Annotated in this window: 53 protein-coding genes, 2 pseudogenes and 1 riboswitch (2 of these 56 running past the window's edge); of the genes and pseudogenes, 10 read left to right on the top strand and 45 right to left on the bottom strand. The window is 33.3% G+C overall.

What is annotated here, in order from left to right; all coding sequences use genetic code 11:
• From ERL59_RS03180 to ERL59_RS03160, 5 genes are all read right to left on the bottom strand, one after another.
• Positions 1–110, bottom strand: the beginning of a protein-coding gene (locus tag ERL59_RS03180; protein WP_160644418.1) for an NCS1 family transporter. 1,384 nt of this gene lie to the left of the window's left edge; 110 of the gene's 1,494 nt are visible here — the first part of the coding sequence; the start codon lies at positions 108–110; the stop codon falls past the left edge of the window.
• A 79-nt stretch (positions 111–189) separates the two neighbouring features.
• Entirely contained in the window at positions 190–1,572 is a 1,383-nt protein-coding gene (gene hydA / locus ERL59_RS03175) for a dihydropyrimidinase (protein ID WP_160644416.1), read from the bottom strand.
• Between the two features lie 88 nt (positions 1,573–1,660).
• Positions 1,661–2,926 carry an NAD-dependent dihydropyrimidine dehydrogenase subunit PreA gene (gene preA, locus ERL59_RS03170; RefSeq protein WP_160644414.1) on the bottom strand — a complete coding sequence of 422 codons (1,266 nt, stop codon included), beginning with the start codon at positions 2,924–2,926 and terminating at the stop codon, positions 1,661–1,663.
• Between the two features lie 17 nt (positions 2,927–2,943).
• On the bottom strand, positions 2,944–4,308 hold the full coding sequence (locus tag ERL59_RS03165) for an NAD(P)-dependent oxidoreductase (protein ID WP_160644586.1): 1,365 nt from the start codon (positions 4,306–4,308) through the stop codon (positions 2,944–2,946).
• 48 nt (positions 4,309–4,356) lie between these two features.
• The gene (locus ERL59_RS03160; RefSeq protein WP_160644412.1) at positions 4,357–5,247 is read right to left on the bottom strand and encodes a nitrilase-related carbon-nitrogen hydrolase; all 891 of its coding nucleotides are present in this window, start codon (positions 5,245–5,247) and stop codon (positions 4,357–4,359) included.
• Positions 5,248–5,617: 370 nt separating this feature from the next.
• On the opposite strand from ERL59_RS03160, the gene ERL59_RS03155 reads away from it, so the two are divergent.
• Positions 5,618–6,433, top strand: a complete 816-nt coding sequence (locus tag ERL59_RS03155; RefSeq protein WP_160644410.1) for a class I SAM-dependent methyltransferase — start codon at positions 5,618–5,620, stop codon at positions 6,431–6,433.
• Between the two features lie 256 nt (positions 6,434–6,689).
• Here the strand turns inward: ERL59_RS03155 and ERL59_RS03150 are convergent, their stop codons facing one another.
• Complete coding sequence (locus ERL59_RS03150; RefSeq protein WP_201763456.1) at positions 6,690–7,073, bottom strand: hypothetical protein; 384 nt, start codon at positions 7,071–7,073, stop codon at positions 6,690–6,692.
• Between the two features lie 203 nt (positions 7,074–7,276).
• Here ERL59_RS03150 and ERL59_RS03145 point away from each other — a divergent pair, with 203 nt between their 5' ends.
• Positions 7,277–8,002, top strand: a complete 726-nt coding sequence (locus ERL59_RS03145; RefSeq protein ID WP_160644408.1) for a metallophosphoesterase family protein — start codon at positions 7,277–7,279, stop codon at positions 8,000–8,002.
• Between the two features lie 31 nt (positions 8,003–8,033).
• Here the strand turns inward: ERL59_RS03145 and ERL59_RS03140 are convergent, their stop codons facing one another.
• From ERL59_RS03140 to gabT, 7 genes are all read right to left on the bottom strand, one after another.
• Positions 8,034–8,462 carry an Hsp20/alpha crystallin family protein gene (locus ERL59_RS03140; RefSeq protein WP_160644406.1) on the bottom strand — a complete coding sequence of 143 codons (429 nt, stop codon included), beginning with the start codon at positions 8,460–8,462 and terminating at the stop codon, positions 8,034–8,036.
• A 146-nt stretch (positions 8,463–8,608) separates the two neighbouring features.
• The gene (locus ERL59_RS03135; protein WP_160644404.1) at positions 8,609–8,905 is read right to left on the bottom strand and encodes a hypothetical protein; all 297 of its coding nucleotides are present in this window, start codon (positions 8,903–8,905) and stop codon (positions 8,609–8,611) included.
• A gap of 434 nt (positions 8,906–9,339) precedes the next feature.
• Positions 9,340–10,134, bottom strand: coding sequence for an alpha/beta fold hydrolase (locus tag ERL59_RS03130; RefSeq protein WP_160644402.1), 795 nt, complete (start codon positions 10,132–10,134; stop codon positions 9,340–9,342).
• Between the two features lie 22 nt (positions 10,135–10,156).
• Positions 10,157–10,336 carry a hypothetical protein gene (locus ERL59_RS03125; protein WP_160644400.1) on the bottom strand — a complete coding sequence of 60 codons (180 nt, stop codon included), beginning with the start codon at positions 10,334–10,336 and terminating at the stop codon, positions 10,157–10,159.
• A gap of 332 nt (positions 10,337–10,668) precedes the next feature.
• Positions 10,669–11,175 (bottom strand): DUF402 domain-containing protein, encoded by a 507-nt coding sequence (locus tag ERL59_RS20965; RefSeq protein WP_160644398.1) that lies wholly within the window; start codon positions 11,173–11,175, stop codon positions 10,669–10,671.
• Positions 11,176–11,389: 214 nt separating this feature from the next.
• Positions 11,390–12,874 (bottom strand): aldehyde dehydrogenase family protein, encoded by a 1,485-nt coding sequence (locus tag ERL59_RS03115; RefSeq protein WP_160644396.1) that lies wholly within the window; start codon positions 12,872–12,874, stop codon positions 11,390–11,392.
• A gap of 33 nt (positions 12,875–12,907) precedes the next feature.
• The gene (gene gabT, locus ERL59_RS03110; RefSeq protein ID WP_235929770.1) at positions 12,908–14,263 is read right to left on the bottom strand and encodes a 4-aminobutyrate--2-oxoglutarate transaminase; all 1,356 of its coding nucleotides are present in this window, start codon (positions 14,261–14,263) and stop codon (positions 12,908–12,910) included.
• Positions 14,264–15,039: 776 nt separating this feature from the next.
• Between gabT and ERL59_RS03105 the strand changes: the two genes are divergently transcribed.
• Complete coding sequence (locus tag ERL59_RS03105; RefSeq protein WP_160644393.1) at positions 15,040–15,609, top strand: TetR/AcrR family transcriptional regulator; 570 nt, start codon at positions 15,040–15,042, stop codon at positions 15,607–15,609.
• 176 nt (positions 15,610–15,785) lie between these two features.
• On the opposite strand, the gene ERL59_RS03100 is transcribed toward ERL59_RS03105, so the two are convergent.
• Positions 15,786–16,556: an SDR family NAD(P)-dependent oxidoreductase gene (locus ERL59_RS03100; protein WP_160644391.1), complete on the bottom strand. Its 771-nt coding sequence runs from the start codon at positions 16,554–16,556 to the stop codon at positions 15,786–15,788.
• 369 nt (positions 16,557–16,925) lie between these two features.
• On the opposite strand from ERL59_RS03100, the gene ERL59_RS03095 reads away from it, so the two are divergent.
• A complete protein-coding gene (locus ERL59_RS03095; RefSeq protein WP_160644389.1) occupies positions 16,926–17,198 on the top strand; it encodes a hypothetical protein in 273 nt (90 codons plus the stop codon).
• A gap of 79 nt (positions 17,199–17,277) precedes the next feature.
• On the opposite strand, the gene ERL59_RS03090 is transcribed toward ERL59_RS03095, so the two are convergent.
• From ERL59_RS03090 to ERL59_RS03080, 3 genes are all read right to left on the bottom strand, one after another.
• Positions 17,278–18,036 (bottom strand): aminoglycoside adenylyltransferase domain-containing protein, encoded by a 759-nt coding sequence (locus ERL59_RS03090; protein WP_160644388.1) that lies wholly within the window; start codon positions 18,034–18,036, stop codon positions 17,278–17,280.
• A 92-nt stretch (positions 18,037–18,128) separates the two neighbouring features.
• Positions 18,129–18,446: a GNAT family N-acetyltransferase gene (locus ERL59_RS03085; protein ID WP_235929769.1), complete on the bottom strand. Its 318-nt coding sequence runs from the start codon at positions 18,444–18,446 to the stop codon at positions 18,129–18,131.
• Positions 18,447–18,623: 177 nt separating this feature from the next.
• Complete coding sequence (locus ERL59_RS03080; RefSeq protein WP_160644386.1) at positions 18,624–19,484, bottom strand: aminoglycoside 6-adenylyltransferase; 861 nt, start codon at positions 19,482–19,484, stop codon at positions 18,624–18,626.
• A 407-nt stretch (positions 19,485–19,891) separates the two neighbouring features.
• On the opposite strand from ERL59_RS03080, the gene ERL59_RS03075 reads away from it, so the two are divergent.
• Together ERL59_RS03075 and ERL59_RS03070 are read left to right on the top strand one after the other, a co-directional pair.
• Entirely contained in the window at positions 19,892–20,686 is a 795-nt protein-coding gene (locus ERL59_RS03075) for a hypothetical protein (RefSeq protein ID WP_160644384.1), read from the top strand.
• Positions 20,687–21,249: 563 nt separating this feature from the next.
• A complete protein-coding gene (locus ERL59_RS03070; protein ID WP_160644382.1) occupies positions 21,250–23,448 on the top strand; it encodes a multicopper oxidase family protein in 2,199 nt (732 codons plus the stop codon).
• Between the two features lie 170 nt (positions 23,449–23,618).
• On the opposite strand, the gene ERL59_RS03065 is transcribed toward ERL59_RS03070, so the two are convergent.
• The 18 genes from ERL59_RS03065 to cobJ form a co-directional block, all read right to left on the bottom strand.
• A complete protein-coding gene (locus ERL59_RS03065; RefSeq protein ID WP_160644380.1) occupies positions 23,619–25,199 on the bottom strand; it encodes a right-handed parallel beta-helix repeat-containing protein in 1,581 nt (526 codons plus the stop codon).
• A gap of 605 nt (positions 25,200–25,804) precedes the next feature.
• The gene (locus ERL59_RS03060) at positions 25,805–26,404 is read right to left on the bottom strand and encodes a stalk domain-containing protein (RefSeq protein WP_160644378.1); all 600 of its coding nucleotides are present in this window, start codon (positions 26,402–26,404) and stop codon (positions 25,805–25,807) included.
• A 228-nt stretch (positions 26,405–26,632) separates the two neighbouring features.
• A complete protein-coding gene (locus ERL59_RS03055; protein ID WP_160644375.1) occupies positions 26,633–27,379 on the bottom strand; it encodes a YqjF family protein in 747 nt (248 codons plus the stop codon).
• Between the two features lie 135 nt (positions 27,380–27,514).
• Positions 27,515–27,970 (bottom strand): DUF2691 family protein, encoded by a 456-nt coding sequence (locus ERL59_RS03050; RefSeq protein ID WP_160644373.1) that lies wholly within the window; start codon positions 27,968–27,970, stop codon positions 27,515–27,517.
• 434 nt (positions 27,971–28,404) lie between these two features.
• The gene (gene nrdF, locus ERL59_RS03045; RefSeq protein WP_160644371.1) at positions 28,405–29,364 is read right to left on the bottom strand and encodes a class 1b ribonucleoside-diphosphate reductase subunit beta; all 960 of its coding nucleotides are present in this window, start codon (positions 29,362–29,364) and stop codon (positions 28,405–28,407) included.
• Between the two features lie 15 nt (positions 29,365–29,379).
• Entirely contained in the window at positions 29,380–31,458 is a 2,079-nt protein-coding gene (gene nrdE, locus ERL59_RS03040; protein WP_160644369.1) for a class 1b ribonucleoside-diphosphate reductase subunit alpha, read from the bottom strand.
• The gene (gene nrdI, locus ERL59_RS03035; RefSeq protein WP_160644367.1) at positions 31,445–31,804 is read right to left on the bottom strand and encodes a class Ib ribonucleoside-diphosphate reductase assembly flavoprotein NrdI; all 360 of its coding nucleotides are present in this window, start codon (positions 31,802–31,804) and stop codon (positions 31,445–31,447) included. Before nrdI ends, nrdE begins: the two co-directional genes overlap by 14 nt.
• Before the next feature lie 177 nt (positions 31,805–31,981).
• The gene (locus ERL59_RS03030) at positions 31,982–33,352 is read right to left on the bottom strand and encodes a cobyrinate a,c-diamide synthase (protein ID WP_160644364.1); all 1,371 of its coding nucleotides are present in this window, start codon (positions 33,350–33,352) and stop codon (positions 31,982–31,984) included.
• A 123-nt stretch (positions 33,353–33,475) separates the two neighbouring features.
• Positions 33,476–33,859 (bottom strand): VOC family protein, encoded by a 384-nt coding sequence (locus ERL59_RS03025; RefSeq protein ID WP_160644362.1) that lies wholly within the window; start codon positions 33,857–33,859, stop codon positions 33,476–33,478.
• A gap of 14 nt (positions 33,860–33,873) precedes the next feature.
• The gene (locus ERL59_RS03020; protein WP_160644359.1) at positions 33,874–35,007 is read right to left on the bottom strand and encodes a cobalt-precorrin 5A hydrolase; all 1,134 of its coding nucleotides are present in this window, start codon (positions 35,005–35,007) and stop codon (positions 33,874–33,876) included.
• A 96-nt stretch (positions 35,008–35,103) separates the two neighbouring features.
• Positions 35,104–35,874: a precorrin-4 C(11)-methyltransferase gene (cobM, locus tag ERL59_RS03015; RefSeq protein WP_328699891.1), complete on the bottom strand. Its 771-nt coding sequence runs from the start codon at positions 35,872–35,874 to the stop codon at positions 35,104–35,106.
• Positions 35,874–36,584: a precorrin-2 C(20)-methyltransferase gene (gene cobI / locus ERL59_RS03010; RefSeq protein WP_160644357.1), complete on the bottom strand. Its 711-nt coding sequence runs from the start codon at positions 36,582–36,584 to the stop codon at positions 35,874–35,876. The genes cobM and cobI overlap by 1 nt, the downstream gene beginning before the upstream one ends.
• The gene (gene cbiE, locus ERL59_RS03005) at positions 36,577–37,794 is read right to left on the bottom strand and encodes a precorrin-6y C5,15-methyltransferase (decarboxylating) subunit CbiE (RefSeq protein ID WP_160644355.1); all 1,218 of its coding nucleotides are present in this window, start codon (positions 37,792–37,794) and stop codon (positions 36,577–36,579) included. The genes cobI and cbiE overlap by 8 nt, the downstream gene beginning before the upstream one ends.
• Before the next feature lie 47 nt (positions 37,795–37,841).
• Complete coding sequence (locus tag ERL59_RS03000) at positions 37,842–38,951, bottom strand: cobalt-precorrin-5B (C(1))-methyltransferase (RefSeq protein ID WP_160644353.1); 1,110 nt, start codon at positions 38,949–38,951, stop codon at positions 37,842–37,844.
• 3 nt (positions 38,952–38,954) lie between these two features.
• Entirely contained in the window at positions 38,955–39,605 is a 651-nt protein-coding gene (locus ERL59_RS02995) for a precorrin-8X methylmutase (protein WP_160644351.1), read from the bottom strand.
• Positions 39,595–40,371, bottom strand: coding sequence for a precorrin-6A reductase (gene cobK, locus ERL59_RS02990; protein ID WP_160644349.1), 777 nt, complete (start codon positions 40,369–40,371; stop codon positions 39,595–39,597). Before cobK ends, ERL59_RS02995 begins: the two co-directional genes overlap by 11 nt.
• Positions 40,372–40,392: 21 nt before the next feature.
• On the bottom strand, positions 40,393–41,253 hold the full coding sequence (locus ERL59_RS02985; RefSeq protein WP_160644347.1) for a sirohydrochlorin chelatase: 861 nt from the start codon (positions 41,251–41,253) through the stop codon (positions 40,393–40,395).
• 106 nt (positions 41,254–41,359) lie between these two features.
• Positions 41,360–43,003: a precorrin-3B C(17)-methyltransferase gene (cobJ, locus tag ERL59_RS02980; protein ID WP_160644345.1), complete on the bottom strand. Its 1,644-nt coding sequence runs from the start codon at positions 43,001–43,003 to the stop codon at positions 41,360–41,362.
• Positions 43,004–43,430: 427 nt separating this feature from the next.
• A riboswitch (cobalamin riboswitch) is annotated at positions 43,431–43,633 on the bottom strand.
• Between the two features lie 494 nt (positions 43,634–44,127).
• Here cobJ and ERL59_RS02975 point away from each other — a divergent pair.
• From ERL59_RS02975 to ERL59_RS02965, 3 genes and pseudogenes are all read left to right on the top strand, one after another.
• Positions 44,128–45,288, top strand: a pseudogene (locus ERL59_RS02975) (S8 family peptidase); the annotation flags it as partial.
• Between the two features lie 918 nt (positions 45,289–46,206).
• Positions 46,207–47,346, top strand: a pseudogene (locus tag ERL59_RS02970) (S8 family peptidase); the annotation flags it as partial.
• Positions 47,347–48,291: 945 nt separating this feature from the next.
• Entirely contained in the window at positions 48,292–49,638 is a 1,347-nt protein-coding gene (locus tag ERL59_RS02965) for an FAD-binding oxidoreductase (RefSeq protein ID WP_160644339.1), read from the top strand.
• 326 nt (positions 49,639–49,964) lie between these two features.
• Here the strand turns inward: ERL59_RS02965 and ERL59_RS02960 are convergent, their stop codons facing one another.
• From ERL59_RS02960 to ERL59_RS02920, 9 genes are all read right to left on the bottom strand, one after another.
• Complete coding sequence (locus ERL59_RS02960; RefSeq protein WP_160644337.1) at positions 49,965–50,438, bottom strand: carbohydrate binding domain-containing protein; 474 nt, start codon at positions 50,436–50,438, stop codon at positions 49,965–49,967.
• Positions 50,439–50,710: 272 nt separating this feature from the next.
• Positions 50,711–51,190, bottom strand: coding sequence for an acyl-CoA thioesterase (locus ERL59_RS02955; protein ID WP_160644335.1), 480 nt, complete (start codon positions 51,188–51,190; stop codon positions 50,711–50,713).
• Between the two features lie 19 nt (positions 51,191–51,209).
• A complete protein-coding gene (locus ERL59_RS02950) occupies positions 51,210–51,758 on the bottom strand; it encodes a hypothetical protein (RefSeq protein ID WP_160644333.1) in 549 nt (182 codons plus the stop codon).
• Positions 51,759–51,969: 211 nt separating this feature from the next.
• Entirely contained in the window at positions 51,970–52,818 is an 849-nt protein-coding gene (locus ERL59_RS02945; RefSeq protein WP_160644331.1) for a S8 family peptidase, read from the bottom strand.
• A 176-nt stretch (positions 52,819–52,994) separates the two neighbouring features.
• A complete protein-coding gene (locus ERL59_RS21530) occupies positions 52,995–53,297 on the bottom strand; it encodes a thioredoxin family protein (RefSeq protein ID WP_160644329.1) in 303 nt (100 codons plus the stop codon).
• Positions 53,298–53,300: 3 nt separating this feature from the next.
• Entirely contained in the window at positions 53,301–53,858 is a 558-nt protein-coding gene (locus ERL59_RS02935; protein WP_160644327.1) for a thioredoxin family protein, read from the bottom strand.
• A gap of 539 nt (positions 53,859–54,397) precedes the next feature.
• Positions 54,398–54,826: a metallothiol transferase FosB gene (gene fosB / locus ERL59_RS02930; protein ID WP_160644325.1), complete on the bottom strand. Its 429-nt coding sequence runs from the start codon at positions 54,824–54,826 to the stop codon at positions 54,398–54,400.
• Between the two features lie 254 nt (positions 54,827–55,080).
• Positions 55,081–55,218 carry a hypothetical protein gene (locus ERL59_RS02925; protein WP_160644323.1) on the bottom strand — a complete coding sequence of 46 codons (138 nt, stop codon included), beginning with the start codon at positions 55,216–55,218 and terminating at the stop codon, positions 55,081–55,083.
• Between the two features lie 5 nt (positions 55,219–55,223).
• Positions 55,224–56,036 (bottom strand): inositol monophosphatase family protein, encoded by an 813-nt coding sequence (locus ERL59_RS02920; protein ID WP_160644321.1) that lies wholly within the window; start codon positions 56,034–56,036, stop codon positions 55,224–55,226.
• Between the two features lie 283 nt (positions 56,037–56,319).
• Here ERL59_RS02920 and ERL59_RS02915 point away from each other — a divergent pair, with 283 nt between their 5' ends.
• Positions 56,320–56,922, top strand: a complete 603-nt coding sequence (locus tag ERL59_RS02915; RefSeq protein ID WP_160644319.1) for a CPBP family intramembrane glutamic endopeptidase — start codon at positions 56,320–56,322, stop codon at positions 56,920–56,922.
• Positions 56,923–57,511: 589 nt separating this feature from the next.
• Here ERL59_RS02915 and cuyA read toward each other — a convergent pair.
• Positions 57,512–57,671 carry the 3' end of a D-cysteate sulfo-lyase gene (cuyA, locus tag ERL59_RS02910; protein ID WP_160644317.1) on the bottom strand. Its footprint extends 851 nt past the window's final position, so the window shows 160 of its 1,011 coding nt (coding positions 852–1,011); its start codon lies beyond the right edge, outside the window — the gene reads right to left on this strand; its stop codon occupies positions 57,512–57,514.

The raw sequence follows: 57,671 nt of genomic DNA, 5'->3' as shown, positions 1-57,671 counted from the left end.
ACTGCCATGCCTACCCAAATGAAAGCAAATCCGGCACTTCCGATTGTTTTTTTATGATGAGGAATGGGAAGTAAATCTTTAGACTTTAAGTGACTTTCTTTATTTTCCATTCACCAACACTCCCTTTCTAATCGTGGGCAAACACCCACTATTAAGTGTGAATGCGTGTTCAATTCGTTTTCTGTTGTTTTATAATTCACCATACTTTGCGCGTTTCAAGTATTTTCCTGTGCCAAGCTTACCGACAAATTGTTTGTTTTTAATGACAAACTCTCCCTTGGACATAACAGTTACAGGTTCTCCGGTAATCTCCATTCCCTCAAAAGCATTGTAATCCACAGCCATGTGATGCGTTTCTGCTGAAATAATCCGTTTTACGTGAGGATCAAAAATAACTATATCTGCATCTGAACCTACAGCTATGGTTCCTTTTTGTGGGAATAAACCAAATAACTTTGCATTTTTAGTAGACATAATATCAACGAACTGATTCAATGTGATTCTGCCTTTTTTCACACCTTCTGAAAATAAAATACTTACTCTGTCCTCGATCATGGGTCCACCGTTTGGAATCTTTGTAAAATTCCCTTTTCCCAGATCCTTTTGACCTTTAAAATCAAAAGAACATTGATCCGACCCTAACGTTTGCAGTTGGCCATTTTTCAATGCACCCCATAATGCTTCTTGATGATGTTTTTCTCTTAAAGGAGGCGACCAAACATATTTTGCTCCTTCAAAATCAGGTTTTTCTAGATCCGAGATATCTAATACCAAATATTGAGGACACGTTTCTCCCCAAATATCTATCCCTTTATTTCTAGCTTCTGCAATTTTTTCTACTGCATCTGCGCAAGAAACGTGAACGACATATAACTGAGAGTTTGCCAAACCAGTTAATTGAGCAGCTCTACCTGTCGCTTCACCCTCAACTTCTGGAGGTCGAGTTAATGCATGATAAACTGGATCTGTATGACCTTCTGCAAGTGCCTTTTTCGTTAAATAATCAATGACATCACCGTTTTCTGCATGAACCATGACAAGAGCACCTAATTCCTTTGCTGTAACTAAAGTACGGAACAAAGTTTCATCATCCGCTTGCAAAACATTCTTATAAGCCATAAATACTTTAAAAGAAGTAATTCCTTCTTCTATTACTGTAGGTAACTCATTTAAAACATCTTCATTGATTTCACCAATCATTAAATGGAAACCATAGTCAATGACTGCTTTATCTTTTGATTTATCATGCCATGTTTGAATTGCATTTGCGATTGGCTCGCCTTTATTCGTTAAACAAAAATCTATCACTGTTGTGGTTCCACCAAAAGCTGCGGCAATCGTCCCTGTCTCAAAATCATCTCGACTAACAGTTCCTCCAAATGGCATTTCTAAATGTGTATGAGGATCTACCCCTCCAGGAAATACATACTTGCCTGAAGCATCTATTTCCTCTGCCCCGTCCACTTCAATTTGCCTACCTATCATTAATATTTTCCCGTTTTCTATCAAAATATCTCCTTTATAAGTATCTGTGGCTGTAACGATCGTTCCATTTTTTATTACTTTTTTCATTAACGTTCCTCCTCACTTATTTTCATTTATAATATAAAGAAAATTCATGTGATGAATTGTGCTATTATCAAGTTGTATAATGATATTTTCACTTTCTGAATGTCTCCATCACGGCTTGACGTTCATTCCAAGTCATTGATTTATGTTCATTTTCAAGCTCAACCATACTGATTGCACCTTCCTCCGGACAAACAATCGAACAAAGGTTACAGCCAACACAATCCTCTTCACGTACTTCCAAATATTTGTTTCCACCAGAACCCTCTAACATTTCAATACATTGGTGAGATGTATCTTCACAAGCGATATAGCATTTATTGCAATTGATACATACATCCTTGTTAATTCTAGCTACAACTTTATAGTTTAGATCAAGATTACCCCAATCCGAATATTTAGGAACTGATTTTCCTATGATATCAGTCACAGAAGCAATTCCCTTACGATCTAAATAGTTTGAGAGTCCATCAATCATGTCTTCAACAATGCTAAAACCATGATGCATCACTGCAGTGCACACTTGTACTCCAGTAGCTCCCATTAACATAAATTCAGCCGCATCTTTCCAATTGGATATTCCTCCTATACCAGAAATCGGAATACCTACCCTTTCATCTCTAGCACATTCAGCAACCATATTTAAGGCAATCGGTTTTACTGCAGGTCCACAGTAGCCTCCATGAGCACCTTTTCCACCTACATGTGGGATCGTATTCCATGTATCTAAATCGACCCCAATTAGACTGTTAATAGTATTGATTAAGCTTATTGCATCAGCCCCTCCATGAGCAGCAGCCTCTGCGATTGCATTAATATCTGTAATGTTTGGTGTGAGTTTTACAATCACTGGAGTCTGTGCCACTTCTTTCACCCAATAGGTTTGTTTTTCGAGAAGCTCAGGTACTTGGCCAGATGCCGAACCCATTCCACGTTCAGCCATACCATGAGGACATCCAAAATTCAGCTCCAATCCATCTACACCAACATCCTCAACCCTTTTCACAATTTCATGCCACTTTTCTTGTTTTGGTTCCACCATAATGGACACAACAACAGCATGATTTGGAAAAAGGTTCTTTGTTTCATAAATCTCTTTTAAATTTTCTTCTAACGGTCTATCTGTGATTAGTTCAATGTTATTGAATCCTGCTACTCTTTGACCATTATAATGAAAGGCCGCAAACCGAGAAGATACGTTTAATATAGGATCACCCAACGTTTTCCACACCGCACCACCCCAACCTGCTTCAAATGCTCTCTGTACTTGATAACCAGAGTTCGTAGGAGGAGCAGATGCCAACCAAAAAGGATTTGGTGACCTAATCCCTGCTAAATTCATTTTTAAATCAGCCATGTTTCATAACCTCCTCTTCATTTGTTTGATTCTGCTTCCACTATTTCTCTAGTAAATTGTTGATGAATAGCATATGCTACTTCTTTACCTTGCTGAGCTGCCGTCACTACCATCGCTTCGCCTTGACCTTTTGCAAAAATAACATCACCACACGCAAACACTTTAGGATTAGAAGTAAGAAATGAATCTGTATTTATTTTTACAACACCATCATGATGATCAAGCCCAAAGTCATCTATTAATTCTATATATCTTGATTGACCAATGGCCTTTATGACTGCATCCACCTCTAAAATGAATGTTGAATCCTGAATTGGTTGTGGTTTCCTTCTACCATCATGTTCTGGTTCACCTAGTTCCATTCTTAAACACTCAATTCCACAAACGTTGCCATTCTCATTTCCAATGATTCTTTGAGGTGTTGTTAACCATCTGAATTCAACCCCATCTTGCTTAGCAAATTCATATTCAAAATCATAGGCCGTCATTTCATCCATGGACCTTCTATATAAAATCTTAACGTTTTCTGCACCTAATCGAACAGAACATGTCGCTCCGTCAATGGCTGTATTTCCAGCACCAATTACAACTACTTTTTTTCCTTTCATCGTTTTAGGTAATGAACCTGATTTAGTACCTTTCACAAATTCTATCGCATCATAGACTCCGTTTAGATCTTCCCCTTCAATTCCGAGTTCAGGAACATGTGACATCCCAATAGATAATAAAACGCTATCAAAGGTTTCTAGTACTTCATTCACCTGAATATCTACGCCAACTCTGGTATCAGTTCTAATCTCAACACCCAATTTTTTCACTTGCTCAACTTCCCAGTCTGAAATACGCTGAGGTAGACGAAATGAAACAATGCCATACTTATTCAGTCCACCTGCGTTCTCTTCTGCTTCAAACATCGTTACTCTATAACCCATTCGTGCCAATTCCCGAGCTGCTGATAGTCCAGCAGGACCAGCCCCTACTATTGCTATATTTTTGTCCTTCTTTATACCTGCTTCAAACAAATATTGTTCATTCTTGATTGCCCAATCCGTTGCAAATCGCTGCAATAAACCAATCATAATTGGTTTTGTTGAATGGTTTAATACACAAGCGCCCTCACAAAGCTCCGATGTTGGACAAACTCTTGCACAACTAGCTCCAATTGGATTTGCATCCATAATTGTTTTTGCAGATCCTAGTAGATTCTCACTTGCAATTTTTTTAATAAACTTAGGAATATCTATACTTGTAGGACAGGCTGTAATACAAGGGGCATCATAACAGTAAAGACATCGATTTGCTTCTTCCAAAGCTTCTATACTCGTTAAGCCTAGCTGCACTTCTTGAAAATTTTGATCTAAATCATCAAGAGATATATTCATAGATTTTGAATAACCCAATAACGAAACCTCCTTTGTATTTTATTTAATTTAAGGTAATAAAGATGTCATTTCTCCATAAGTTTCTGGTCTCCGGTCTCTATAAAACTGCCACGTATTTCTAACTTCACGAATCATCTTTTTATCCATTTCACCTATAATGATCTCATCAGAATCTCGCGTTCCTATTGCTACAAATTCTCCCCTAGGATTCGCTAAATAAGATTGTCCATAAAATTCTCCCATATTCCAAGGAGCTTCAAATCCAACACGATTTATCGCTCCCACATAATATCCGTTTGCAACTGCATGTGCTGGCTGCTCAAGTTTCCAAAGATATTCTGACAATCCTGCTACTGTTGCTGAGGGATTAAAAATAATTTCAGCACCATTTAAACCTAACAATCTAGCACCTTCTGGAAAATGTCGATCATAACAAATGTAGACCCCTATTTTTGCATAAGCTGTATCAAATACTGGATATCCTAAATTTCCTGGTTTAAAATAATATTTCTCCCAGAAACCACATCCTTCATTTCCAACACCAACATGAGGAATATGCTGCTTTCGATATTTACCTAAATAAGATCCATCTGCATCAATGACTGCTGCAGTGTTGTAATAAGTTGCAATACCTTCTCTTTCATAAATAGGTAACACAATGACAACTTCTAATTGTTTAGCTAAATCTTGAAATAATCTAGTAGTTGGACCATTTGGAATTTCTTCTGCAGAATCATACCATTTCGAGTTTTGCTCAGCACAGAAATAGGGTCCATAAAATATTTCTTGTAAGCAAATGATTTGTGCTCCTTTATCTTTCGCTTCTCTAACTAGGTTGAGATGTTTGGCGATTGACTTTTCCTTATGTAATTCAATCTTTTTATCTCCATGAATTTCATGTTTAGATTGAATTAAACCGATCAGAACCTTATCGCTCATTTAAAAAACCTCCTTATTCTTGCTTGGACTAGCTTATTACTTTTAGTTTATGTTTTATATTAAAAATAGAACTTTTAATTATAAAGAAAACGCTTATAAATTGAGTTTTTCTCTATTTTTCTTGTATCACTACAGTAGATAAATGAAAAAATTGTATGTAGTTCAAACTTATGGATATTATATTTTCATAACATAGATTGTTCATAATACAAACTGTCAAATGTTCTAGACTAATCTTTAATCAGAGTGTAAAATAACACGGTTACATCTTTTTGCTGGATTCGAGTATAAAATAATTGTGGAGTAGCAATACAAGTTAATAACAAATAATACTTATTTGGATAAACATCTATGAATGAGGTTGAAAACAATGCAGAGTTTTAAGAACAAACAAAAAAATGAACAAAAAATTTCAATGAAATTGAATGAAGAAATATGGAATAAGGAAACTTACGATGCTTGGGTACAGCGATTTGGAGAACCTAGAGAAGCGATTAAGAAGATTAGAAAGGCTCCCTCAAAGAACCTCTCCGTTCTTTACGAAAAATTTGGAGATGTAAAAGGAAAAAAGATCATGAATCTGATGGGCTCCAATGGAAGTAAGGCAATAGCGTTAGCCTTATTAGGGGCGCAAGTAACGGTAGTTGATTTTTCTGAAGGGAATCAACGTTATGCTAAGGAATTAGCACACGAAGCAGAAGTAAAACTAGAATATATTTTGAGTGATGTCCTTTCCTTATCTCAAGAGCATCTAACTGCTGATTATGACATCGTATTTGCAGAGATGGGGATCTTACATTATTTTATTGATTTAAAGCCTTTTTTTGATATTGCCTACAAGCTACTAGGGAATCAAGGACGATTTATCATAAGAGATTTCCATCCAGTTACAACGAAACTAATCACTTCTAGAGGTTCTACATCCAAAATCCGCAAACATAAAGTAACGGGAGATTACTTTAATACTTCAATAGAGGAAAAAGAAGTATCCTTCATCAAATTTCTAGATCAAGAAAAAGAACCTAGAAAAGTATTACATCGTAATTGGAATCTTGGAGAAATTGTTACTGCAATTGCCAAAGCAGGATTAGTTATTCAAAGTTTAGACGAAGAACCAAACTTATCTAGCGAGGTTTTTGACAAAGGAATTCCCAAAACTTTTACTATAGTTGCAGAAAAAACTTAAAGATAATAGGTATATTATAAATTATTTCATTAAAGCATGGAGATTTTTATCTAAAAAATCTCCTTTTTTTAAAGGATAGGAAAATATAAAATTTGTCATACTTTCTTCCTCAACAAAAACTACTGCTAATGAAGTATTCGACTACATCTTCGAGATAGGAGTTTTTGTTATATTCCTTTAAATTTGCTTTTCTTAAAACCTATTTATGATTTACTAACTCTTTTCTCGATGTAATAAATAATCGATGAGAATATTATTAATCCACCGATTCCAATACGAATAGACAATAAATTATTGTCCCTCCTTCATATTCCCCTCCTCTAATTGCTTTTTTGAATATCTCATCCTTCACTTGAACTGCAATCGCTTCATCGGTGCTGATTCCTTGAATAGAATAATACTTAGTACCTTTTGGATAAGCGTTTGAGAAATTACCTGATAAAGATTCCATATCTGAATACCTAGTAACATGTCCGATTTGTCTATTTAGCTGTGATACATTCTCGTCAATGACTTCATAAATATAACCATCCCAAACTACAAATGAATAAGCCCAGGAAGTTGCTAGTGAATGATTAAATAAAAAAGAGTTCATCAAAGAAAACAATAAAAAGAAACGAAATATTTGCTTAATTTTCATAATATCCCTCACACATGATATGATTTTTCAATTTATATGTCTATATATTATAATTCACGAAAAAACATATCAATAAGAAAATTTGATAAATTTAACTTATCATATGTTGTAATTGTTGAGAGTAATGAATACTCATCTTTTTGTGCATTGTACTCAATTTACAAAAAGGACTGCATATATTATTCTATACATTAGGTGATGAAATGAAACGAATACTAGCTATTAGTGATATACATGGATGTTATGATGAATTCAATAAACTACTAACTCTTGTAAAGTTTGATCCTCAAAATGATAGGTTATTTCTATTAGGTGATTATTGTGATCGAGGGGAACAAACAAAAGAAGTAATAGAGAAGGTCATGCATCTTAATAAAGAAAGCAATGTGACTTGCCTTAAAGGAAATCATGATCAAATGTTATTGGATTGGTTATTGTTAGATGATCCAAAAAAATTCGCACATTATTTCCGAAATGGTGGCGAATATACTGTATACAGTTATTGTGGTTTGGAATGGTTCGAATTAGGTCACACACATGAAGAAGCAAAACAGTATATACTAGAAAATTATCCTGAACATATAAAATTCCTATCCTCTTTACCTCTTCATCATGAAACAGAATCTCATATTTTTGTTCATGCAGGAGTAAGTCCTGAAAGTGAAAATCATAATTGGAAAGATCAACAGATGGAAACTTTTATATGGATAAGAGATGAGTTTATTAAGAATCCAGTAAAACTAGATAAAACAATCGTTTTTGGACACACCCCATTAACTTACATCCATGAATGTGATGATATATGGTTTGGGGATGGCAAGATCGGGATTGATGGTAGTTGTTGCTATGGTTCACAACTAAACTGTTTGGAAATAAATAATGATGGATATAAGACGTATTCAGTATTGAGAGAAGATAAAAAAATATGATACCAAAAAGGCACCACATTTTTTTATTATTTTATTCAAAATCTATGTTTATTTTTTTAGAACGTGATTCGTTAATTTTATGCATTTTTATTTCTAAAACACCATTTTTATAAACTGCTTTAACATCATCATCTGAAACAGATGCTGGTAATGGAATAGACCTACGAAATTGCCCTGAATAACGTTCTCTTTTGTAAAGATGTTCTTCTTTTACTTCGTTAGATTTATTTATGCTTCCAGAAATGGTAAGAACGTTATTGTGAATATCAATACTTACGTCATCTTTTTGTTGTAACGCTGGTAAATCACACATCACAATAACTACATTATCAGTTTCATGAATGTCGATCCTTGGCATACCAAAATTAAACCCTGAAGGAAATTTACTATTGAAAAAATTGTCTAACTCCCTTCTAAACGTATCCAGTTCGCGAAATGGTTCAAATGGAATAAGTGACATGAAAAAAACCTCCTTGTTTAATTTTTTCTTACACCATTATTTTACTACATATTTTTCCATATTATTCTATTTATTTGTTACATATTTTTTAATTTTTTACTATATTTTATATAGTAAAAACATGTTATTTTCATCTCTATTAAAGATCAGTTTTTCTCTCTTTCCTTTCTTATCAGTTCAGATTTTAAATATAACTTATCAAGATAACCAATAATTTGATGCATACACCAAAAGAATAAACAGATAAGAAAAGTTAAAATCCAAGCGGCAATAGCAACTGACCAATAGAAAGCCTTTTCATTATAATCAAATAAAAACCTTCCAGGAATATCATTCATGTAGTTTGCCATACCTAAACCTGCTAATATTCCAATAAAGAAACCAAGTATAGCTAAAGTAATAATCACTCTTCTTAGAAAAAAGAGAAACTTGTTCTCAGTCATTAACAGCTCACCTCATTATTATTCTTTTACTAAATTAATTATTTAGAGTATCATCTACCCATGAATAACATCTTTCTAGATCCTCTTCACTAATTAAATCTGAACTATGTTCAAAGAGAATTTTTTCTTGTTTAATAAACTTCTGTGGGTGCCCAACCATCTGGCTTTAGTTCAGGCAATACTGGAAAATGTGAGTGTTCAACCTGTTCATTTACTTGTACATTCCATAGATAAATCAATTTTGCATGTTAAGTTTAATGTGTCTTTTTCTTGTGAAAATAAACAAGCTTCTATTCCATAAAATTCATCCTTAAAATTCTCTATTAAATTTGTTATAATCAAAACTTCCATATTGTCCTATCATAAAGTTATTCATAGTAACTTCTCCCTATCTTCCTTGAAACAACTGTTTTTGTTTTTTATTTTTAATATTTTTATATTATTTCTCTTTGTAATATCTTATAAAATTGCTTCTTGGCAGACCTTTCTTTCCAAGGTGAATGTCCACATTTTTCTAAAAGATAAAAATAAAAATCATCTATTGTATTTTCTAAGGGTTTTTTTACTCCTTCAGCTGGGTGAGGGTCGTAATCTCCATGAATGGCAACCACAGGGCATTTAAGCTGATTGGCATATCCAATAAGAGAACCAGTTTTTCTGAGATTTGCCGCCTTGTTCCATACAGAAATGTAATTCGCACTTTTAACTTTGACTTTATCTTCTTTTTCATGTTTATCATCAATCACATCATAATCATCCGTTATTGTGACTAATTCACTTAATCTATTATATTTATCTTCTTTTTCTTCACTTGATAAAGAACTAAGCTGATGTATAAGCGTTTGAAATTCATTATTTTCTTCATCACTCAACCGGTCTAATCTTGTTTCTCTTAATCTTGAGACATATTTTTCTTCAAGAGGGGGACAGCCTATTAAAATTAACTTTTCTACTAGAAATGGGTATTTAACCGCGGTAAGATAAGCTAACCATGCTCCCCAAGAATGTCCGATCAATATCGATGGAGAGTTAGGATCCCCATATGTTTTTAGTGTTTCAACCAATTCAGAAACTTGCCCATCTAATGTTGTTTTCGTTTGAAAGGGTTCCAACACACCGTAATGTTCTGAAAGATTTCTTGCGATAGCAGCTACTGAGCCTGGTGCTCCAGGACCGCCATGAATAACTGCTATTCTAAAAGGATGAATTCCATAAGTCCTTATATTCATATTCAAACCCCCTTTTTCATTTCTAATGATTCTCTTCTATTGGGCTATTTTCAACTTTTGTATTACTCCCACTCCCTTGATTTCTTATAGATTTTCCATCAAACTCAAAAAGAAATGCCTCATTAATATACTCTTCATGAACAACATCACTATCATTGGATAACAATTTCAAAGTAAATTCATAACTTTGTTCTTTTGTCACAAATAAATACCATATTTTATAACCAGGTCCTTCAATTATATTTACATAGTTTCCTTCACCCGTTAAATGACTTAATATTGATATGGAAACGATAAGGACTATTAAGTTACAATAAACATCGGAAAAGGAGTATCACCAATTGGGATATCTTTCGTACTAGGGAAGTACATATAAGAGATAGATTCAATCGACATATCTATGGTATGTTAGAATAACTAGGAAAGGAATGTCCCCACCGTAAAACAATACTAAATATGACAACTAAAACTCAACTTGAATCGTATTATATATAGGGTTTGTGTATTGCATCTTATCTCATACATCTAATATGATTACGTTTTATAGTTTGGTATCTTGCTTATATACTTTTCTAAAGTATCGTCAAACGGAAAACGTTTGTTTTTTAAGTTGAATTGTAAATCATCTAATGTCTCCCATATTTTGTTTACAACTTCTACTGGGTAATTATATTTCCTTTGATGGATTTCAAATTCATCTTCATCCAGCACCTTCCACTTACCATCTCTTTTTACAAAATCTATATCTAAGTCAATAAATGTGAGTAATCCGTTTGTATAATTAGATGGTTTAGCAATGTTACAATAGATATCTCTTGGTTTTCTATCTTCCACTTCCATAGAAACGGTAAACCACTTTTCAAACGGATAAAGTTCAATCCACCAGTTGTTAGCAGTAAAAACTTCATTTTTAGAAAAATGTTTAATTTCAGTTTCTGGATATGAAAGTACAATTACATATTCATCGTTTAAATCCAACAATTCAGACTGCCATGTATAATGTGGTTTCCCATCATATTTCTGTGCTTGTATTGTGATCACGGATTGAACCTCCAAACATAAACTTTCAATTAAAATCCATTTAACTCATCTAGTTTTACATAATTTATTATACATTTAAAACTTGATATAAACCAAAAAGCCACTAAGTATGATCATGAGTAGAATTCAAATCTATTCATTCATACATTAGTGGCATTTTTAAAATACGTTTATATATTTCCTAATTCCTGTCTAAACAAACATGTTTACCTTATTATGCAAAATCAACATCGATTTGAGCTCTTTGCAAATCCCCACTGTAATCGATATAAATTGTTTTCCACTCACTGAACGTATCTAATGCTGCTTGACCCGCTTCACGTTTACCATTCCCAGTATGTTTTGTGCCGCCAAATGGCATTTGGATCTCAGCTCCGGAAGTACTATGGTTAATATATACAATTCCTGTATCCACTTTACGAACAGCTTTCATCGCTTTATTCAAATCCCTAGTAAAGATAGCTGAAGATAAGCCAAAATCTACAGAATTGTTCACTTCAATAGCCTCGTCAAATGTATCAACAGTAATGATTGATAAGATAGGACCAAAAATTTCTTCAGTTGCAAATGCACTTGAAGGTGATACTGGTCCAATAACAGTAGGCTCAAAATAGTATCCTTCTTCACCGATCTTATTTCCACCATAATGGATTGGAACTCCATCTTTTTTAGCTAATTCTACATATTGCTCAACTCTTTTTAATGCTTCTTTATTTATTAACGGACCAACATTCACATCATGATTTATCCCGTTTCCGATTTTTAATTGTGCAACTTCCTCCAATAATAGTGGAGTTAATTCTTCTAAAACAGATTTTTGAACAATGATACGACTAGTAGAAGTACATCTTTGTCCTGTAGTTCCGAAAGCCCCCCAAGCAATTGCACGAGCAGCTAGAGGTAAATCTGCATCTTCCAATACCATAATCGCATTTTTCCCTCCTAATTCTAGGGAAACTTGTTTATGGTTTGCAGCACATGCTTGATAAACTTTTTGTCCAACATGTGTTGATCCTGTAAAAGAAATTAAGGATATATCAGGATGGGAGACCAGTGCCTCTCCAACTTTGTCTTCTCCTCCAACAACTAAATTAATAACCCCTTTAGGTAAGCCAGCATCTACCATACATTTTACAAATTCTGCTGCGATACCTGAAGTATTTGGGGAAGGCTTCCAAACGACAGTATTTCCTACAATTAAGGATGGGAATATTTTCCATGAAGGTACGGCAACAGGAAAATTAAACGCTGAAATCGCTCCTATAACACCTAATGGCTCTCTAATCGCCATTGCCATTTTATTAGGAAGCTCAGAAGGTACAACTTCTCCACTTAACCTTCTTCCTTCTCCTCCCATATAATAAGCCATGTCAATCGCTTCTTGTATCTCGCCTTCAGATTCTGTGATCACTTTTCCCATTTCTAAAGTCATCAATTCACTAAGTTCTTGTTTTCTTTTCTTTAGTTCCTCAGCAATTTTATATAAAATGTCTCCTCTTTTAGGTGCAGGAAAACTTGACCACTCTTTAAAAGCTCTTTTAGAAGATTCAACAGCTCGATTCACATCTTCTACAGTTGAGATGTTTATAGTTGAGACAGGTTCCAACGTTGCAGGATTAACATTTGTAATCGTATTGTTACTAAATTCATCCCATTTTCCATCAATAAAATTACTAGCTTTTATAACATGATTATTCATTATCATTACCACCCTTTTTAGCTTTAAATAATATCATCCATGTGATTGAACTGTTTCCACAGATTCAATAATTTCCGTAATAATCGTTAGTGCCTCATCTAGTTGTTCATTGGTAATTACTAAAGGGCATAAAAATCTTAATACATTACCATATATTCCAGCTTTAAATAAAATCACACCTCTTTGAACACATTCTTGAATGATTCTAGTGGTTTGTTCGGTTGCAGGCTCTCTAGTAGATTGATCATTCACTAGTTCAATTGCGACCATAGCCCCAACTCCTCTGATCTCACCTACTAATGAAGATTTCTCTGAAAGAGCCTCAAAAGTTGCTCTTATTTTTTCACCAATTTTGTTAGCTCTATCACCTAAATCCAACTTATCGTATGATTCTAACACACCAAGTCCTGCAGAACAAGCAACAGGATTTCCTACAAACGTTCCTCCAATTGCACCATCACCAGCTGCGTCCATAATTTCTGCCTTACCTATTACACCTGAGAGAGGTAAACCAGCTGCAACAGACTTACCTATAGTAATTAAGTCAGGCTCTAATCCAAAGTGTTCAGCTGCAAAAAACTTCCCTGTTCTACCAAAACCAGTTTGTACTTCATCTACGATAAAAAGAATGCCTAAATCTTTACATAATTGTTGTACTCGATTCAAATACCCTTTAGGAGGTACGATAAATCCAGCTTCACCTTGAATGGGTTCAATTATTACTGCAGCAGTTTCTTCTGCAGCAACTCTATATTCGAACACATTTTTTAATTGCTCAATGGCAATATCACATACTTCTTCTTCACTTGGATGACCCGGCCAACGATAAATATAAGGATAAGGAATTCGATAAACATCTGAAGCAAACGGCCCCATCTCCGCTTTATATGGTCTTACTTTACTAGTTAAGGTAAGAGCCATATATGTCCTACCATGAAAAGCACCTTCAAAACAAATGACTGCTTTCTTGCCGGTATATTTTCTAGCAATTTTTATTGCACTTTCGACTGCTTCTGCACCAGAATTTAAAAAACAGGCTTTTTTATGAAATGTCCCTGGCGCTCTCATACATAGCTTTTCTGCTAAATCAATATAAGGTTCATAAGGGATGACCGTGAAGTCAGTATGAGTATAATTTTTACTAGTTTCTATAACTTTATCAACAACTAACGGGTTGCTGTGACCCACATTTAGAGAACCTACACCACCAGCCAAGTCTATAAAAGTATTATCATCTATGTCTCTAATAACAGCACCATTGGCTTCTTTAATAATAGAGGGGACTAAGCTTTTTTTCACTTTTGCTTCAGCAACAAATCGTTCCATTTTATCCATAATTGCTTTTGATTTTGGTCCTGGTAAAGCAGTTTTTATGTTTGCATATGTCAAATTAAATCACCTCTTATATTTTTTGCTTAGTACCATTTGGTTAAAGCCTTCTTCCAGTTATACGTAAGATAACACCCCCGAATAAACCACTATTCCTTAAAGGCAAGAGGTTACAAACAATCAACTAATTTTTCTAGTATTTTCATATTCAATTTGTAAATCTAATCTTATTGTTTTATGAATCATGTATATTTAATAAATACGTTTATCACAGAAAAAAAGAACATGTATAGAGTACATTTTCTTTCATAAAAATGACTTTAATTTAAAAACAAACATTGATCTTTCTAACAATTTTGTAAGCCCTTTCATAACTATAACTATGATTAGAAAAGTACAAAATGAATAACAAACAAGTATACATACTTGCCTTTAATTACTTATATTGTAATTTAAGACAAGCTATTGGTCAATCATTATTTTCCATTTCAATGGATAATTTACAATATATTACTTTAACGCATTATTGCATCATTACATTATATGAATGCCTTATTAAACTACTAAAAATGCCTACCATCCTCTTATGATTTAATCATTTAAAAGAAATGTTTTTAGGCAGCATCTTGAACTTATTATTCTGTGGCAATAATATCTTCTCTTAATTTGCGTTAATATTTTTCCTAACCAATTTTTACCTTTTTAAGTTGTTCCATCTAATATTTAAATTATGTTTTTAACGAAATTGGAAGATTTTAAAAGTAAATTCTTTTTTTATAATTTCTTTTACATTCATATTGGTTGATGACTTACTTACTAAATGGTAGAATATAATTATGGAAAAAAATAATAGTACTTTAGAAAGAATATTAGATGAAGGACGTCACCTTATTCAGAAATATGGTTATAATGGTTTTAGCTATGCGGATATAGCTGAAATTATAGGCATAAAAAAAGCAAGTATACATTACTACTTTCCTACCAAACAAGAATTGGTTCGAGCAGTTCTACAGCGCTATAATAAGGAATTTCTCAATAACCTGTACCAAATCGATCAACAATTTAGCGATCCACTAGATAAACTAAAATCTTTTTTCTTATTGTATCGCAGGACATTAGAAAATGATTCTAAAATTTGTTTATGTTCTATGATGGCAGCAGAAATATCTTCATTTCCAGAAGAAATCCGTGATGATATCAATCGCTTTTTTCTAGATAATCAAAAATGGATTGAAAAGGTCTTAGCTCAAAAAAATGCAAGTGATGATTCTTCTTTTTCTGATAGTTTATCAGAGCAATCTCGGTTATTGCTGACTTTTGTACAAGGCGCTCAATTGTTGGTTAGAGCTTCTGGAGAAATAGATCAATACGATACCATGGTGAACAATTTATTAAAAACACTTTGACATTATCAACTTACTTTCATGGAAGCATTAATGAATGAAGAAATTTAAGTAAAGATATCCTGCTTTAACCTCTTAATGAACTACTAAAAACCAGTATGCTCAAAATCGTTTATAGAGCAACACTGGTTTTTTCTTATATTATTTCTAGTAAATCTCTTTACGCTTAAAGATAATGATCATCTTAATCTTGAAGTAGCACCACCATCAAGAGGTAATACTTGACCAGTAATCCATGATGCCTTGTCACTAGCTAAAAACACAATTGTTTCAGCTACATCACTTGGTTGTCCATTCCTTCCAATTGGATGAAACTCATTAAAGGAAGGTAAAGTTTTGGATACTTCCTCTTCTGTCATGAACGAATTATATATTGGAGTTTCAACGACTGCTGGGGCAACTGCATTCACTCTAATGTTGTCTTTTGCGAATTCTACAGCAAGGTTTTTTGTAAGGGCGTGTCTGCCTGCCATAGCCGCTGAATATGCAGTTGAAGGTGTAGCTTCAACGGCTTGGATTGCCCACATTGAACCTGTATTCACAATTGCTCCTCCTCCACGTTTTTTCATTTCAGGTATTGCGACTTGTGCTGTATAAAACGTACCTTTAAGAATGACATCAATATAACTGTTTAAGTCTTCTTCTTTATGATCTAGAAAACCGGTTGGTTTAAAAATCCCTGTATTACTTACCAGCACATCAATTCCCCCAAAAGTATCAACAGCTTTTTTCACTAGTTCTTCCGATGTTGATTTCATGCTAATATCACCAGCAACATATGCGATATTTTCACCCGTTGGATCAAGCTGTTTTGCTGTCTCAACGAGTAAATTTTCTCTCCTACCGTTAATTACTACTTTAGCACCTTCATCAATAAATTGTTTAGCAGCAGCTTCTCCAATCCCTGAACTTCCACCTGCAATAATAACAACTTTGCCTTTAAATAACATAAATAATTTCCTCCTTATAATTAGAAATGAATTTACTTGGATAGTATTTATAAATATTTCACTACCTCATAAACACATTCTACCTATTAGTAGGTAGAATTGCAAGATGATTTTTTCTTTTTTTAAATTTAAATGAGTTCTATTATGTAAATTATGGCTTATCCATAGATATATTTTGATTTTAAAAAATCTTTTCCAAATTACCATTTTACTATGTAAATCATCTCTAGGTGCTTAAACATCTATTTGTGACTGGGTAAAATTCTTTTACATAACATAATGGAGGTAACTGATACTTTAAAAAAGAATTAGTAATGGTAGATTATATGTTGTAAATGGAACAAAAAATATTGGGAGGGGGAATAATTTGTGTTTGTAAAAATATATCAATATCGTATACAACCAAATAAGGAAGAGGAATATTTAGAAATACAAGAAAAAGCTGCAGCAATTTATGCAAAGCATATTGATTTGAAATCTGTACATATAATATACAACGCTAATCATTCCAAATGGATCCAAATTACATGGTTTAAAGATGAAGAAAGTTATAATCGAGGAATAAAACTTGTAAATAAAGAAATTGAGAGGAAGAAGGATCTATGGCAAGCATTTCAAAGTGTGCTTGAATCCAGAAATTGAAGAGGGTGATTATTCTTTAGTCAAATCAGAAAATCTATTTTAATAATTTGATCATCCTCTTCATTTATTGATTCCATCATTATGTCCTTCCTATCATTTCATGGATCTCAATTAACATATAATCGGCAAATTCATTTAACATTTGATAATTAAAGTCGTAATCTGATAAGTCATCCTTATATACCTTCAAAGCATCTTCTACAATTTTACGATACTGTTTTGATAGGTTTTTTTTACCCCACTCCCCACCTTCAAGTTTTGAAGAAATCACGTTTTCTTTTAAATAATATAAAACTCTACACAAATTTAAAATAATATAAACAGGATCTTCTAGGATTTCACTCTTTGCATTACGAACATCGTAATATATAGAGTTAATATAGACTTCTCTCGGTACTTCATTAAATACCTCTTCTATTTCTTTCCCATATAAACAAATCCCTCTATGGACAACTATATTTAACTGAGCTGCTAAATCTGGATCTTCAGAATCACCGCATATATAATTATGATCAGATAAATATCTGTCTCTATGAAAATTTGAATAATGAAGTTCAAATGGTGTAGGATGAACTATTTTCTGGGCATATTCCTCTAATATAATGCTCATTTCAATTCCCTTTGGAGGTACATTTTTTAAATTGATAATGGCATTAATCAATTCTTTTTTTGTTTTTAGTGGGATAGGTTTATTTACTACAACTAAAAAATCTATATCACTTGAAGAATTATAACAATCCATTGCTAAAGAACCATGTAAATATATGCCTACAAGATTTTCATCTAATATATTTTTATATCTTTCTATTATCTTATTTAATATTTTAAAAGGGTCCATGATCATACCTCATTTTACAATTAAATTTTTAACCATTAAATTAAAGCTATAAACCATAATCAAAATTGAATATAACAGGCTTGATACTAAAGTTAATATCTAATCATAAATCCCGTTTTCAACCCTTTCTTAAATCCAACCTTCTCATAAAATTGATGAATTTCTTCACGTTTTGAACCAGTTAAAAGCATTAATTTATAGCAATTCATTTGTTGTGCTATTTCAATGGCTTTATCTAGAACCATCCTTCCAAATCCTTGTTTTCTATAATCTTCATGAGTGACTACATTTTCTATCAATCCATATGGTCTAGCACTTCTAGTTAAGTTTTTAACTATCACTAAGACACACGATGAAACAATTTGCTCTTGATGTGTGACAACAATAATTTTCATATAATCGTCTAACATGATCTCATTCCAATGGTAAATGTTCATCTTTATGAAGATCAGGGTCTTGTGGATTTAGAAATTTGTATAGAGATAAAAGATCTTCTAATTCATCTTGTTGAATTAATCTAGCTTTAACCATATAATTTTGCCTTCTTTCTAAATTTTAAAACCTGATTAATTTGTGTTATAGATGCATTAAACAATTGTCATAGCGTCTTTGGGAAGATCTTTTACTTTTTTAAGATATTCAGTTGCTTTTTCATCATCTTCAATTGGATATTCATAACCAAGATGCTCTGCAGTGTCCAACCCTAGTTTTCTAAATAATTTTCCTGCTTCAAAAAGCGACTCCCAAATTTCTTCATAACTTGATCCAGAATATGTTTTTTCAAAAGAGTGCCATAACTCTATAGGTAAGTATTTTTTGTAATATTTACCAAGTGAACCTGTGTTTACTTTCCAATTATTTTTGCTACCTATGTACCAAGAAATCAAATCAAGCATATGATCTTTCATGACTACATCATAAATATATTTTGCGTAGGATAATTCATCTCTCCAAATACTTTTAGCTACATAAGTTGAACACCACCAGAAGTTATTACAAGCCTTATCAAACTTTTGTTTCGTTGGGATTTGTGTATAATATTTCTCCTCATTTGCGGGTTCGAATTCAGGTAATATGTTGTCTTTATCCAAAAGCTTTACTTTAAGACTATCTTCCATACACTTATCTATTTTCTCTATTGAACGAAACAACAGATCTATTCTTACTCCATCTTCAAAAATCATTAAAAATATATAAGATTCTACACCATTATCTTCATCGATATCATTTTGTTGCATAATGATCGTCTCACCAAAATATTGAATCCACTCCTGATGATCAACGAAATATTTAGGATCTTTCACTAGAAACACAACATCATAATCACTAAATATATCGTTTCTGATATTTGAATTAGCACGTGATCCATTTAAAATGACTGCTCTAACCATATCATTATTCTCTGCATAAGTTAGAATTTGACCCATTACTACATCTTCATTTCTCAATTGTAAGCACCTCATAGATTTGAAAATTTACAACTTCGTGAAAAGTAAATACTGATTTATTGTTCTATATCATAACATCCAGAAACAAACACATCAATTCTAACAATGATTCTCATCATAATTTCTATTCTTAAAAACTATTACTCTTTAAATATTTATATATTTGAAAAATAATAATTGTTAAATATTTGTAAACATTTTAACAAACCAGTTGTGTTTTTTACCAATTAATACTATAATACAAAAGGTCAAACCATTTTACCATTACATTTCATGTTATATGGATATTTTTTGTAAAGTAGGTGATTTAAGGTAATTTTATTAAGGGGTTAATCATAATCAAATAAGTGATGTGATTTATGCTCTTGAAATCTCTATAAAATTGTAAATATGAAAGGTGAGAACTGATGTATAAATATAGTAAGTTTAAATTGTTTGTCATTATCTCTTTATTCGTTGTATCTCTTCCTATTTCAGCATCTGCAGCTACTGCACCTGCTGGGGAACCAATGAGTTTTTTGATTGATGTTTGTGAAGAAATCAGAGTTCCTTACAGTTCCGAAACACATGAAGGTTGTGTTGAAGCTAGCGGAACAGTAACTTTAAATGATCTAAATACAATATTAAATATAGATGGAGAAGCATATGTCATTAGAGCTCCTAGAGGTCCCGATGATACTACTCCTCCACCAAGAACCAGTGAATCTATTCGTGCTGAATGGTTATTGTATACTGAGGATGGACAAGAAGAGAGCATTATCCTTGGTGGCGATAACATCAGCAGGGTTTCTGATATCGTTGAACAACAAGGAACATTTACGAATGGAGTCCTTACTATTTATGCAACTTTAAGAGCTAATGGTGGTACTGTAGATATCACAAAATCCTTTGAATTTTATTTACAAAAAGATATTCTGCTTGATAAGAGAGGGATTTTAGATAGAGAAGATGACCGCGTAGACTATCAAATCATTCCTTTAGTAGACTCTATAATAGTTGACTTACAAGTGATTGAAGGAAATGCTCCCATCAACTGGATTCTTTTCGATGAAGACGATCAAATGGTAGCTTGGGTGGATTCTCAATATAATAGTCAACAAATAGATGATCTTATCCCAGAAGAGCAATACAGACTTAGTGTATATACTTGGGAAACTGATGAAGAGTCTGTTCATTATGAAGTTACTGTTACTGGAAATTGATTCACATAAAAACTATAACTAAAAAGGTTTTATAGAGATTACAGTGTAAGAGTTTCAAACAAATCACATCATTTATATGGTTAGTTAAAAAAGATTTAGAAAGTCTCTCAAAGGGCAAAATAAATAAATAATATCATAGCATTTTAAATTTACATGATATTTGGGTAAGATTCTCATTTATATGATCAAATAATCATATTTATAGGAAGGAAGGGAATTCAATTCCCTTCCTTCTTTAAACCAAAAAGTACAGTACTGCTACTTAACTAAAAAAAATAGTCTAACCTTGCCAATTTATACTTTTATCCGATTCTAAAGGGTTATACTGCCTACTATCGTATAGTTTTAAACCCATCTTTACTTTTTCAGATCTTTAAAAAGTCTACCTCCCTCTCGTCCTCTTGATCTAGCATCCCTTAAACCAGCTTTGGTACGTTCACTAATAATTCTCATGATTAAAAAAATTTCTTTGACACGAATGTCGAGATTTATAATTCATATATTTTTATTAGATACATTTTTTCCTATTTAAGTTATTAATTACTAATTTTAGGAGGTAAAAAATGACTCATCCTTTAGATCCTAGATCAATTCCTAAATATGTGAATCAAGTAGAGGTGCCCTCTGTATTTAAACCTACCATTGTAAGGGATCCATCTACAAATGAAGAACTAAGCCATAATTATACAGTGTTTATAACTGCATTTAAACAACAACTTCTTCCACCTGGATTTCCTGAGACATTTGTGTGGGGTTATGAGGGAATTATTGAAGACGGATCATGTTTTAGTAGTACACCAGGCCCTACCTTTGAAGCTGTAAGAGGAATCCCAATAAATGTTCAGTGGGTAAATAACCTTACTGATCCACATTTTCTTCCAGTGGATCCGACTCTACATTGGGCAAATCCCAATAATATACCCACACCAGAACCACCATTTCAACCTTTTCCACCAGGATATCCACTAGCACAAAGTCCAGTTCCTGTAACTACTCATCTGCACGGTGGAGAAGTTAGATCTGATTCAGATGGAGGTCCAGATTCGTGGTTTACAGCAGGAGAAGAAAAAACAGGTCCTGCCTTCATTCAATCTCGCTATACGTATCCAAACCAACAAGAACCTACTACCCTTTGGTACCATGCCCATGCTCTTGGTATCACACGACTTAATGTTTTTGCAGGTTTAGCTGGATTCTATTTGCTAAGAGATCCTAATAATATAATAGAGCCTCTTCTTCCAAGTGGACCTTTTGAAATCCCTATCGTTATTCAGGATCGTTCATTTAATAAAGATGGTTCATTATTATTCCCTAACATCGGTGTTAATCCTGATGCTCATCCTTATTGGGTTAATGATTTTTTAGGTGATGTCATTATGGTTAACGGTAAGGTTTGGCCAAACCTCAACGTTGAACGAAGACAGTATCGTATCAGGTTTAACAATGGATCAAATTCCCGATTCTATAATTTAAAGCTATCTAATGGTCAGTCATTTATGCAGATTGGCTCCGATGGAGGATTTTTACGTTGTCCAGTGGAACTGACTGAAATTCTAATTGCTCCAGCAGAGCGCGCTGACGTATTAATTGATTTTTCAAAACAAGATCCCGGAACTAAAATTATTATAACTAACGACGCTTTTGCTCCTTTCCCTGGTGGTGATCGTCCAGATCCAGAGACAACGGGGCAAATTATGCAGTTCACTGTCCTTGATACACCTTCAGAGAAACCTGTAATTCTTCCACCAATACTAAATGAAATACCGCAATTAATTCCGGATGTTCCTAAACAAACCTTAACTCTAAATGTAGTACGTGAAGAAACAGATCCAGGCCCTATAGAATTATTGTTAGACGGTCAAAAGTGGGCTTCTCCCATCTCAGAATTGCCACAGGTCGGATCAACAGTGGATTGGGTGTTAGCTAACATTACAGCAGCTACCCATCCTATTCACGTACACTTGATACAGTTTCAATTAGTCAGTCGTCAGCTTTTTGACGCTGAAAGATATTTAGCGGATTGGGAAAGTCTAAATGGCAAGCCCCCGCTTCAACATCCAACGATACCCTTAGATGTTGAAGATTATCTTATAGGCAAACCTATAGAGCCAGATTTGAATGAGCAAGGATGGAAGGATACTGTTCGAGCAAACCCAAATGAAGTGACCATACTTCGACTACGTTTTACACCACAAAATGTTGAAACTGGAGGTTCCAAACCTGGATTAAATCAATTTCCATTTGATCCCACTTTTGGCCCTGGGTATGTATGGCACTGCCATATTTTAGACCATGAAGATAATGAGATGATGAGACCAATGAAGGTAGTCTCTGGTCCAATTATTGATAATAACCCACAAACTTGTTGTGAGGTTGTTGTTGAAGGAAATACTCAGTTAATACCACCTGCACTAAATAATGCAACTATTTCTAGTAGTAATCAAATCTTTGCTGAGATAGAAAAAGTATGTCCTGAAAAAGTGATTATTAATGGTTTTATTCAGAAGACGATCACCTATACTGCAGTCTTAGATAACGGGGTTGAAGAAGAAAATATCATTACTGATGATTTTCCTTTCCAATGTATAATTAATCGAGAAGATGCTAATGAGGATGACTCTTTTACAATCACAGGTTCAAGTGTATTGTGTGAAGTATTTGCTAAAACGCAAAACTTTGGTACACATCCTGTAACAAATGAACAAGTAGCTTATAAATTTGTTGGAAAAGACATAATTAAGATTTGTATTAGAAAAAGTTAAAAATAAATAATTAACTTTTACTTTTTATTATTTAAATTATATTTTCGCCCTGGTATTCACTAAATGTTGAATTAGTGAATACCTCTTTTTATTTTTCCCTCTGTGTCTCAGGCAATAAAACCTTATTCTTACCCAAAGCCTAAGCCTTCCTCATTGACAGGAGCATTTTGTTAACAACCACCCACACATTGTCCATCGGGATCGCTTGTATTACAAATATTGTTTGCGACAGTGTTCGTATTTGGATCAACGACAAGATCTATATCCTCATTATTGAGAGCAGTATTTTTAATCACAATATTTTGTTCACTAGTTGATGCAACGTTAATGCCGTTAACCTTATTATTTGAAACCGTATTTTTTTCTATCGTGTTATTGTCAGAACCTTCTAACTCTATACCATCGGAACCATTATTTAGAACAATATTTCTTTCTAGGGTATTGTCGTGAGAAATTTCTAACTCTATTCCGTCAAACCCATTATTTTGAACAGTATTTTTTTCAAGCGTATTGTCATGAGAAACTTCTAACTCTATCCCGTCAGAACCATTATTTTGAACGGTATTTTTTTCTAGAGTATTGTCCCGAGAAACTTCTAACTCTATCCCGTCAAACCCATTATTTTGAACGGTATTTTTTTCTAACGTATTGTTGAATGAACCTAATAATTCTATACCATCAACACTATTATTTTGAACAGTATTTTTTTCTAGCGCATTGTGGTCTGAACCTTCTAATTCTATTCCGTCAAAAGCATTATTTTGAACGGTATTCTTCTCAAGCGCATTGTGGTCTGAACCTTCTAATTCTATTCCGTCGAAAACATTATTTTGAACGGTATTTTTTTCTAGCGCATTGTGGTCTGAACCTTCTAATTCTATTCCGTCAAAAACATTATTTTGAACGGTATTTTTCTCAAGCGTATTGTGGTCTGAACGTTCTAATTCTATGCCGTCAGAACCATTATTTTGAACGATATTTTCTTCAATCGTATTGTTGCTACCAACTAATAAATTTATACCATTAAGGAAATTATTCTGAACGGTATTTTTTTCAAGCATATTGTTGTTACTAGTCATTAAAGTTATACCGTTAAGTTCATTATTTTCAATGATATTTTTCTCAATCAAGTTGTTGTTACTAGATGCTAAAGTTATACCACTAACACTATTATTTTGAACGGTATTTTTTTCAATCCTGTTGTCATTACTAGACGCTAAAGTTATCCCATGAATACCATTATTTTGAAAGGTATTTTTTTCAATTGTATTGTTGTTACTAGAAGATAACCATATACCCTGAACAATATTATTTTGAACGGTATTTTTTTCAATTATGTTGTTGTTACTAGACGATAAATTTAACCCATCAACACTATTATTTTTAGCAATATTTTTTTTAATTTTATTGCTATCACTCGCCAATAAACTTACACCACTAACACTATTATTTTGAATGGTATTTTTTTCAATCGTGTTGTTGTTACTAGACGATAAATTTATACCGTGAACACTATTTTGGACGGTAAAACCCTCAATGGAGACACCTGAAACGCCGTTAAGAAAAAAACCATTAGAAGAATCTTCTACAACAGGATCACCTATGCCTTTTAGAGAAAGGCCGTTCGTTGAGACTGTTGCGCCAGCGTAGGGTCCACCTGATGCAAGAACCTCGATGATATCGCCTGGATGGGCAGCGTCAACCGCTTCTTGAATCGTAGAAAAATCAGTTGGAACGATAAGTCTATTCATATTTTCATCTCCTTTCATATTTTTATTATTTTTTTATGGGAAGGGAGCAGGAAAATTCGGATTCACAGTGATAAGATTATCTATATTTTTTGAAACATGTATATGAAACGCTATTCCTTTAATCATCTTATGCGTGGATAGAAGAAACGTATAGACGAGTGATTAGTTATTGATAAAAAGGGTGAATAACTGATAGGTAGGATCTGTAAAAAACTTTTGATAGTTAAAAGTAATTGAAACCAAGACGATAGACTTCTTGAAACAACAGATAATAGGATGACTTACTTAAACGTTCTGGTTATATAAAACTTACATATTCTAAATTAGTATTTTAAGGTTTTGATCAATGCTACGCACATTTTAAAATGACAAAAGACAAAAAAAGATAAATAACTTATGTTATTTATCGATTACATGTTTTTATCTGTATTATGAAGTAACTTTTCAAGGACATCAAAACCCTATTTCTTTAATCATAGTTAATGGAATAAAAAAGGAGGGAACACTATATTTTAAGTTAAAAAAATATAGAATTTTAGCAAATCATGGGACTTCAAACCCAAACAATACTAAGAGATAAGTAGGGATTAGGTGTTTTATTTGTTCTAATTATTAAATCCAACTATTTTCCACTCATTATTTTGTTTTACAAACGTAAATTCAGCTTCAGTCCATTTATATATTCCTTTTTGATTATCGTCTAAATCACGAAATGTCTGGTCTACCAAAAAAACGGCTTCATTTTCATTCATTTCTTTAATTCGGGGATTAGTCAAAGATATTACTACTTTACCCTCAGTCCATGATATTTTTTGGGGACTGTCATCGTGAAACATAGATTGAAAACCTGCTTTATCTTTATCATTTATATATTTATGAATTAAATTAGATTGACGAATAAACTCCTTTTTATCTTGAGAATATGTGTGGTCAACTATTATATAATTGTATATTTCATTTATTTCGACCTTGTTATTGTTCCAACTGACTTTAGTCCCTAATAGGTCACTTATTACACGTAAAGGTACATAAGTATGTCCTTCCATGTTTAAAATAGGTAATGATTCACTCTCATATAAAACCTGATTTACTTCAATAGGATAATTTGCTTCTTTAATAATATATTCTTTTAATACGCTTGCTCCTACTGTACTTGTAATTCCAATAAAAAGGCCTATTAATACACCAATTAATAGTTTTTTCATTATTTTCCTCCTTGAGATTTTTAATATAATATTACCATTTTCATGGAAAATTGTGCTATTGATTTTTATCTAGAACATTACTGAACATAAAAAACCCTCGACCTACAAAAATTTGTCGAGGGTTTTTACTTTTTAATTTTTAAAAATACGATTACCTTAACCATTGTTGCTGAAATCATTACACAGGTAGTTTTCCAATAATAAAAAATAATATTGTTTAATTCATCATTAGTCCTCCTTAGTTAACGGCCAAAGTAAAGCTTCCATTTTTTTAGAAAAATGTAATATGGGTTTTTCGGAAGATAAATGTATTCCTACCGGTAATGTCATTGAATTCTCCACAATTTCAGCTTCTGCATGTTGAAGTTCCCATGGCAAATGATGAATATCTCCTCTGTACAAATAATCCTTATCAATACAAAATAAACAGTATCTTTCGGTTAACCAATAATCCAATGAATCTTTAATTGTTCTGTATGGCTTTGATGTAGGTTTATAACTTCCGATAAAGCTTGCCAATACTTTATCCTTCTTCATCCTCTTACTTTCATAATTGTGGTTACCGGATTTTCTGTAATGTTTGATATGTGCATAATAATACTTTAAAGAAAAAAACTTCCTAGCCATAAATACAGCCAAATGATTCATCGCATCTAAGCTAAAAAAATACACACCTGACTTCCCTTTATACTTTACATACGTCCTCACATTGATTTCTGGAAAGGAGGATGTAAAAGGAACTGGTGGTAATAACCTCATTCTTATTTTACTCATATGGAAAGGAACAACGCCTACCCAAGCAAAACCATCAAACTCATCAACAGTTAAACTAGAAGGAATATGATCTCTTATCTCGTTGACACGAACAGGCCAATGAGCAAACAATAAGTCGTTCCAGGTTTGTTTCATAATCCATGGTGTTGAAGGTACTGAAAACTCTCTATGTTGTGTTATTTTTAAAATTTTTTTACTCATTATCTTCACCTTAAACTTTTTTATCTAAATAATAATATCACGTGGAATTTCATCTGGTCTAACAAAATTAATAAAATGAATATATCGTCTTATCAATTTTAAATACTTTATTAAACATCTTTAAATACAAAGCTTTTAATTCACAGTTAGCCTTGTTCTTGAGTCATTTTTATCCGTAATATATTGAACATCTTTAAAGCCACAATCTATTACATTTTGATACAACAATTCAAGTTCTTCTTTTTCCTTGCAATAAATCGTTGTGTAGCAGCTATCTGTTATTAAAAGAACAAGTTGGCATTCACTATTTATAAACTCTTCATACGATTCAATTTTTGAAATAACTTTTTCTTTTGGGTATGCCTTCAAGTTTGCAAATACAATATAATACGAATTGTTTTCTAATTGATTTTTAAAAACAGTTCCATCAATTATTTTAATTTCTTCAGAGAAAAGTTCTTCACCTGCTTGATCATAAAATTCCCCACTACTAATTTGCCAATTAAATTTAGTAATATCAATTGTTTTTAATATATCTGCAATAAAAACTCCATATTCATTAGTAATTTCAAAGCTTATTCCTCTAATCATAATAGTCCAACTTTCAAATTAATATTCATATATGAGTATTTCCTAATTTTCTACTCTACTTATCTATCACAATTACCATTTTATTTTTTATCTATTAATTTCTAATCATGCCCACATTAAAACATCTTAATCTGCTGTAAGAAAACTTAATTATTTTATTTTTGATAGGAAAAGTAATATAAAACTATTTTTCAAATAAGAGAGGATTAATAAAATTAAACCACTCAATCCAAATTAATTGAGTGGTAATAAATTTCCTAACCTTTACTATTAACAGTATTCACCATTTAAGGAAGTGCATCTATTCGAAATGTTTCCCCCTTTTCATTTCCGATGGACATCAATTGTGTTTCATATTCATGTGTATTCATTCAAAGGCTTCCTTAGATTCTTGTAATTTAACAACATCCACTTATCAGGTGCAGAAGGGGTTGTTAATTCATTTCAAACACAAAGTCATCATCCGTTAATTTTTCTACATTTAATGTCTTAATATAACCGTTCCCTTTTGTTGAAAAGAAATCATGGTTTTTAGTATTTGTATTCAAACCGTTTAAAACGATCGCATTAATTTCTTCATCTGGAAAACTTGGCTCTAATCCTAAATTCATTAATGCTTTATTTGCATTGTATCTACTAAATTGTTTCACATCTTCCTGTATTCCTAATGGACCATATAATTCATTTGCATAATTTTCTTCATTTAAATATAACTCTTGTAATAGTAGTTTCACTTTTAAACCTGCTTCTAGCTTTTCTTCATCATTTAACTCTTTGTAAATTTCTTGAGCTAACAATCCAATATAAACACCATGAATAGATTCATCTCTAATAATCAAATTAATGATTTCACCACTGTGCACTAGTTTTCCTTGTCCCGCCAAAAACAAAGGATAATAAAATCCACTATAGAATAAAAAAGATTCTAAAAATACACTAGAAACCATGGCTAAATATTGATCTAATTTCGTATTAATATTTTGATAATTAGTAGAAATCATTTTAGCTTTTTTTTGAAGAAATTCGTTCTCTTCTACCCACGTAAAGATCTCATTAATCTCTTCAGTGGTACATAACGTTGAAAAAATACTGCTATAGCTTTTTGCATGAATATGTTCCATTGCTCCCATAAAACCCAACACACTTTTTTGTTGTAAACCTTCAAGATTTTGACTAATTAATGGCATCCCTAATCCACCTTGTTCTGTATCCAACAACGTGAGTCCACCCAACACTTTTTTATAAACTTCCTTCTCTGTATCATTTAATTCCATCCAGCTCATTTTGTCTTCAGATAAAGGAATTTCTGTATCTATCCAAAATTGCAGCAAATTTTGATCCCAAAACATTTTCGTAAAGTCATCATCAGGTTGATTCCAATTTACAGCTTTCATCATTCCACTCCTTCATTAAACCGCACAAGATGTACATTCTTCAATATCTAATCTTTTATTTCTCGTATAATAAAGTGACTTCAAACCTTTTTTATTTGCATAAATGTAATACCTTGCTAACTCTCTAGTTGAAATATTGCTATCTACATACAATATTGTACTGATTCCTTGATCCACATGTTGTTGAATTTCTGCAATTAAATCGATTAATTTAAACTGATTCATATTAAATGCAGATTTATAATAAAATAGATTTTCTCTAGATAAAAATGGCATTGGATAATACGTCGTTGAATTTCCATACGTTCTTGTTTCAATACGATCTACGACTGGCATAACACTAGAGGTAGAGTTTTGAATGTAACTAATAGACTGAGTAGGTGCTATCGCTAAACGATACGCATTGTATAATCCATGCTGTTGTACTTGTTGTTGTAGGTTTTTCCAATCCTCACTTGTAGGAATTTCAATTCCTTCAAATAAATCTTTTACCTTTTCTGTTTTTGGAGCATAGTGATTCACTATATATTTCGTAAAATAAGTCCCCTTTGCATACTCAGACTTGCTAAAATCTTTAAAAGCTTGACCACGCTCTCGTGCAATGAACATGCTCTTTTCAAGGGAATAGAAATTAATCATCATAAAAAATGTATTTACAAAATCCTTCGCCTCTTCACTTTCATAGGCAATTTTGTTTTTTGTTAAAAACCCGTGTAAGTTCATTGCACCTAAACCAATAGAATGTAATTCTTCATTCGCTTTTTTTACGGTTGGAGCGTTGTTAATATTCGTTAAATCAGACACGGTTGTAAGGGCATCAATTCCCATATGAACTGAATCTCTAACTTTTTTTGTTTTCATCACATTCACAATGTTAATGGAACCTAAATTGCAATTGATATCTCGATTGATTTCATCAGGCTCCGAATAATCCCTAATGATGGATGTCTCCTGTAGTTGAAATATCTCACTGCAAAGGTTTGACATTTTGATTTCACCAATGCCCTTTAAGGCATGCTGGTTGTTAGCATTCGATTTAAACATAATGTAAGGATACCCAGATTCTAACTGAGTAGAAGATATTCTGATCAACATATCTCTTGCATTCATTTCTTTTCTTTCTACATTAGGATTAGCCAACAACTCATCGTACATCTCATCAATATTTAAATCATCAAGATGAATACCGTATTCTTTTCGAACAGAGTAAGGTGCAAACATACAGAATGGCTCGTTTTTCTCTGCTAATTCAAAAAATTTATTCGGTATAATTAATCCGATGGACAAAGATTGTATCCTGCTTTTTTCGTCTGCATTAATTTTTTTCGTATCTAAAAACTCAATAACATCCCAGTGAAAAATATTTAAGTAAACTGCGCCAGAACCTCTACGTTGACCCATTTGATCAGCATAAGCAAAAGAGTCTTCCAGCAATTTCATAACAGGTAATACACCTTTAGCTGCCCCAGCCACTTCCTTAATAGATTCTCCACGTGAACGAAGTTTAGATAAATTTAATGCAACTCCTCCACCAATTTTGGATAATTGCATTGAAGTATTTATATTAAAATTAATAGAATTTAAACTATCATCTATGTCTAATAGAAAACAGGAAACCATCTCACCTCTGCGGCTTTTACCAGCATTTAGGAATGTTGGCGTAGCAGGTTGATATCTTTGTTCCATCATGGCCTCTACCAACTTTTTAGCTTTGTTATAGACCCCTTGACCTAAGTATAAACCTACAATCGTTACTCGATCTGGGTAATGTTCTAAATATTTTTTCTTATCATTTGTTTTCATGGCATAATCTTTATAAAATTTGGATACAGCCATATATGATTGAAATTGAAAATCATATGAGTAAGCAAGCTGATAGATTTCTTCCATTTGTTCAATGGAATAGTCTTGATATACATCATAATAGAAATCATTTTCTACTAAATAATCTATTCTTTCTTTTAAGGAATTAAATTGAACGGTATTTTCTTTCACTTCCTCCATAAACGCTTTTACAGCCTCTTGATCCTTTTCTAATTGATAAAAATCATCTTGTTGTTTCATTACTTCATTATTAAGCTCAATATGCTTCAACGAGTAACACCCTTTCCTTAAATACCTTTAAATCTTTCGTAGTACCAGATAATTCAAACTTATGTAATACAGGTACCCCATATTGAGCAGCAATTATATCTGCACTTCTACCAAAGTTGCTTCCCCAGTTTCTGTTCCCACTTGCTACTACGCCTACCATGCGGTGGTAATTAAATTGTAAAAACTGTTCAACTTCTTCAGGAACTTGCCCAAAACCAGTTGTATATGTAATTAAAATAAATTCCTCATGCATCTTTAACTTTGTATGCAATTGAATGGATTCAACATTTAACTTCTCTATGAAACGTCTCACATTACCTGTTTTCGAAGCATAAACAATTTTCATATAATCTCCTTCAAAACTGTATTCACCACAATATATAGTGGTGAATATGATTATAACCCACCATATATTGTATTTGCTAGTTTTAAAAAATCTAGTATAAAGAGATTTTGTTTAGCTTAATTGCTTTTTTCTACTATATACTCATCAAATCTATCATTTACTTTTTTTTTCTTAAATCTACCAAACACACTTCTCGATCCAATTTTTTACTATACTAGGGTTGGAAGCAAAATGGAAATGAATATAACCGGCAATAAGGTTGTGATTTAAGTAGCCCTCTTGTTTTAATCCTCTCATCCCTTTGGTTTCATAGGCATACTCAAATGTTTTGTTTGCTTCAAAAGTAGAATAGTGAAATTCATGTCCTTTGGCTTCAATCTGATCTTCTAATAAAAAGTTACCTGTATTTCCTTTGATTTCTCTATAACCTAAAGCCGCCAGTTTCTTTTGCATTTTTACTTTACCTGGAATGAGACCAACCATAGGAAGTTTACTCCCATCTGTCGTTTCAATCTCCTCCGTTAAATACATAAATCCACCGCATTCTGCTAATGTTGGTATACCCGCTTCAATGGTATGTTTGATCGACTCTTTCACATCCAAATTTTCTGCAAGTTGTTCTGCAAATTCTTCTGGAAAACCTCCACCGATATATAATCCCTTTACTCCTTCTGGGACGTTTTCTCCAGCTAAAGGTGAGAAATATTCAATCTTTGCTCCGTAGGTTTCAAGCAGCTCTAAATTTTCAGGATAGTAGAAATGGAATGCCGCGTCCTTGGCAACTGCGATTGAAATGCTTTTTTCCAATGGTCTGTTCTCTTTTTCTTTAAATAGTTCTGGTGAAACTTCTAAAACCGGGGCTTCGGATAATTGTAACAATTGATTCAAATCTATCGTGTGTTCTATTAAATCCGCTAAGATTTCAAAAAACGAATCCAATTCTCCTCTTTCAATTGAAGGAATTAGCCCTAAATGTCTCTCTGGTATATGAATGTGCTCCTCCCTTTTCAAATATCCGATGACTGGTATACCACATTCTTGCTCAATAGCAATCTTCACAAGTTTATAATGTCCCTCGCTACCTACTTTGTTTGCAATGACACCTACTATATTCACCTTTTCATCCAAACTTTGAAAACCTTTTACAATCGCTGCAGCACTTCTAGCCATGCTCTGACAATTCACTACCAAAATGACTGGACTCTCTGTTAATAAACTGATCTCTGCCGTACTTCCCGTATTTGTTTTTGGATTTTTACCATCATAAAAACCCATTACACCTTCAATAATAGAGATATCCGCACCTTTGCTACCACGATCATAAATTTCCTGAACTGTATTTACAGAAGTCATCCAACTATCTAAATTACGAGAGACTCTGCCTGTTACCGCCGTATGATAGGTGGGATCAATATAATCAGGACCACATTTAAATCCTTGTACAGTTAATCCTCTACGTTTAAAGGCTGCCATCAATCCAATGGTAGTGGTTGTTTTACCAACACCACTCCCTGTTCCTGCGATCACGATACGTCGTTGTTTGTTCATAACCTCACCCTTCACGCTTATTGCATTATTTTAAAAAGTTTTTTGTTTAATTCAATTAAATTCATAAATCTTTATTCGTTTCTAATTTCTGAAACTTTTTTTAAATATTGATAAGATTCAAATTTACGGTGCAACAAGCTCAACCTTTATTCGATCAGGATCTTCAAAAAAGACCGCATAATAGTCTTCTCCTCCCGCATAAGGATGTTTGTCTAAATATAGAATCTGAATTCCTTTTTCTTTCAACTTCAAAGTGATTTCATCTACATGATCCTGTGATTTTGCATGAAACGCAAGGTGATTTAAACCAGTACGACATCGATGGTATGGAACATCTAAGAACCTCTGTTCAGTTTGAACAAAAACAATATACGTCTCTTGATATTTCAAACTGATGCCATTATCCCATTTTTGAAAAACTTCATACCCTAATTCTTTCAGAAACCAATCCCAAAATGATATAGTTTCCTTTAAATTAGAAACATAGATTTCTACATGGTGAAGCATATGCATTCCTCCATTTAATCATTAAATTCCATCACAGCAACGGAAATCGTTACGTTACCTGATTTTTTCTTTGTAAGAACTAATTTGTCAACACCACTATAACGTTTTGCTGCAGGCTCACTAACTCCATAAGCCCCCGTATACTTATAAACGGTATCTGACGGCTGATCTATATCAATCTCATTTAACTCAGATGGGGTATAAACTTGAAAATTCCAATTGTATTTATTAACTACTTCTATTAAACCTTTTTCATCTTTTTTCAAATCTATCGTTGCAATTGATTTTACACTTTTCATAGAAAAGTGTAACTCTTCTAAAGTTTCTTTAATTACTTGTTCTATTTCGTTAGCAGATGTGCCCCGATTACAACCCATTCCTAATACAATTACTTTAGGACGATACAATACACCGTTATTCAATATAACCTCTTCCTCTTTGTTAAGCAATCGATGAGTAACAATTAAGGAAGCTTGAGGCTGCTGTTCTAATGCTTCTTTTATAGAAGTAAAGAGATGAATATGATTAGGAAGTGGTGTATCATACATCCACCAATTTCGTTCACCTGACTCTTGGATCACTGCTATTTGTTCTTCATTCACGACAGAGGCACTCACTGGCGTTAATTTATCTGCTGATTCCCACTGCCATCCAAATCGTTGACCAAATAAATCAACAGCAATGGTACCTTGTACATCAGAGGCAGTCGTAATTATAGGTTTAGCATCAATTGCAGCAGCAACTTCCTTAGTTAACTCATTTGCTCCACCTAAATGTCCTGAGAGTACACTAATGACATGCTCCCCTTTATCATCAATGACAACAATTCCCGGATCTGTTTTTTTATCCTTTAATAAAGGAGCGATCATACGCACAACTGCCCCAAGAGAAATAACAATAATAATCCCTTTATAGACAGGAAAAAGAGCTGGAAATAGCATTCTAACAGATCCTTGAAACATTTGAATCCCTTTACTAGATTCATCTCCAACTTCAAACTTATTCATATAGTACAAATCTGAATTTGAAAATTTTTCATGTAAAGATCGAGCTAAGGCTACTCCATGTTTTGTAATCGCAACAATGGCATAATCCGAGCTCTGTTTAATAACAGGAAATTCTTCTTCTTTTAAAAGGATGACAGACATTTCAACACCTTCTTTCTTCATGTAATATATTTAGTGTCTCAATACAGTCTTTTAACTCGGAAATTAAGCCAATTATAAACTATATACTGTTCGTGTTTATTTCACACCTTTTCGATATCCATGTGTAAATTCTTTATCATATAACTTCGAACGATATTCTTTTTCATGAATATTTGGATCTAACGCCCATCCTGCTAAAATCATAGCATGAGCACGAATCCCATTCTCTCGCATATCCTTATCTAAATTTTCAATCGTTGTTCTTACAATCTTTTGATCAGGCCAAGTTGCTCGTTGAACAACAGCAACAGGAGTATGTTCACTCCAGCCTGCTGCTATAAATTCCTTAGTCACCTTTTTCGTTAAAGTCGCACTCAGGAATAAAGCAATTGTACTATGATGTGAAGCGAGATCCTTTAGTTGTTCTAATTCTGGTACAGGCGTTCTTCCCTCTGCTCTAGTTAATATCAACGTCTGTGTTAATTCAGGAATTGTAAGCTCAGCACCCACGACTGCTGCGGATGCAAACACGGAACTTACTCCAGGAATAATCTCACACTCAATGCCTTCTTTTTTGAGCAGTGCCATTTGTTCCATTGTTGCTCCAAACATAGCTGGATCACCTGTGTGTAAACGCACGAGCATATTCCCCTGTTTTACCTTGTTTACCATCAAATCTACCATTTCATCTAAAGCCATTCCAGAGCTTTTAATCACTTCTGCTTCTGAATTTGCTTTTGAAGTTAATTCTTCACTTACTAAAGAATCTGTATATAACACTACATCCGCTTGCTGTAACAACTTTAACCCTTTCACAGTAATTAAATCCGGATCTCCAGGACCCGCTCCTACAATATATATTTTCACTATTTTCTCACCACCATCAACGTTAAATATTCCAATTCCGCTCCTTCAAGCTCCTCAACATTCGTCCATACTCTTTCTTCTTCTGAGGTCACTTTTGTTACAACTGCAGCTTTATCTAATAATTCCAATTCTCTTAAAATACCGATCATCATATCTAACACTTTTGCTACTTTAATGAATACAACACAGTCATGTTCAATTAATGCTTTTCTCATGTTGTCAATATCATTTGTAGCAGGGACGATGGCTACTTGCTCATCTCCATCTGCTAATGGTAATCCCATTCTAGCTGCTGTTCCATTCACAGAAGAAATACCAGGTACTACCTTAATTTGGATATCAGGGTGAAGCTTCTCAACTAAACGTTGCATATGTATAAACGTACTATAAAGCATAGGATCGCCTTCAGTTACAAATGCTACATCTTTCCCTTGATTTAATTGCTCACTTACCGTCTTTACTGTTTTGTTCCATTGTTTTTCTAAAGTCGCTTTGTCCTTAGTCATTGGAAAGATCAACCCTAACATTTCTTTTTCCAGTGGGTTAATATATTGTTCAGTAATCGCTAAAGCATAACTCTTACTTCCTGATCTCTTTTTTGGATAAGCAATAACAGGGGATTCCTTTAAAATACGAAATGCCTTTACAGTAATCAACTCAGGATCTCCAGGACCCATACCGATACCATATAATGTGCCTAAACTACTCAATTGTCTTATCCTCCTCTTCTCGATACGCTGTGATGATATATATAGGATTCAGTGCATCAAACCGATTCATGTGTAAGATAGGTTTACTTCTTGAAATCTGAGCCATCGTAATATCAATATTAAATCCTTCCTGTTTAAAAGCCTCACTAGCTTCGTATAATGTTTCGATTGTAGCGGCATTTAAAACGATTCTTCCATTTTGTTTTAAACGATTGCAGCATATATTTAATAGTTTGTTTAATTCGCCACCACTACCTCCGATAAATACTGCATCTGGATCAGGAAAGTTCTCTAATCCTTCGGGAGCTTTATTATGTTGTACAGTCATATCTACTCGAAACTTTTTCATATTTTCCATACAATTTTCTAAATCTTTTTCATTTTTTTCAATAGCATAAACTGCTCCATCTTTTGCTATTCGTCCCGCTTCAATGCCAACTGAACCTGTACATGTTCCTATATCCCAAACTACACTTGTTTGTTGTAATGCCATATTCATTAAACTTAACACTCGTACTTCTTTTTTTGTTATTAACCCTTTATCTGGTTTTCTTTGTGAGAATTCATGATCAGGAATACCCATTGTCCAAAAAGGAGCTCTCTTTTGTCGAAATAAAATAACGACGTTTAAATTTGTAAATGTGGAATCTTTCATTTCCTCTAGCTCATACCATCCTGTTTTTTCTTCTTTACTTCCTAAATTTTCTGCTACAAAAGCTCCGTATTCTATCATTCCAAAATTCAATAAATATTTGGCAATCGCTTGAGGATTGTTCATATCATCCGTTAATAAAATCACATTATCTTTTCCATCGATACGTTGAGCAAGTCCTTTCATACTTCTACCATGAATACTTATACAATCTGCATTATGCCAACTATCCCCTACTTTTGCATAGGCAAGCTGAATAGAGCTCAAGTTGGGATAAATTTCCACTTCCATTTTTTTAGATAGATAGCCACCAATTCCATAAAATAAAGGGTCACCAGAAGCAAGAACAACGACTTTTTTATTGCTGGATTTTAGATTTTCTACTAAATTGCTTAATCCACTTTTAATGACTAGCTTCTCTTTTGTATAATCTTCAAAAAAAGATAATTGCCTTTCTCCACCTACTAGCAACTCACTTTCATAAATCCATTTCTGATATATAGGCAACAAACTTTCTTTTCCGTCATCGCCTATACCAATAATTTTGATTATACTCATAAACTCGCATCCTTTTATTCATCTATTAACCAAGTTGACTTATCACATTATTTAGAATGTATGGTTTTCCTTCCTAGTAAAACACCTTTTAAAGTACTAATGATCGTTTCAACCTCCATATCGCCATTCACTTCCTTTAAACTGGATAAACAACAATACTTACATAAAGTATCAAAAAACTTTTTGTTATTCTGTTCAAGCATCATGTCACCGACTTGTGATGCTGTATTTGCTGTTTTTATATTTTCTAAGGTAATTTCATCTACATCACATTCAGCAGCTACTTTGGCAAGAAAGTTAAAATCAATTGGAGCACTTTTGGAATGAACCATCATCACACCGTTTGCTACTTTTGAGAATTTACCCATCATACCCACCAACGTTACCTTTTTAACTTTTTTATTTTTACAAGTTTTTAAAGTGAAACCTACGAAATCACCCATTTCAATAAAAGCTTCCTCAGGCAAATCAGGGTATAACTCCATTCCAAATTTCTCACTTCTCCCACCTGTTGCTAAAATAAGGTGGTCACACCCTGCTGTCACTGCAACATTGATAGCATGTGCAATACTCGCTTTAAAAGCTGAGGTTGAAAACGGTACAACTGTACCTCTTGTACCCAAAATAGAAATTCCACCAACAATCCCTAATCTTTCATTTAACGTTTTTTTAGCAATTTCTTCTCCTTCAGGAACCGAGATCTCAACTCGAACACCTTTATGTATTTCAGATTGTTGTAATATAGTCTGGGTCACTTCCATGATCATTTTAAAAGGTACAGGATTAATAGCTGCTCTACCTACTTCAACTGGTAAACCGGGTTTGGTTACTCTACCAACACCGATTCCACCATCCAATTCAATACCTGAACCCATGCTCCAAGAAACGGTAGAAAGTATCAAAGCTCCATGCGTTGCGTCAGGATCGTCCCCACCATCTTTGATTGTTCCAGCAGTAGCCGTATCCTCATTAAATTCACAAGTAGACATATCAAAGGATACTTGCTTACCAATAGGTAAAGTAATGGTCGCTTCCTTTTGTGTTTCCTGAAAAATCAATGCGGTTAACGCTGCCTTAGTTGCAGCAGTTGCACAAGCACCTGTTGTATATCCATGACGCATATCTTTAGGATCTTTCTTCGTCTCTTTTTTCTGCATAAATTACACCTGACGAATAGCCATCAATGATATTGCATTTAATGCAGCTACCGTCACAGCACTTCCACCTTTTCTTCCGATATTTGTAATGAAAGGAATGTCTAATTTGGCTAATTCTTCTTTCGATTCGGCAGCAGAAACAAATCCAACAGGCATCCCGATCACAAGTCCCGGTTTCGCTTCCCCATTTTTCACTAAACGAATTAATTCTAATAAAGCAGTAGGTGCATTTCCGATCGCAAAAATTCCACCTTCAGCTTCCTTAATCGCTTTTCTCATCGATATAATGGCTCTTGTTGTATTTAATCGCTTCGCTTCTTCCATCACATCTTCATCTGATATATATACTTTCACTTCTGATCCGAACTTTTCAAGCCGTGGTTTGCTAATGCCAACCTGAACCATTTGAACATCTGCCACTACGATTTTCCCACTTTGAATGGCTTTAATTCCTGCTTGCACCGCATCTGGATGAAACAGTACACTTCTACCTAATTCGAAATCAGCAGAAGCATGTATAACACGTTGCACAACTGGATATTGCTCTTCTGAAAAAGAATGCTCTCCTAGTTCTTCGGTTATCATTTCAAAGCTTTTACCTTCTATTTCTTGTGGCTGCACTGTTAGTGGTTTAAATTCCGTTTTAAAATCCACGTTTAGATTCCTCCTTTATATAGTTCAATATGTCTGCAAAATTAGAAAATTTAGTTCCGTATTGAATTTTTGGCCTAGAGATCATAATCGTTTCAATCCCCATTTCTAATGCTGTTTTCACTTTTTCGTCTACAGCTCCCACTTTACCGCTTTCTTTCGTAATCATGACATTCACTTTATAAAAATCGTAAAGTGCTTTGTTTAATTGTGTAGAAAATGGACCTTGCATAGCGATGATATTTTTTTGTTGTATACCTAACTCTTCACACTTTTCCATATTATCTTTACGGGGTAACATTCGAGCTACTAATGTGATGTGTGGCAAGTTTATTAATTTATCTGTAAAGGTTTTTAACGTTTTGCTTCCTGTAGTTAACATGACTACCCCTTGCTTTTTAGATGCTAGTTCTGCCGCCTGTTCATATGATTCAACCTTGTACAGTAATAAATGTTGTTTAAATTCTAGTCCTTCTCTTTCGAAACGAACATACGAGATTTTACTTTCTTCTGCACAGTGAATCGCATTTTTTGATACCTCTTCTGCATACGGATGACTTGCATCTACGATCATTTGTATCTTTTTTTCTTTAATCAACGCCATCATCGCTTCTGATGTTAATCTTCCAACTGAAACAGGCAGATCAACTTCTCGCATTGATAAAGCGGCATTTTCTGTAACAACAGTTGTTAATAAAGGGATATTCATCTCTTTGACTTGCAAAGCTAATGCTCTTGCATCACTTGTCCCTGCTAGAACTAAGATCATTTTAGTAATGTCTCCCTTCTTTTAAGCATGGTGGTGGTGATGTTCGTGGTCATGATCATGATGATGGTGATGATCAATATGCTTCATTGCATCTAAACGGTAAGAACAGTTATCACAATTCATCTTTACTTCATCCTGTAATGCTTCGTTGACTCTCTCTATGAGAACTTCTTTTAAATTGGAATGAAATCCAAAATATTCACCTAGTTGAAACTGAAGATTTTCATATTGATGTTGATAAGTTTTGACCATATCTTCCATTCTTTTAATTAAAATACCTGTAAACAAGAAATATGGAAGAATAATCACATTTTTAGCACCTAGTTTTATGCAACGCTCAATACCCTCATCCATGGTTGGGAACGTAACTCCAATAAAAGCTGTTTCAACCCATTTCACTTTCATTTTTTCCCAGAACAAACGAGAGATTTTGTAAACATCACTATTTGCATCTGGTTCACTGCTGCCTCTACCTACGATTAATACTGCTGTTTCTTCTGAAATTTCTTTTTCATTCAATTCAACAACCTCTTGAAAACGTTCATGTAGTATATCAATGACAAGATCATGCACTCCGATGGGTCTACCATATACAAATTGAACTTTTGGATATTGTTCTTTCGCTTCATCAATCGCTGCTGGAATGTGGATTTTCGAGTGCCCTGCACCTAATAAGATAATTGGAATTACAACAACTTTTGTAGCTCCTTTTTTTATACATAGGCTTATTCCTTGATTGATATTTGGTTTTTCAAATTCTAAAAAGCAAGTTTCAACTATTGGAGTTTGAATACGTGGCAGCATATTTTTTATAAAAGATCTAACCTCGTCATTACCTTCTTTATCTCTACTTCCATGACCAACAAATAATACAGCTTCCATTTTTAAACCTCCCATGATTTTTATTAAATTGTTCCTTTAAGAACAGCCCCATCAATGTGACTAATGTAATGATGACAAAGTGTAAGGGTAAATTAAATAACTTATATTAATCTCCGCAAATGACTTGTTCTGTCACTAATACAGGAACATCACGATATGTAAAACCTTCAATTTCTTTCACACGTTTAAAATATTTGTGGAATCGCTCATTTGGGAAACCATCATTGGCATAACCTTTAACAATTCGTTCAACTAAATCTACTATTTTTTCTTTTTCAATACCTTCTGCTACAGGTTGTGCAGCATGAGCAGTTCTGCCTACTGTTTTTGCTCCTAAAAACAAATCAAATTTACCTTTACGGAACACTATACCAATATCTTCTTTCACTGCACCATAACAAGTCATCGCACATCCGTTAAACCCAATTTTTAATTCCTTAGGTGTTTTTATACCATCAATCCGTTTATGTATTTCTTTTACATATGGTATGGACTCATCCTTTTCTTCATCACAGAAGTCACAAGCTTTTACTTGAGCTACATCTCCTATGGGAGCTAACAATAATCCTTCATTTTGCAACTGTTGGGTAACTTCATTTGGATTACTCGTTGGGACTCGTAAAATAAGTTGATGGTGAGGTGTATATTCTATATCCCCTTTATCTCCAGCAATATCTGCAATTAACTTCATTTGCTGCGCAGTCATTTTTTTATTAGCGATACCTGGACTTACGGCGAGTTCTAAAATCGACTCTTGTTTAAAAACAGCGTTCTCTACTATTGCATCTTCTTTGTTTTTAATTGGGGTTGTTTCTATTCCTTGTTTTTGCTGCAAAGTCCTTAAAGCCTCAGTCGCTATAGTTAGAGGAGTCGTCCGATGGTTTTCTAAGGATGATTGAATTAAACTAGATTCGTTTTCTTTTTCAGTTAAAGACCAAGGTTCATTTTCTTTTTTTAATCGCTCATGTAGTTTAAGCTGTTGTTCATCACGATCCAAAGTGTATTTTCTTTGATAACCTCTAGGTGTAATAATTTTGCCATCATATAAAAATGTAGTAGAATTTCCGATAATAACGGTTGTTAACATGCCGATATCAAACTCTAGCATTTTTTCTAATGTCGTTATCTGTACAAATTCACGTTCACGATATGCACTTTTCACCAAACCTACTGGTGTGTCCGGAGATCGATATTTTAATAATATGTTTTGTGCTTCAATAATTTGTCTTGTTCTTCTTCCGCTTCTAGGATTATATAGAGCAATAACAAAGTCCGATGATCCGGCTGCATCTATTCGCTTTTCAATTAGTTCCCATGGCGTTAAATGGTCACTTAAACTAATTGTACAAGCATCATGCATAATCGGAGCACCTAATAGAGAAGCACATGAGTTAATTGCAGAAATGCCCGGGATGATTTCAACTTCTACTCCCTCTGTTTCATTCCAGCCTTTTTCTATTAAAACTTCATATATAAGTCCAGCCATGCCATATACGCCTGCATCTCCACTGGAAATAACCGCTACTTTTTTACCAGTCTCTGCTTGTTTTACCGCCTCCTGTGCACGACTTACTTCTTCGGTCATACCTGTTCTAACGATTTCTTGATTTGTAAGCAAATCACGAATTAAATCAACATACGTGTTGTATCCAATAATGACATCACTTTCTTGTATCGCTTCTCGTGCTCTTTTTGTAATATGCTCAAAACTGCCTGGACCAAATCCGATGACTAATAATTTACCTTTCATCTCACATTCCTCCTTTATTTAAAGCACCTATATTGCTATATTCCACTCATGGCCTTCCATCAAAGTTATACTTTAAAATCATATTCAAAAAATATAAACTACCACAATTGCGTATATCCAACATTTTTAAAAGCAAAAAAGCACTTCCACGATTAGGTCGTAGAAAGTGCTAAAATATATCTGGAATGGCATAAGAACATACCAATCTCATCATACACCTCCCTATCCTCGTAGGTTCATACTAGTAAGTGTTCAAAAAGTTCAGTTTTCAGCACCAAGAAGGTAACTTGAACCTACAGAAGCTGGAGCGGAGTGTAGGATATTTCTACATGAGCACCGGACTTCAAAGGTGAAAGTCAGATTCGACGTCGATTGAACATCTTCGAGATACTTCGTGATCAAAAGGGACTTTTTGAACAACCTCTATATAGTGTTATAGAAAAAGGCAGGTCTCCTGACTTATGGATCATCGTATTTCTGAATGCTAGATTCAGTTACTTAAGCCTTCCCATTATTCACAGTGGCTTAAAGATCTACTCTCCAATTACAGTGGCGGGACCGTGACGGATTTACACCGTTCTTCCCTATTAAGGAACGAATCAACGTTCCACCCATTTCAATATTATTCAATTGTTTAAACATCAAATTCATTATAAAGAAATGTTGCTATCCTGTCTATGATTAAATCATAATATTGGATCTATTTATATTTAAACTTCTTCCTGTTTTATTTATCACTTCTACTTTTTTTGTAATTACGTTTGGAATTTGGGAGTTTATAATCTTCCTTAAATGTTTGGGAGAAGCTCTTCAATTTTCAGCTTGGAAATCACTACTTACTGTTATCATAATATTCGTAGCGTTAATGGTATTGATATTTCTAATTGCTCTTTTTATTACAACGATATCATTCATATAAATATAATAAATTTAGAGGTCTTCTAAATTAAGAAGTCCTCTTTCAATTAAAATCCTCTATCTTATCAAATAGATAATTTAAACTTTTTTATTATATATTTACAAAATTCAGAATATTCTGTAAAATTTTCCCTAGGGGATAATTAGATAGTTATAAGAAATTAGGTGATGACTTTTGTAACGAAAAAATTATCGGAGGGTAAGCAATGAAATTAAAACAATTATTTTCTGTTTTTATGTCAATTGCACTAATTCTATCTTTTTCACTTACTAGTTTAGCGGAGACTACTATAGAAGAAAGCACAATCATAGTAAAGTTCAAAGATAAAACTTCCAATAGCATGAAACAACAAATTCATCAAGAAGAAAAAGCAGAGGTCCTAAAGAAAAATAAGCAAATTGGTTTCGAAGTTATTAAAGTGAAAGGAAAATCAGTAGAGAAAGCCTTAGAACAATATAAAAACAGAGCAGATGTAGAATATGCAGAACCTATTATTGAATACTATGCTCTATTTACTCCAAATGACGTTATATTTACTCCAAATGATCCACTTTATCATAGCGACCAATACGGCCCTCAAATTATGGATGCTGAGACAGCTTGGGGCATCGAACAAGGTAACTCATCTGTTGTCGTTGCAGTCATTGATACAGGTGTTCAAGGAGATCATGAAGATCTACAAGGAAAAGTAATCCCAGGTTATGACTTCATCGATAATGATAACGATCCATCAGATGAGCATGGTCATGGAACACATGTGGCAGGAGTAGTGGGAGCAATTACGAATAATGGAATAGGTGTTGCTGGTGTTGCTCCAAATGTAACGATCATGAGTGTTCGTGTACTTAACGCTATTGGTGCAGGGACAAATCAAGGCGTTGCAGACGGAATTACTTATGCTGCTGATAATGGAGCAGATGTAATAAACTTAAGTCTTGGAAGCACTTCTCCTTCTGCAGCAGTTGAAGATGCTGTTAACTATGCTTGGAATCAAGGTGTTGTCGTCGTAGCTGCTGCTGGTGGATCAGGATCTTCTAGTCCAAATTATCCAGCCTACTACAAAAATTCGTTAGCAGTTGCTGCAACTGATTCCAACGATGCTAAAGCATCATTTTCTACTTATGGATCTTGGGTAGATGTGGCTGCACCTGGTGTAGATATTATTTCTACATGGAATAATGGTGGATATATTACGATCAGCGGAACATCCATGGCTGCATCGCATACAGCTGGATTGGCAGCTCTACTTGCATCTCAAGGACTATCAAATGTTGAAATTCGCAATGCAATCGAAAGTACTGCAGACCCAATTCCAGGTACAGGCAGCGACTGGACACATGGAAGAATTAATGCATTTGCTGCAGTAAGTGGTGGGGACATCCCTGATCCCGACCCAACTCTAGTATTTGAAGATGATTTTGAAACAGATAAAGGATGGACTTCAGATCCTAACGGAAACGATACTGCTACTAAAGGTATGTGGGAACGTGCTAATCCTGAATCCACAAGTTATAGCGGATTGAAACAACAAGGAACAACACCAAGTGGAAGTTATGACCTTGTAACAGGAGGAAGTGCAGGTAGCTCTGTAGGTGCCAATGATATTGATAGTGGAGACACAACTATCAAATCACCTGCTATTTCACTACCAACTGTTGGCACACTTACATTATCTTTCTCTTATTACTTAAGTCATTACTCTAATGCTACTAGTGCTGACTACTTCCGTTTGAATCTCATTCTCTCAGATGGAGGCACAGTAACTTTATTTGAAGAAGTAGGGACTTCCAGCGATCAAGATGCGGCATGGTCAAACCAATCTCTTGATCTTTCTGCTTATGCTGGAGAAGATGTTTATCTTCAGTTCGAAGCAGCTGATGCTGATGGATCAAGCTTGGTAGAGGCTGGAGTAGATGATGTCAAAATTGAAAATGGAGGATAACCCTCTTAAATAGTACAATAATGTACATTCTATCTTCTAAAGCCCCTTAATCTTTGGATATAAAAGTCATCATAAATAGCCCTAACTCATAAAGCTATGAGATTAGGGTTTTTTCTAACTACCTAATCCATGTTTATATATTCTACTAGCCAACTTCATTAAGCAAAATATTAACCCGTTGTTTTTCAACCTTTGGTCAGGTTTTCATTTACAAAATTGTGTAATAATATAACATTTTTATTAATATTTTGTAAAAGCGTCAGATAGGGGTTGGGTAAAAATAGGAAGCATCCTTTTCTAGATGACTTTTATAACAAAAAAAACAATATCGGAGGGTAATTAATGAATTTCAAAAGATTTTTTACTGTTTTTATGGCAATTGCATTAATTTTTTCTTTTTCAATTACTAGTTCAGCCGAGACTACTTCAGAAGAAAGTACAATCATAGTAAAATTCAAAGATAAAACTTCCAAAGAGATGAAAAAACGAATACATCAAGAAGAAAAAGCAGAGGTCTTAAAGAAAAATGAACAAATTGGTTTTGAAGTTGTAAAAGTGAAAGGCAAATCAGTAGAGAAAGCCTTAAAACAATATAAAAACAGAGCAGATGTAGAATATGCAGAACCTATTATTGAATTCTACGCTCTATTTACTCCAAATGATCCACTTTATGCAAGTGACCAATATGGTCCTCAAATCATGGATGCAGAGGCAGCTTGGGACATTACACAAGGTAGCTCATCTGTTGTCGTTGCTGTCATAGACACAGGGGTTCAAGAAGATCATGAAGACTTAGCTGGTAGAGTCGTTCGTGGATATGACTTCATCGATAATGATAGTAATCCTGCCGATGAGCATGGTCATGGTACACATGTGGCTGGAACAGTAGGAGCAATTACGAATAACGGAATAGGGGTTGCTGGTGTTGCTCCAAATGTAACGATCATGGGTGTACGTGTACTTAACGCTTCTGGTTCAGGAACTAATCAAGGCGTTGCAGATGGAATTACTTATGCTGCTGATAATGGAGCAGATGTAATTAACTTAAGTCTTGGAAGTACTGCTCCTTCAGCTGCAGTTGAAGATGCTGTTAACTATGCTTGGAATGCAGGAGTTGTTGTTGTATGTGCTGCTGGTAATGCAGGAAGTACTAGTCCACATTATCCAGCCTACTACGAAAATTCGTTAGCAGTTGCTGCGACTGATTCCAACGATGCTAAAGCATGGTTTTCTACTTATGGATCTTGGGTAGATGTGGCTGCACCTGGTGTAGGCATTATTTCTACACAGCTTGGTGGAGGATACGTTTCATTTAATGGAACATCGATGGCTGCACCGCATACAGCTGGTTTAGCAGCTCTACTTGCATCTCAAGGACTATCACATGTTGAAATTCGTGATAGAATCGAAAGTACTGCTGATCCAATTCCAGGTACAGGTAGTGACTGGGAGCATGGAAGAATTAATGCATTTGCTGCAGTAAGCGGGGGGGATGTCCCTGGTCCCGGTCCAGATCCAACTGTAGTCTTTGAAGATGATTTTGAAACGGATAAAGGTTGGACTTCAAATCCTAATGGAAGCGATACTGCTACTACAGGGATGTGGGAACGTGCTAATCCAAAATCCACTCGTTCTAGCGGGGCGAAGCAGCTAGGAAAAACAACAAGTGGAAAATTTGATCTAGTTACAGGAGCAAGTAGTAAAGGGTCTTCTGCAAATAGTAATGATATTGATAATGGAGTCACTTCTATTCAATCATCTGCAATTTCATTACCAACTGATGGCTCGCTTACATTATCTTTCTCTTATTATTTCAGTCATGACTCTAATGCCTCTAATGATGATTTCTTCCGTGTAAATCTCGTTCGCTCAGATGCAAGCGTTGTTACTGTATTTGAAGAAATAGGAACCTCCAGCGACCAGGATGCAGCATGGTCAAATCAATCTCTTGATCTATCGTCTTATGCTGGAGAGGATGTTCATCTTCAATTCGAAGCGGCAGATGCTGGCGGTCCTAGTTTAGTAGAGGCTGGTGTTGATGATGTTAAAATCGAAAATGGAGGATAGTAAAGTAGAATAAAAAGAATTGTAATTCTATCTTGTAATAACCCCTTAATCTTTGGATATGAAAGTCATCAGCCCTAATCTCATAGTATTATGAGATTAGGGTTTTTTAAGGATGATATTTTCCCTGAACTAATTCTTCCCTACTCTTTTATTTAAGCATTTTTTCATCACTCATGTAACTAGGCTAGTTAACGATTTTTATGTAATTTCAAACAGTACAGCACTTATACTAACATGTTCTCATATAATATCCTGAACTATCATGATCATATGCTCTTAGTAAATCTTAACTAAATTTAAAATGTGTTTATAAAGGAGTTTATAAATATAGAATTAAACAATAATGAAAGGAGAGTTTAAATGAAAAAAACAAAATTAACCGGAAAGGTAATTTATCCAAACGATCCTGCATATCAACAAGCACGAATGAACTGGAATCCATTCACCAATGCATTTCCTATAGTTTTTGTGTTTGCACAGCAAAAAGAAGATGTATCAAATGCTGTTAGGTGGGCACGTGAAAATAATGTACCCATTCGAATGCGTAGTGGGGGACATTCATTAGCTAAAGATTTTTCACAGGTAAATGGTGGAATAGTTATAGATGTCAGTGAAATGAGAAACATTGAGTTGGATGAAAAAAATGGAACTGCAGTTGTTGAAGCTGGAATACGTGTAGGACCTCTAGTAAAATTTCTTGCTCAGAAAGGTGTTTTAGCTCCTTTTGGAGATAGTCCCACCGTTGGCATAGGTGGTATTAGTACAGGTGGAGGAATTACAGTTGTTCAGCGTACAACTGGGTTAATCTCTGATAACATTTTAGCTGCAACTCTAGTTGATGCAAATGGGGATGTTGTCACTGTCAGCGAAAATAACAATCCAGACTTGCTATGGGCTATACGAGGAGGTGGAGGGGGAAATTTTGGTATTATAACTTCCTATACATTTAAAGTACGTTCTGCACCTTTCCAAGTCGGAATATATGAAATTACTTGGCCTTGGGAACAGCTAGAAGAAGTAATAAATGTATGGCAAAGATGGTCCCCTTCTGTTGATGTAAGATTAGGATCAACATTAGAGGTGTTTTCTCAATCTGATGGAATGCTAGAATCCCGCGGGATTTTCTTTGGCTCACAAGCAGAACTGGAAAAATTATTGGCACCTTTAACAGGCGTTGGTACTCCAACTAAGGTATTTGTTAAAGAAGTCACCCTACCAGAAGCTATAGAATTTTGGATACCGAGTGAACCATTATTTTCTGATGAAAATTCTACATGGTCATCTACTTGGGCTGAGTTAATCTTACCTGATGAAGCCCTGAAAACAATCCGAAGTTTTCTAGAAAAAGCAACAGGAACTTCTAATTTCTTTTTCCTTAACTCAGGGGGCGCAATGAACCAGGTACCATCAGATGAAACTGCTTTCTTTTGGCGTAATACAAAGTTTTACATGGAATGGAATGCCAAGTGGACTAAAGACGCTGAAGCCCAGAAGAATATCAGATTGGTTCAAAATACACGTACAGAATTAAGCCCTTATATAGTAGGCTCATATGTCAACGTACCTGATTTAGGCATTAAAAATTTTGGCCAAGAATACTATGGGAATAATTTTTCGCGACTTCAACAAGTAAAAGCAAAATTCGACCCTGATAATATATTCAATTTTGCCCAAAGTATCCCTCCTGCTAAACAGAGATATAAATAATAAGTTATAAAATATGAATCAATGAATAGATTATACGTATATAGGCAAAGTTCCTTGCTTCATTGTTTCAACAAAATACGTACGACAATACAGAAAAATAGACCTCTCTTTGAAAGGGGGTCTATTTCTCTTTATCACTAATAAAAATAATATATTTATGTAAAGAGGTTTTGTGATGAATAAATTAGATTAATTTAAAAACCATATAAATCATGTATATATTTAGGAGAGTCCATCTTCAAAACCTCTAATTATTCATTAAAGCTGCTATCATTTCAAAAATTGATCTTAAATGTTTATATCACTTCTAAATGATTCTTATGTAATTATATTTGTACTAAACTCGCCCCCCAAGCATATACTGCATCTGATGTCCCATTAAATCCACCAGGCCAGAGTACCACGGTGATTACTTCATTATCTTTTAAAAACTTATTTGTAACTTTGTAGTAACTCCACTCATTAGTGACTTTAATAGAATCAGAGGTATTACTTTCACTGCTATTCATGGTTTGTATTTTTATTGTGGCAATATGAGGTCGATCAGCTTTTAACCATATACTGAATTTTAATTTTTTATTTTTAGGATTCATCTTAATGTTTTGAAAGAGGATTGAATTTAATCTTCTTGGGGTTACTTTGGTAACTTCCAAAACATCTCCCATTGGAGTTGTTTCTACATTTGTTTCTACTTTGGAATCTGTACACCAATATCTCCAGTTCGTCAAGTCATTCCTTGATTTTAAAATTTCTCTTCCAGTAAATGAGTAATCCCGTTTTTTGATGTAATTATATTTCAATTATGATCTGCTCCATTCTTTAGTAAGATGTGAAAACATGATTTCCTCACTGTTAATGTGAATGCATGGTCTTGTTAGTTGTAACTAACTATATTATAATACAAATATTAACACTTTTCAATGCATTTTTATACATTTCTAAGTATTCTTTCTGCATTGTTTGAAGTATCAAAATTCTTAAAATCTCATATAAAAAAAGCTCCAATTGGAGCTTTCTTCTCGTGATGACGTAAAACAACAAAATCCTTAGATTTTTTTCTACATCATCATATTTAATAAATTAACTCTTTCTTCATTCTTTGTTTTCTCATTTCATAACGTTCAGGAGCAGTTTCAAATAATTTTTTCTCTTCATCTGTTTCAGGTATAACCTCAGGTACAGGAACAGCTTTACCATTTTCATCAACCGCTACAAAAGTTAAAAAAGCGGTAGCTGTTTTTTTAAATTCACCTGTTAATAAATCCTCAGATTGAACTTTAACATATACCTCCATTGAACTTCGATGTGTCCAAGTCACAAATGCCTCTAAAACTAAAGCTTCACTTAACTTAGCAGGTGCTAAAAAATCTAAATTATCACTTGATGCTGTTACAATGGTTTTTCTGCAATGTCTCATACTTGCTATAGAAGCAACTTTATCGATATACGCCATAACTAATCCCCCAAAAACAGTACCATGATAATTAGTATCCTGTGGGAAAATAAGCTCTGTCATATAAGTACGAGATACATGAACTGGTTTCGCTTCCACTAAACAATCCTCCAATTTTTTATGTAGGGTAATTTACTTTATCTTTTAATGTATTTAAAGATAAAATCACCTGATCGATTAAAACCTCTAAATCTGACAATTGATTTTCATTAATTTTTCTTTTAAAATCCAATCTAATCTCATTTTGAATCAAGACCTCTGTTACTTCCTGATTGGATTCAAAACTAAATTTTTGAGTGATATGAGGTCTGTTCTCCCATATTTTTTGTAATGTTTTTTCTATTATTTGTGCTTGGTTACTTACTTCATCAATGGATTGACCAACAAAATCTATAACAAAATTAACCTCTAATTTACATCCAGGCTGTTGCATATCATGTTCTAATATTTCCATACTTAAATCCTCTACACTTGTTGATAAAATGCATTGAGCACTTATTTTATTGTTTTGTTTTTTAGAAAATTGTATGGAATAGGTTCTAGACATGGAAGCTAAATCAACTAGATCTTTACGGTCTGTAATTTGAATGATTTCTTCAAGATCTAAGTCATACACAATCCCTTCTAATACAACTTTAATATTGTCAAAAATCGTTGGATCAAACAATTTCAATCCTCCTTATTATCGTCATCTTCAAATACCAATTATATACATTTTTTTGTTCGATACATCTTCGAGAGAAACCGATAGGAGTTTTTGTTCTAAGAAATAAAATACAAAAGAACCTTAAAGAAGAGTTTCCATCTCCCTTAAAGTACAATTATTTCTTATTTAAATTTATCACAAAAGGTATAAAATCACCACTTCTTGGCTTATTTTAATCATTATACATCGAATTTGCAGCTACCCTATTGGAAAAATAATCTAAAACATTCTTAAAATCTATTAAGCTGTATTGTGAAATCTGACCATCATTTATATTTACTGATGTAACAATTTTTGAAATTGTATTTAATTGATCTGTTATTTCCTCAGTTTGTAAATTGGGTTCATTTATTTTCAAGTAAGCAATCACACCAGATACATAAGCTGCTGACATACTAGTACCTGACTTTTCTATATATCCATTATTCAGATCAGCGCTTTTAATGTTGATTCCTGGTGCTATATAGGATACCAATTCCCCATAATTCCCAAATATGATCTTATTGTACTGGTCATATCCAGATATGCTGTATACACCTGAATATTTTGCTGGATAAAACACATCTTTAATACCTTGATTTCCAGAGGACGCTACAAAAATAACACCTTTAGATTGACCATATTTAATGACTAAATTAGTTAATAAACTATAAGTTTCTGCATAACTCATGTTTATGATATCGGCTCCATTCATAACAGCATATAAAATTGCTAAATAAGTATTTTGTACTTCATCCTCTTCAGTTATGACTCGTATTGGCATTAATTTAACATTTGGAGCGTTTGTAGCAATGATTCCAGCTACATGTGTTCCATGACCAACTATATCTTCAGGTTGAGAATCAAAATCGATGAAATCATATCCTTCTATTATTTTACTTTTAATTAGAGGATGAGAATCGTCAACACCTGTATCTAATACTGCTACGATGACTTCATTACTCTGATCAATAGGATATAGGATAATCATCATTGGATAGAGAATAATTAAACTTAAAATAATTTTGTATCTATTCCTCATGTTGTTAGCCTCCTTTGCTAATTCAAAAGAAAGCGCATATACTTGAATATTTTCAGTATATTCTAACTTTGAGGATAGTGTTTTAACATCAGTTTTACGCTTTGTTTACATTATGAAAACATAAAAAACTGCCATACATGATTGATTATCATGAGCCGGCAGTTTTTTATGTATTTTTAAGATTTTAATAATTGATACAAGTGATCCACTGAATTCAAAGAATACTCTTTTTTAAGCAAAATTCTATTTTTAAACAAAAGTAAACACGGGACACTTGAAATTTGATATGTTTTTGTTAATTGTGGTAAATAGTTTATGTTGCTTTTAAAAATGGTTTTGTTTATGTTCATTTGAAGAGTAAAATTTACCATTTGTTCAGCTAGTTTACATGTTCCGCACATTGGCGTATATATAAAAAGTGCAAATTCTATCTGTTCGTTCAGAGTATTTATAAAATGTTCTTCTGAAATTTCTTCCATTGATTACTCTTTCCATTTAATATTGCAACCAAGACTAGGTTTTTGGTTGTCATTCACTAATTCTCCAATTAATATTTGATCTAACGCTTTTCTAATATCTGCTCCTGTAACTGGTTTACCATTACCAGGTCGAGAATCATCTAGTTGACCTCTATACACACAAGTCATATTCCCATCATAAATGTAAAAATCAGGTGTACAAGCAGCTTCATACGCTTTGGCTACTTTCTGTGACTCATCATATAGATAAGGAAAAGGATAATGAAGTCGCTCAGCATCCTCTTTCATTTTTTCTGGTGAATCATCTGGATAATTCTCTACATCATTTGAACTGATTGCAATAAAAGAAATCCCCTTCCGAATATAATCATTTGCTAGTTTAACCAACTCTTCCTGGACATGTATAACAAAAGGGCAATGATTACAAATAAACATAATAACTGTAGCAGTATGCGATTTTAATTCATCTAATGTACGTTGTTCACCAGTTAACGGTTCTAATAAACTAAATGCAGGTGCTATTGATTTTAGTGGAATCATATTTGAAGGTGTTTTGGCCATTTTTTTCAATTCCTTTCAATATATATTTTGAAAAACTCCTATATCTAATCATAAACATAACTAACACAATTGTTCAAGCGTATACATAGGGTTAAACATTTAATTTACCAACCAGAAAATAATCATAGTTCATAACTTCAGTTTAGAATGATATGAATTAGTTAGTTATTAAACACAATTCTTTCAATTAATGTTATATATTTTTATTTTATTTTAAATATTTATAATTTTTAGAAAATATTGTATAATTGTGTACAAGCACAATAAATTCGTTTTTTAGGGGCAAAACAACAACCTTCTATTCAAAGGAGGTGAAGCTAATGGATTTCGATTGGATTGAATTTTTTATTAACTTTTTTAATTTCGTTATTTCTATTTTAGAATTACTAGGGTAAATATATTGGTATTTTTATCTCATACTTAATCTTTAAAGCCTCTATAACTTTATTGTGTTGCAACATATTACACATAAACCAATATGTAAGTTCCCTCAAAACCCCAGCAGTCGCTTGTTGGGGTTTTGCATTTTGTTAAGAAAATCATGATTCATCGTAAAAGATCATATGATGTTTTTCTTTCTTATAGTATTCCAATCTATCATTTAAGATTCCAGTATGAAACTCAAACTTATGTCCATCAGGATCTGTAAAATATATAGACCATTTATCTCTTTTATCTCTCTTACGGCCAGGGAGTATATTAACATTAAGTTGTTTTAATCTATTTAAAGTCTCTTCAAAATCTTCTTCTTTGATTGAAAAAGCGATATGTGTATAAGAATGATGAATTTCATTTCTTGGAATATCAGATTCTTCGTTAATCGCTAGCCATAATCCATTCAGGTCAAAATATGCAAGTTTTCTTCCCTTAACTAATAACTTTGCACCAAATACACTCTTATAAAAATCGATAGATTTATCTAAATTGGAGACAGAAAATAATAAATGATTAATTCCTGATAATTTCATTAAAGTTCTTCCTTTTCATTTTTATCTTAACTAATTTTAATCTTTTTTATGAATATCGATATTTTTATCATTTAATAGTTTCTTTATATTTCTCATTTCTGCAATCATAGCTTTTTGATTTCCTATAATACCAAGACCAATAATTAAACCAATAAATAAAAATAAGATATAATTATAATTACGAAATCCATATATTAATACCTAACCTTTTCTTTCCTATAGTCATATCAATACTGAACTATTTAGTTTATCCTTTATTCTTCATTCTTTAATTCTTTTTTGATATCATGAAGAAGTTCCTTCATTGATCTCATTTCTTTTATCATAGCTTGTTGATTTCCTAAAATTCCAGCAAATATCACCAGAGAAATCAATAAAAAGAGTATTTCCATTACTTTTACCCAACCTTTTCATCTAGTCCTTCTTTTACAATCTCTAAAAACTTATTTTTATGATCTGGATGACAAGCAATTATGTATGGCTCTGAACTCATACCTTCAAAAGGATTACCTTCAAAATCCATTACAATTGCTCCAGCTTCTTTAGCTAGAAGTTGACCTCCATAAAGATCGTCTCCTTCTGAATTATAAAGAATAATTCCATCAATATCTCCTCTAGCCAGCATTGCCCAGAGTATAGATGGTGCCCACAAACTAAGCGTTCTTTTAAACTTTAAATCAAGGAACTGTTTTAATCTCATGGCTTCTGGATTCTTTTGCACAACATGTCCTTGAATCCAACCTACAGTCATTTTTTCAATGGATGAAGAAGATTTGATATGTATAAACTCATCTTCACAAATAGCTCCTTTATTTATTTCAGCCATATATATCTTATCAATCATTGAATCATAAATAACCCCTAATACAGGTTGTTTTTTATACAATAATGTAATGGCGACAGCGAATATTGGTAATCCAATAGCGAAGTTATTCGTACCATCAAGAGGATCTACTACCCATAACCATTCTCCTTCAACACCTGACCACCCCGTTTCTTCACTTCTTATTTGATGTTTTGGAAAATGTTCTTTAATTTTATTTAATATTACTTTTTCAGCTAAATAATCTACTTCAGTTACTACATCACCAAATGGTCCCTTTTCTTCAACCAAAACATCATCCTCATTAAATATTTGACGAGCTACTCTTCCTGCACTAAGAATTGCATCCACTGCAACCTTTTCTGCAATTTTTAAAACGTCTTTCATAATACACCTCATATTTAAAATATCAATTTATCTCTATAATATTAATAAACGATAATTACTGGAGAAAGTTTCTATTTTTTTACTCAACATTTAATATTGACTATTTTAATTTTCTAATTAAATAAAAAATTACCGTTTTATTATATTCTCTGTTTATTGATTATTATATAAATAATCCATGACACATTTAAGTTTATAATTATCGTCATAACTAATGTATAATAGTTTAAGAAAACAATGTTTGTATTATGAAATTAATACATGGACAAAAGAGGAAAATGGGATGTCAGATTTTAAAAAAACAGTACGTAAAACAAAAGATTTTCATCCCAAAGATGCGATACGGATCTTTGTTGTTTATACCTTAATCTTAATTGTTACTATTTTTATTTTTATTAATAAGGATGTTCTCAGTAGCAGGCTATTCTTTTCATTTCATGAACCAATTTATATCCTATTAAGCGTGATAATTACTTCCATAGTTTTGTTGTTATATAGCATGGTTTTAGCATACTATATTCCTTCGAAATGGATTGATGATACAAATAAAAGCTATCAAAAGTATTCGCTTTTTACCTTGTTTTATTTTATGTTTTTCGTTGTATTATTTGAAGAGCTTTTGTTTAGGGGACTGATTCAAAACTTAATTTTTATCACGTTCAATCATGCATGGCTTGCTATTATTATAACAACGCTATTATTTATTGGATTCCATACTCGATATTTTAAAAAGCCTATCATGTTGATTAATATTGCTTTCCCTAGTCTTGTATTTAGCTGGATTTATTTCCAAACCCATAACATATTTGTTCCTTTTGCTATTCATTGGATTCTAAATGTTGGGATGACATTAGGGTTTAAATACAATCTCATAAAATTAAAATAACAGTTAAGAAAATAATACTTTCATACAACTTTTGTTAATTTATCACTTATTAAATATTATTTTGGAGCTAGTTTCTATCCTCCTTATAATTCATATTATCCAAATTCTTTCCTTTGAAAATACAGTGGTATTAAAGACTCTTTCCATAATATTCTTTTATTCATATTCCAATAAAATCACACTTTTATCTAGTGTTAGTTCTCAAACTGTTAGTCCAGTAAATAATAACTAACTGTTATTCTAAAACAATTAGAAAATCTGTTGAATATAGGGATGTAAATTAAATCTTTTTTAAAGACATCCATTTTAAATAATTTATAAAATTTTTGTTACTTTTTCCCTTTTATATCGTATACAATGATACAAAGGATATCATGGAAGGTGGTTTATTAATGTTACATGAAATCATCATAAAAAAATTCCTAGGAGCAGTAGAGATCATTACATTTATTTTTGGATTAACTTTATTTGTAATTATGTTTATCCTGCTTTCAAACTTTTTATATAAAATGTGCATACACTTCATATTTCCATAACAAAACTCCCAAATTGATGAGCTCACCTTAATGTAAAGACAGAAGTAATGTTTTCAACCTAAGATATGCTGATTTAATATAGTTGACTTGAATTCATAAATTGCAGGAGTACCTCCTGTATGAAGGAATAGTATATTGCTATCATGTGAAAAATAGCCCTCTTTAACTAATCCTATTAATCCAGCCATTACTTTACCAGTATAAACTGGATCA

The organism is Chengkuizengella marina (assembly GCF_009910845.1).
Classification (GTDB): Bacteria; Bacillota; Bacilli; order Paenibacillales; family KCTC-33759; genus Chengkuizengella; species Chengkuizengella marina.
The sequence above is the reverse complement of the archived record's forward strand: the minus strand, read 5'-3'. Positions and strand labels throughout refer to the sequence as shown.

Excerpts from the sequence above, each read along its gene's own strand:
- ERL59_RS03065 (WP_160644380.1), bottom strand. The coding sequence starts at position 25,199 with ATGAATAGACTTATCGTTCCAACTGATTTTTCTACGATTCAAGAAGCG.
- preA (WP_160644414.1), bottom strand. The coding sequence starts at position 2,926 with ATGGCTGATTTAAAAATGAATTTAGCAGGGATTAGGTCACCAAATCCT.
- ERL59_RS21530 (WP_160644329.1), bottom strand. The coding sequence starts at position 53,297 with ATGGAAGAAATTTCAGAAGAACATTTTATAAATACTCTGAACGAACAG.
- ERL59_RS03145 (WP_160644408.1), top strand. The coding sequence starts at position 7,277 with ATGAAACGAATACTAGCTATTAGTGATATACATGGATGTTATGATGAA.
- ERL59_RS02925 (WP_160644323.1), bottom strand. The coding sequence starts at position 55,218 with ATGGAAATACTCTTTTTATTGATTTCTCTGGTGATATTTGCTGGAATT.
- cbiE (WP_160644355.1), bottom strand. The coding sequence starts at position 37,794 with ATGAGTATAATCAAAATTATTGGTATAGGCGATGACGGAAAAGAAAGT.
- ERL59_RS03025 (WP_160644362.1), bottom strand. The coding sequence starts at position 33,859 with ATGCTTCACCATGTAGAAATCTATGTTTCTAATTTAAAGGAAACTATA.
- ERL59_RS02965 (WP_160644339.1), top strand. The coding sequence starts at position 48,292 with ATGAAAAAAACAAAATTAACCGGAAAGGTAATTTATCCAAACGATCCT.
- cobK (WP_160644349.1), bottom strand. The coding sequence starts at position 40,371 with ATGATCTTAGTTCTAGCAGGGACAAGTGATGCAAGAGCATTAGCTTTG.
- ERL59_RS02945 (WP_160644331.1), bottom strand. The coding sequence starts at position 52,818 with ATGAGGAATAGATACAAAATTATTTTAAGTTTAATTATTCTCTATCCA.
- ERL59_RS03140 (WP_160644406.1), bottom strand. The coding sequence starts at position 8,462 with ATGTCACTTATTCCATTTGAACCATTTCGCGAACTGGATACGTTTAGA.
- ERL59_RS03060 (WP_160644378.1), bottom strand. The coding sequence starts at position 26,404 with ATGAAAAAACTATTAATTGGTGTATTAATAGGCCTTTTTATTGGAATT.
- ERL59_RS03055 (WP_160644375.1), bottom strand. The coding sequence starts at position 27,379 with ATGAGTAAAAAAATTTTAAAAATAACACAACATAGAGAGTTTTCAGTA.
- nrdF (WP_160644371.1), bottom strand. The coding sequence starts at position 29,364 with ATGAAAGCTGTAAATTGGAATCAACCTGATGATGACTTTACGAAAATG.
- ERL59_RS03075 (WP_160644384.1), top strand. The coding sequence starts at position 19,892 with ATGTATAAATATAGTAAGTTTAAATTGTTTGTCATTATCTCTTTATTC.
- ERL59_RS03000 (WP_160644353.1), bottom strand. The coding sequence starts at position 38,951 with ATGCAGAAAAAAGAGACGAAGAAAGATCCTAAAGATATGCGTCATGGA.
- ERL59_RS03085 (WP_235929769.1), bottom strand. The coding sequence starts at position 18,446 with ATGTTAGACGATTATATGAAAATTATTGTTGTCACACATCAAGAGCAA.
- nrdI (WP_160644367.1), bottom strand. The coding sequence starts at position 31,804 with ATGAAAATTGTTTATGCTTCGAAAACAGGTAATGTGAGACGTTTCATA.
- ERL59_RS02985 (WP_160644347.1), bottom strand. The coding sequence starts at position 41,253 with ATGGAAGCTGTATTATTTGTTGGTCATGGAAGTAGAGATAAAGAAGGT.
- ERL59_RS03130 (WP_160644402.1), bottom strand. The coding sequence starts at position 10,134 with ATGAATATAAGGACTTATGGAATTCATCCTTTTAGAATAGCAGTTATT.
- ERL59_RS03150 (WP_201763456.1), bottom strand. The coding sequence starts at position 7,073 with ATGAAAATTAAGCAAATATTTCGTTTCTTTTTATTGTTTTCTTTGATG.
- ERL59_RS03030 (WP_160644364.1), bottom strand. The coding sequence starts at position 33,352 with ATGAACAAACAACGACGTATCGTGATCGCAGGAACAGGGAGTGGTGTT.
- hydA (WP_160644416.1), bottom strand. The coding sequence starts at position 1,572 with ATGAAAAAAGTAATAAAAAATGGAACGATCGTTACAGCCACAGATACT.
- ERL59_RS02920 (WP_160644321.1), bottom strand. The coding sequence starts at position 56,036 with ATGAAAGACGTTTTAAAAATTGCAGAAAAGGTTGCAGTGGATGCAATT.
- ERL59_RS03090 (WP_160644388.1), bottom strand. The coding sequence starts at position 18,036 with ATGGACCCTTTTAAAATATTAAATAAGATAATAGAAAGATATAAAAAT.
- ERL59_RS03020 (WP_160644359.1), bottom strand. The coding sequence starts at position 35,007 with ATGTCTGTCATCCTTTTAAAAGAAGAAGAATTTCCTGTTATTAAACAG.
- ERL59_RS03155 (WP_160644410.1), top strand. The coding sequence starts at position 5,618 with ATGCAGAGTTTTAAGAACAAACAAAAAAATGAACAAAAAATTTCAATG.
- cobJ (WP_160644345.1), bottom strand. The coding sequence starts at position 43,003 with ATGAAAGGTAAATTATTAGTCATCGGATTTGGTCCAGGCAGTTTTGAG.
- ERL59_RS02935 (WP_160644327.1), bottom strand. The coding sequence starts at position 53,858 with ATGGCCAAAACACCTTCAAATATGATTCCACTAAAATCAATAGCACCT.
- ERL59_RS03160 (WP_160644412.1), bottom strand. The coding sequence starts at position 5,247 with ATGAGCGATAAGGTTCTGATCGGTTTAATTCAATCTAAACATGAAATT.
- ERL59_RS03165 (WP_160644586.1), bottom strand. The coding sequence starts at position 4,308 with ATGAATATATCTCTTGATGATTTAGATCAAAATTTTCAAGAAGTGCAG.
- ERL59_RS03070 (WP_160644382.1), top strand. The coding sequence starts at position 21,250 with ATGACTCATCCTTTAGATCCTAGATCAATTCCTAAATATGTGAATCAA.
- ERL59_RS03105 (WP_160644393.1), top strand. The coding sequence starts at position 15,040 with ATGGAAAAAAATAATAGTACTTTAGAAAGAATATTAGATGAAGGACGT.
- ERL59_RS03050 (WP_160644373.1), bottom strand. The coding sequence starts at position 27,970 with ATGATTAGAGGAATAAGCTTTGAAATTACTAATGAATATGGAGTTTTT.
- ERL59_RS02915 (WP_160644319.1), top strand. The coding sequence starts at position 56,320 with ATGTCAGATTTTAAAAAAACAGTACGTAAAACAAAAGATTTTCATCCC.
- fosB (WP_160644325.1), bottom strand. The coding sequence starts at position 54,826 with ATGAAATTATCAGGAATTAATCATTTATTATTTTCTGTCTCCAATTTA.
- ERL59_RS03135 (WP_160644404.1), bottom strand. The coding sequence starts at position 8,905 with ATGACTGAGAACAAGTTTCTCTTTTTTCTAAGAAGAGTGATTATTACT.
- ERL59_RS03100 (WP_160644391.1), bottom strand. The coding sequence starts at position 16,556 with ATGTTATTTAAAGGCAAAGTTGTTATTATTGCAGGTGGAAGTTCAGGG.
- ERL59_RS03115 (WP_160644396.1), bottom strand. The coding sequence starts at position 12,874 with ATGAATAATCATGTTATAAAAGCTAGTAATTTTATTGATGGAAAATGG.